The following is a 57,671-nucleotide window of genomic DNA, read 5'->3' on the forward strand; positions in this document are numbered from 1 at the left end:
AGATTGTTTTTTTCAACCAGTATTTTTTGTTTTTCATTGGTTAAATTGGTTATTTGAGTATTTAAAGTATTGATTTGGTTTTGTAGAGGGGCTAGTTTTCTTGGATCCATTATGCTACAATACTCATCTATAATTTCTTTATACCATTCTACTGGAGGTATAAGGTGATTGAAATTATATTCTTTTAAAATTTCTATATCTTCTTTGGCTAAATTTTCAAAGTCAATGTCTTCATTATGATAGTTTCCTTCAGGAGAGGCGAGAAAGAAAGCAATAATATCACTATTGTCTATTTTTATCGCTTTATTATCCCAAATTGCAACATTAGTATAATATTCACTATATGAAAGATTGTTATTATTTATAATTATCGTTTCATTATCGATTTTAAAATCTATGCTATTTATATTAATAAATTGATTTAAAAAAGCCATTTCTTTTGTAAGAATTTGCGTTTTACTTTGTATTATAATGCTTGAATATGTTTTTATGCATTGATTCCAATTTTGCGGAATGTTAAAATTTTCCTTCCAGTCTTCTTTATTATTCCAGCTATGAAAAGCCAATAAAGTATATTGATTTAACAAATCGGGAAATTTTAGCTTTGTGATATTATTTATTCTGTAAATTTTTTCATCATATACGGAGTTGTTAATATGAATTAACTTTAAATTACCTTCAATTAATTTCATATCTACCGGAGTGCAAATTTTAAATTTAGGATTATCGTTTTTACAGTCTATAAATTTCGATAGTTGAAAATAATCAATATTTTTTATAATATTTATTCCAAGATTTCTCATGATGAATCCAAATGAATGCCCGCCGTTATCATATCTTTTTCCAAATTCTTCTAAATTTTTAATATTATAATAATTTTGAATATCTATAATGTTAAAACCATACCTATTTGCAAATTTTTTATGTAGATTGTTGATTAAAATATGAATATTTCGATTTTTTACACAGTATTCCGGAAAGATAATAATTAAAACTCTTTTTTTTAGAGCAAAAAGCTCTTTGTAAAACCAACTTAATTGTCTATAAATTAATTTCAGACTTAATTTTTCTGGAGTTAAACCATGATTGTGGATTTCATTAACATTGGATTCCGTAATTATTAAATTTGCACTATTGACAATTTCTTTATGTCTAATCATTTCGTAAAGATTTTGAATAGCTGTACAGCCTCCAATAGCGAAATTATAAAATTTTAAATCTTTTTTGTGATTGTTAATTTCATTAATACCTTCTCTTAAGCCTCTTTGCAGACCATTTATCATTACAGAATTGCTTCCGCCAAGCAAAACTACATTTTTCTTATCCATAAAAAATTTCCTAATTATTATTTTGTTATAATTTTAAAAAACCTATTTTATCAAAAAAAAAAAAAATGAAAATTCAAATTCTGTAAATTTTTATTAAATAATCCTTAATAAATTTATATTATAAAAATCTATAAAGTATTGATCTTTACATTAAAATAAAACTATTACATTATCAGCAATTTAAAAATTTACTCCAGAACTAAGTTCCCATATAGGCAAAAAAATACCAAGGGCCAATAATAAAACAAGTGTTGCTACTAACAAAGTCATTAAAGGCTCAAGCAAGATTAAAAATTTATCCATAAAATTTTCCATTTTGTTTTCATAATATTTTGAAATTTCTTCACTTAAAAAATCAAGTTTGGAACTTTTTACTGCAATATTTAACATAGAAACCACCAAAGGATCAAACACGCCTATTTTTTTAAAGGCATGGCCAATTTCAAGCCCAGAATCCACAAGCTTTAAAAGTTCTCTATATTTTAAAATCATTTGTCTGTTTTGAAGTCCTAAAATCGCCAAATTAAAAGCTTTATAAAGTGGAATTCCATTCTTTAAAAGCAAAGAAAAAACCATAAAAAAATAATAATTTTGATTATAAACAATGAAATTTGAAAGCAAGGGTATCTTTAAAAGAATAAAATCACAAACAAAGGCAAAAAAATAAGATTTTTGATACATTAAAACCATGCAAACAAAAATAAAAACCAATAATAAAAATAATACTATTGCATAATTTTGCAAAAAATCATAAATTTGAAACATAATTTTAGTTATAAAAGGCAAGTCTATATTTAAATTCTCAAACAAATCTTTAAAATTAGGCATCACAAAAAGCATCAAAAAAACAAAGGCTACACAAACACTGATGAAAACAAATAAAGGATACCTCATAGCTTTTTTAAACTTCTTTTCATTTTCCATACTTTTTTCTCTAAGTTTAGCAATTTGTAAGAAATTTTCACTCAATTTACCGGTATTTTCTGCTGTTTTAATTAAAGCCAATTCTGCATAATTTAACCCAAAATTCGCATTTTCAAAAGCAAGACTTAAATTTTGCCCCAAAAGTAAATTATCAAGAACTTGGCTTATACCTTTAAAAGAATGGATTTTTATAAGTTCTTTAAAGGCTTCCGGTATACTCAATCCTGCTTCACAAAGTAAAGCTAATTCTTTAAAAAACAATATGACATGTTCATCGTTTATTTTCTTAAAATAAGACTTTTGGATTTCCTTGATGTTAAGAATTTTCCAATTTTTAGCCAGGGCTTTAGCTTGTGCGGTATTTAAATTTTCAGCTCTTATAAGTTTTTTATACTTCTTTTCATCTTTAAAAATTTCAAGCTCATAAAGTTTCATTTAAAACCCTTAAAAGCTCATCTATACTCATTATCCCCTCTCTTGCTTTTTGTAAACCCTGTTCAAACATAGTTTTAAAACCTTTATTTTTTGCAAGCTCTAAAATTTGATCTTTTCCTTTATTTTCTCTAATAGCACATGCTATTTCATCATCAATATTCAAACATTCCTCAACCAATTCTCTGCCTATAAATCCACTTTGATGACAGTATTCACAACCCTTAGGTTCAAAAAATTCTCCTTGAAATTGCTTGTATTTATCGCTTTTTTGCTTACACTTGGGACAAAGTTTTCGCACTAAGCGTTGCGCGATAACCAAACTAAGAGCAGAAGCAATCAAATAAGGTTTTGCTTTCATATCCAAAAGCCTTTCTATAGTAGAAAGCGCGTCATTTGTATGCAAGGTGCTTAAAAGCAAATGCCCTGTCAAAGAAGCTCTTAAAGCTATATCAAGACTTTCTTCATCGCGAATTTCTCCTATCATAATAATATCTGGATCTTGTCTTAAAATTGCTCTTAAAACATTATTAAATTCAAGTCCTGCTTTAGAATTAAGTAAAATTTGCTGGATTAAAGGCATTTTATATTCTATAGGATCTTCTGCTGTAATAATCTTTTTCTCTACACTTTTTAACTCATTTAAACATGCACACAAAGTTGTACTTTTACCACTTCCAGTTGGACCTGTTAATAAAATCATTCCATTTGGAGCATATAATTTCTTTTTTAAAATTTCAAAATTTGTTTTTTCTAAATTTAAATTTTTAAGTTCTAAAATTTCTTTATCATGCTTTAAAATCCGAATCACTACACTTTCGCCACTCAATAAAGGCAAAGATGAAACCCTAAAATCATATTTTTTACCCTTAAAATCAAGTTCGAAACTGCCATCTTGTGCTTTTCTTGACTCTGCAACATTTAAGTGAGCCAAAAACTTAATGTGAAAAACTAAAGCTTCATAAATATCCTTTTCAAGACAGACAAATTCACGTAAAATTCCATCAACTCTAAATCTTACCAAAGCATCATTGATTCTAAATTCTATATGAATATCACTTGTATTAAAATCAAGCACTTCTGCAAGTATAAAATGAAAAATTTGACTGATGCAACTTTGATTTTCTTTAAGACCTTCTTGCCACTCAAGCCTGAGTTTTATACTTAATTTTTTTAATTCTTCCTTTATACGGAGTTTGTTTAAAAATTTCAAAATTTTAAATTCATCAGCAAGTGCAATTTCTATTTTTTCAATATCTGTAAAAATTCTAATTTGTTCTAAAAGCTCTAAAGAACAAGGTCTTGATCTAGCTATATAAAGAATGTCTCTACATCTTATAGGCAAAATTTGAAATTTAAAAAGAATATTAAAAGGAAAATTTTCACAAAATTTTTCATCAAACTCATTTAACTCGATATATTTTACATTTAAAAAAGACGCTAAGGCTTTTAAAAAATCTTCGCTTTTTATGTTAAAATTTTGATAAATTTGTTCAAGATTTATTTTTTGATTTAAATAATTTTCAATCAAAGTTTTACTAATCATTCTCTAACTCTTTATCCAATTCAATAAATCCATAAGAATCCAAATATATATCCAAGGCTTTTTTGGCTTCATTCTTGTTGCCTAAAGCTATTTGGGCTTTAGCAAACATAAACCAAGAATCTTTAGCTTCTTTATTAATATCATTAGCTTTTAAAGCCCAAAAAATGGATTTATTATAATTTTTTTTCTTATAATACTCGTCTGCTAAAAGCAAGGCTTTTTCGTAGCTAGGATTTTGATAAAAATTATTTTTTAATTTTTCTATATTAAATATTTTAGAATTAATTTCTATTTTTGTTGTAAAATTTTCTTTAAATTCTTTTAAGTCTTTTATTTCTTGAATCAGTTTTTCTTTTGTAATTTTCGCTTTTTCTTGTGAAATTTTCGCTTGTACAATATTCTGCTCTAACTTTTTCTTATGCTCTAAAGCCTCTAAATAAATTAATTTTTTCTGATAGTAACTTTGCATAGCTATAAAAATAGCGCAAACAAACAAACTTAAAAATACCATAAAGAGTAAATATTTCAAACGCTTTTTAAATAAATACTTCTTATACGCATTTTCAAGCTCACGCACTCTTTCTTGCATATTCATCTTAAGAGTCCATTTTCTAAAGCACTAAGTTTTAATATATAATCTTGGCTTTTTGTATTCTTAAAATAAGAATCCAATTCACAAAAACTTTTAAGCATTTTATCTATATAGCGTAAATTTCCTTGATAAATTTTCATAATAATCTTCATAGTTTTTCTGGAAAAATCTACATTAAATTTAGATTTTATATACATGTGAAGTTCTCTAACATCAAGATTTTCAAGCCAAAACACCGCATCAAAACGACTCTTAAAATATTCTTTTTCAAATAGACTTATTTTTTTATGAGAACTTAATATAAAACTCATTTGATCACTATAAATTCTAATCAATTCTAATATTTTTGCCTCATACATCCCAACTTCATCGAGTATTAAAATATCACTTTTTCTTTTATTAATAACGTCTCTAAATTCTTTTTCATCCTTAAAAATTTCATCAATATATTCAACATCATGATACTTTGCCATTCTTTGCAACAAAATACTCTTGCCGCTACCACTTTTACCGCAAATTAAAATCAAAGCTTTATTTTTTAAAATTTCATTCACTTTTAAAAAAACTTCTTCTCTAAGAGTAATTATTTTATTCATTATATTTAAACCCTAAATCCCTAAGACTTGGAAAATTTGTATTATCTACTATAGTAGGAGTAATAATAAAGACAATTTCTGTAACATTGGAAGTTTCTTCTTTTGATTCAAATAGCATACCCAATAGTGGAATTTTAGATAAAAAGTTAATAGAATTTTCATTTTCTCCATTATTATGAGAAATGAGTCCTCCTAGAATTAAAGTTTGATTATTTTCTACCTGAACAACACTAGAAAGCTTTTTTTGTATTGTATCTGGAGCAATAGTGCGAGGTTCTTCTTGTCTTTTTCTGTCTTCTGGATATTTAAAATCGCTCAAACTTGGGTTAATTCTAAGCATTATTTTTCCATCATCAGAAATTTCTGGCAAAATATTGAGTAAAATTCCTATAAAAATAGAATAATTACTATAACTTTCACTCACCGTTGTCCCATTTTCTGTTCCTTTAGAGCTTTCTTTCACTTGATAATTGATCGTATCCCCAACTGAAATAATAGCTTGTTGATTATTCAATGCCATCAATTTTGGATTGGAAAGTACATAAGTTTTTCCATTTTGGGAAAGAAAATTTAAAATAGAATCAAAATTCAAATTAGCTCTAAAACCTAAATTTTTAACAAAACCTTGTCCATTTTGAAAATGGATAAAAGAATTTTCACCACTCTTTGTTTTAGAATTAAAATCCAAATTAAAATTTTGCCAATTAATGCCACTAGAATGGCTTTTATTTAGATTTACAGCGATAATACTAACATCGATAATCACTTGCTTTTTTAAACGATTTTCAAGTTTTTGCAAATACTCTCTCACGCGTTCTAACTGAGAGTGAGTACCTGTAACTATGATAATTCCAGCATTTGAATTGACTATGGGTGCTTTTATTTCATAGGCTTCATGAGAAGAATTAAGCAACATAGTGATTTCTTTTTCTATATTTTGCCAAAAATCAAATTTTTCCATACTTTTAATCATATTATCTTCATTATCTTCAGATGAAGTTTTAAATTCGCTTTGTCTTGGCTTCGCATCCACTGAAGCTTTAGTGATGCTTTGACCTTCTCTAACTGAAGTGATATAGCTTATTTTAAACATTTTAGTTTTTAAGGCAGAAATTTTAAGAACCTTGCCATCAAAATCATAAAATAAATCGTGCTCTTTTATAAAAAGTTTAAAAATCTCATTTAAACTCATTTGATGTATATTGATATCATTTTGAATAGTTTTTAATTTTTCTTTAGCGATTTTATCTTTAACAATAATACTAAATGAGCAATAATTTGCAAGCTCTCTAAGACTTTCTTCTAAACTCGTATTTTCATGAATATTAATATCAAATAAACGTTTTTGGCAATCTAAAGCATAAAGAATTTGAGTAAAAATAAAAAATTTAATAAATATTAATCTTATCATTAGTTTTAAAATTGATTTTAAAATTTAAAGTATCGTATTGTAATACTATATCTTTTTTGTTAATTTCAACAATTAAAGCACCATCAATTCTATCACCTTTTTTATACCAATGATCATTGATTTTTACTTGATCTAGCATAATGGCTGCTATATTAAGTTTTTTGATTTTTTCAAAAATAGGATTTAAGAAAGGATTTTGAAGACTTTCAAGATCTACATCACATTTAGAATTTAAAGATCTGAAATATTCTTCAAAATCATCTTGTGCCATTAAAAAAGCAAAAAACAAACAAATGGCACAAAAAAATCTTTGCATTGCAAATTTTAGTTTTCCAACTCGTTACTAAAATCAGCCATAGCGATACGTTTTAATTGTCTATAACGACGTTGCGCATCTTTTTTATTTCTTTCGAACAATTCTTTTGCATGTTCTGGGTTTGATTTTTTCAAAGCATTATAACGAACTTCATTCATTAAAAAGCTTTCATAAAGATCCCACTCAGGCTCTTTACCAGCTAAAGTTAATGGATTTTTTCCTTGCTCTTCCAAACGAGGATCAAAAGTATAAAGTGGCCAATAACCGCATTTTGTAGCAAGCTCACTTTGCTCCCCAGAATAACCAAGACCACCTTTGATACCATGTGCTATACAAGGAGAATAACAAATAACCAAAGAAGGACCATCGTAAGCTTCAGCTGCAACCAATGCTTTAACCAAATGGCTATAATTTGCGGCAGAATTAACTTGAGCTACGTAAATATAACCATAAGTCATTGCAATTTGACCTAAATCTTTTTTCTGAATAGGCTTACCTGCAGCAGCAAATTGTGCTACGGCACCAGTACGAGATGATTTAGAGCTTTGACCTCCAGTGTTAGAATAAACTTCAGTATCAAGTACTAAAATATTTACATTCTCACCACTTGCTAAAACATGATCAAGACCGCCGTAACCAATATCATAAGCCCAACCATCACCACCGAAGATCCAGTGAGATTTTTTGCTTAAATATTGTTTTAAATCTAGAATTTCTTGAACTGCTTTAATATCTTTATTTTGCTCTAAAATTGGAACTAATTTATTTCTAATTTCAACTGAAGCAGTGCTATCATTTTTATTTGCAATCCAATCTTTAAAAAGCGCTGCTAAAGCATTAGGTACTTGCTGCATATTTTCATTCATAATAGCTTCAATACGATGTCTTGTATTTTCAGTAGCAACTTTCATACCTAAACCAAATTCTGCATTGTCTTCAAATAAAGAGTTACCCCAAGCGGGACCATGTCCATTTTTAACACTTTTTCTATAAGGAGTAGAAGGAGCTGAAGCACCATAAATTGAGCTACAACCTGTTGCATTAGCAATGATCATTCTTTCTCCAAACAATCTTGTAATCAAAGTAATATAAGGAGTTTCACCACAACCTGGGCACGCACCATGGAATTCAAACAATGGCTGTGCAAATTGTGCGCCTTTTGTACTTTCTTTGTTTAAAATTTCATCTTTATAAGTGATTTCTTTAAATAAATAATCAGCATTTTCTTGCTCTCCAAAATCCATTTCTTCTTGAAGCGGAACCATAACTAATGATTTTTCTTTAGTCGGACACTCATGAACACAAAGTTCACAACCCGTACAATCAAGAGGAGAAACTTGAATTTTAAAGCTTAGTTTTTCACCTTTAGTTCCTTTAGCTTCTAAAGCATGATCTTTCACTCCACGTGGAGCTTTTGCCATTTCTTCATCATTGATTAAGAATGGTCTAATAACCGCATGTGGGCATACAGAAGCACATTGATTACATTGGATACAATTTGCCTCAATCCATCTTGGAACCATAACACCTACACCACGTTTTTCATACTCGGTAGTACCGTGCTCAAAACTTCCATCTTCATGACCTAAAAATGCTGAAACAGGTAAATCATCACCCTTGGCAGCATTCATAGGCTTAACAATTTTTTCAACAAATTCAGTACCCTTGTAAGCATTGGTTTGTTCTTTTTCTTTGATTTCTAGATTTTTCCAGCTAGGATCTACTTCTACTTTTACAAGTCCATCAGCACCAACATCAATAGCTTTATAGTTCATTTCTACAATAGCATCGCCTTTTTTACTATAAGACTTATAGGCTAATTCTTTCATATATTTTTGTGCATCTTCATAAGGAATAATTTTTGCAAGCTTAAAAAATGCTGATTGCATAATGGTATTTGTACGATTACCAAGTCCTATATCACGTGCTAATTTTGTTGCATTAATAATGTAAAAATTCACTTCTTTTTCAGCCAAAGTTTTTTTAACAGAATCTGGAATTTGTCTGATAGTTTCCTCGGCGCTCCAAATACTATTTAAAAGGAAGGTTCCGCCTTTTCTAATACCTGCTAAAACATCATAAATTTCAAGATAAGCTGCTACCGAACAGGCTATAAAATGAGGTGTTGATACAAGGTAAGTTGATCGGATTGGTTTTTTAGAGAAACGCAAATGACTTCTTGTATAGCCACCTGATTTTTTAGAATCATATGCAAAATAAGCTTGTGCATAAAAATCAGTTTTATCCCCGATAATTTTAATAGAGTTTTTATTAGCACCTACTGTTCCATCAGCACCTAAACCATAGAATAAACATTCTATTGTACTTTCATCTCCAAGAGAAATTTTTTCACCGGTTGGTAAAGATGTATGAGTTACATCATCAACAATGCCTACTGTGAAACCATTTTTAGGATTATCAAGTTTTAAATTTTCAAATACAGCGATCATTTGAGCTGGATCGACATCTTTAGAAGAAAGTCCGTATCTTCCACCTACAATAATTGGTGCATTTTCTCTTCCATAGAAAGCTGATTTTACATCAAGATAAAGTGGTTCTCCTAAGCTACCTGGCTCTTTAGTTCTATCAAGCACTGCGATTTTTTTAACTGATTTTGGCATTACATCAAAGAAATATTTTAAGCTAAATGGCCTATAAAGATAAACTTTGAAAACACCAACTTTTTCACCTTTCGCATTTAAATAATCCACAACTTCCTCAAGAGCTTGAGTCACAGAACCCATAGCAATAATAATGCGATCTGGTTCTTTATGTCCATAATAAGTAAATGGCTTATACTCTCTACCAGTAATTTTTGAAATTTCTTGCATATATTCATTAACAACATCTGGTAAAGCATCATAAAAACGATTTGCTAATTCTCTAGTTTGAAAATATATATCATCATTTTGTGCTGTCCCGCGTGTTTTTGGATGCTCTGGATTTAAAGCGCCATTTCTAAATTCCAACAAGGCTTTTCTATCTAACAATCTATCAAAGTGCTCATAATCCATCACTTCGACTTTTTGAATTTCATGGCTAGTTCTAAAACCATCAAAGAAATGTAAAAACGGAACTCTACCCTTGATTGCAGCCAAATGTGCTAAGCCAGCTAAGTCCATAGTTTCTTGAACAGAATGAGAACAAAGCATTGCAAAACCAATTTGTCTTGCAGCATAAATATCTTGATGATCTCCAAAAATAGATAGGGCTTGAGATGCTAAAGAACGTGCTGCTACGTGTATAACGCAAGGTAAAAGTTGTCCTGCGATTTTATACATATTTGGAATTTTCAATAATAAGCCTTGAGATGCAGTGTAAGTTGTTGTTAAAGCACCTGCTTGCAACGATCCGTGAACGCTACCTGCTGCACCTGCTTCACTTTGCATTTCTACAATTTTTACAGGCACTCCAAATAAATTTTTCTTTCCTGAAGCAGCCCATATATCGGTATAGTCTGCCATAGGGGAACTTGGAGTGATAGGGTAAATACCAGCTACCTCTGTAAAAGCATACGCTGCATACGCAGCAGCTTCATTTCCATCCATAGTTTTCATTACTTTACTCATTAAGACCTTCCTTAATCAATATTTTTTATCAGCAAGACTATACTACGAATTCTCTTAAAAGGTGTTTAACAAAAACTTGAAATTTGTTTAATATTTAATATATGACAAATTGCTTCATAAGCATTTGAGAAAACTGGACAATATTTTTTTAACTCATATTCATCGCCATAACCGCAACTTAAAGCTATAGGAGTGATATTAGCCGCTAATGAAGCTTGTACATCTAAAATGGTATCACCAATCATATAAGCATTTTCTTGAGTTTTGTTTAATTTATCTAATGCTAAAAATATAGGTTCTGCATCTGGCTTTGGATTTTTAACATCATCAAGGGTGATTAAAGTTTTAAAAAATTTTTTAATTCCCAAAGATTCAAGCAAAATAGGAGTGAAAGTTCCTCCTTTAGTTGTCACGATCCCCAAATCAGCAAAATTATAAGCAAGATGTAAGGCTTGATCAGCTTTTGGAAGTAAAGTTGTTTGCTCTAAATAAATTTCAGAATAACACTCACGATAAATTTTAGCAAATTTATCAATCAAATTAAAATAATTAGGATAGAGCATTGCAAACATATTTTTTAACGGATAACCTATAAGATCTTTAATTTTTTCATCTTCTTTGATATCTAAATTAAGAATTCTTAAAGCACTCTTGAAAGAATTTAAGATGGCATTTGTAGAATCTATCAAAGTGCCATCTAAATCAAATAAAATAGTATATTTCATTGTTTTTGTTTGAGTATAAATTTAGCCTCTACTCTTCTGTTATCAGCTCTTCCTTCTTTGGTTGCATTACTAGATCTAGGGCGATCTTGACCATATCCTATAGTCTTGATACGATTTTTATCAACTCCATATTTTTCAAGCTCTTTAGCAACGCTTTTTGCGCGTTTTTCTGAAAGTTTTTTATTATAAGTTTTTGAACCTATATTATCAGTATGTCCTTCAAGAATAGTATTATATTGTTCGTTTTCATCTAAAATTTTAGCAATTTCTTTAATCTTTTCATGAAAAACCGGGTTAATATTAGTCTTATCAAAGCCAAAATGTCCCTCTAAAGAAATCACTTTTTCTTTACCATTTTCGTCAAGCATAAATGCCTCTGTTTCTGTACTTCTGACAATTTTTCGAGTCAAAAAACGAGATTCATGCTTTTTTTCTCCACCAAAACCAAAACTAATACCTAAGGTTGTAACCCAATTATGATTAGCATCATTAAAATTAATTTGATCCCTTGTTTCAAGCCTTAAAGCTAAAGAATCACTCAAATTAAATTTAATTCCTGCTCCATATTGTCCAAATCCGCCACTTTTATTATCATAGGCAGCATTGGAAAAATTCTCATAACCGCCTCCAGCTAGACCATAAAAATAAAATCTTTTGCTTAAATCAAATCCCTTAATTGCGTTTAAATAAGTTCTAGATATATCTGTAGTTTCATGAGTATTGGCATATTTTACATTTGAATAATATTCAAAACCTAATTCCACTTGATCTAGCCAAAAATTATCAAAATGATAACCGACTCGAATCCCTGGTGCATAACGGTTTTTCATATCCAAATTACCTTCAAAATAATTATAATTCAAAGTTGGAGTCACTTCAAATTTTACATTATTATCAGCACCAAATAAAACACCTACAAACCCCAAAATCAATAATAACTTTTTCATAGAAAAAATCCTTTTAATGATAAATTTAAGTTAAATAATTTTAAAATAAATATTATAACATAAAAATAAAAAAGAGAGACTAAAGAATAATAAAATATAAAAAAATAAATAGCGAGAAAATTCTCGCTGTAAAGATTAACGTTTAGAAAATTGTGGGCTTCTTCTTGCTTTGCGACGACCGTATTTTTTACGCTCTACAGTTCTGCTATCTCTTGTTAGAAGTCCTTTTGGTTTTAATAAGGCTCTAAAATCTGCATCCATAGCCGCTAAAGCTCTTGCAATACCATGTCTTAAAGCTTCAGCCTGTGCACTATAACCACCCCCTAGAGTAGTTGCTTTAATATCCATAGAAGTTTCTTGCTTAGTAGCAAGTAAAGGTTGAACCACTTTAAGCTTAATAGCCTCATGTCCGCCAAGCCAAGTATTTAAATCAACACCATTAACGCTGATTTTACCACTACCTGGTTTTACCCAAACTTTTGCAATAGCGGTTTTTCTTTTACCTGTTGCATATGTTGTTGCCATATTATTTTCCTTCTTTAGCAATTTGTGCTGTATGTGGATGCTCACTGCCAGCATATATTTTTAGTTTTTTAAGCATTGCTCTACCCAAATTTGTTTTAGGAAGCATACCTCTAACTGCTAATTTATATAATTTAGCAGGATTTTTTTGAAGCAAATCTCCAAATTTTTCACTTTTTACACTTCCAAAATATCCAGAATGTCTATGATAAAGCTTATCTTCAGCCTTATTAGCACCTGTAAATACAGCTTTTGATGCATTGATAATGATTACATAATCTCCACAATCAACATTAGGTGTAAAACAAGGTTTATTTTTACCTCTTAAAATTGTCGCCACTTCGGTTAAAAGACGACCAAATCTTTTTCCTTCTGCGTCTAAAACAATCCATTCTCGCTTTACTTCGTTTGGCTTTGTTATCTTTGTCATATTTTTTACCTTTGCCAAAAATTTAAAATGTGATTGTATAAAAAATAATATTAATATTTACTTAATTTAAGTAAAAAATAAGATTATATCTCTTTGATTTCAATCTTACTTTCTAAACAATAAACAACAAAAACTCTTGAACTCTTTTTCAAGATTTCATCCACAGCAAGTTTATATTCACGAACTTGTTCTTTGTGTTTATTTTCCATTGCAAGGCTTGTTTTATAATCTATAATTATCGCTTCCTTATTATTCAAAGCAAGCAAATCTAGTCGTTTAATTTCTCCTTGAAAACTCAATGTTTGTTCTTTGAAAAGTTTTTTATTTTCAAGGAGGCTTTGAAATTCTTTGTTATTGAGTAAATTTTTAATTCTTATAAGCAATGCTTTAAATTCTTCATCATCTAAAAAATACCTAAATTTACTCTTAGTATTTTGGTAAGCTAAGTCGATATTTTCTCCATATGGCAGTTTTAAATTTTGCATAAAAAAATGAAAAGCGTTTCCAAAATAAATTTCTTTAGAATCTATTTTTTTATCATGATTAATTTCTTGCAAACCAACTTTTTCAAATTCTTTCAAAGCAGGAGGTAAAATTTCTTCTTTTTGTTCGTAAAAATCTTGAAATTCTAATATGCCGATTTCTTGCTCATTAATTTCAAGCATTGAATTTAAATAACTAGGATAACTCCCATGCTTAAATTCACTATTTCTTTTAATGACAATCAAAGAATCTCTGGCCCTGGTAAAAGCCACATAAAGTTTGTTCATATCGTCTTCATAATCAGCCTTAGTTATATTGTCTATAAAAGCTTGATAATTATGCTCTTTAGTTAATTTGCGTATATGATCTCTTAGATGAAGTTGCCAACCTTGATTGATATCATATTCTAGCATGATATTATCGCTATTTGTATTATTTTTTGAAAGACTGTCTATCAAAATAACGTGCTTAAATTCCAAACCTTTGGATTTATGCACAGTCATAATGCTTATCCCCATATTTTGTTCATTGATAATTTTTAAAGGACAAGGTTCAAATAAAAGTTTTAAAAAATCCTCTTTTTCTCTAGCATATTCTATAAATTGGATTAAAGCAATATCGCTAAGATCGAGTCTTAAATTTTTAATCAAATAAAGTAAATTTTCTATAGCACTTCTTGCTAAATCAAGATTTAATCTCAAAGGTTCAAATCCTAAAAATTCTTTTAAAAAATGCAAATAAAACTCATCTCCAAAAATACAATATTTTGCATATTCTAAAACAACCTTCACGCTAGCTTTATTTTCAAGTAAAATATTGCTTTGTGTAAATGCTTGAATTTTATGTTCTTGTAAAAATTCTAAAATCATATCTGCATCATTATTTTTCCAACATAAAATACAAATATCATCTAAAGAAACATTTCTATCTTTTAAAAAATAAATTTGCTCTAACAAAGCTTCAAGTACTTTTTCTTTTATTTCTTGAAATTGATCTTTAGCTTTGGTTTCTTTTGTTTCAACAACGCGTATAAAGCCTCCTTTTTTATCCTCCAAAGAAAGCTGTGGCGTATAATCTTTTATTTTATTTTTAAACACTTCATTGACAAAATAAACCAAATTTTCTTTAGAACGATAATTGACTTTAAGTTGATCTTTTTTGATTTGCTTAAAATCAAGCTGCAATAAATCAAAAAGCTCTTTTTTGCCTTTTCTAAAACGATAAATACTTTGTTTTTTATCTCCAACATAAAAAAAAGTTCTATTTTTTTTCACACCCTCGCCTGAAACTAATTCAGCGATTAAAGGATATAAAATCTTATATTGTATAACGCTTGTATCTTGAAACTCATCAATAAGCAAATGAGAAATATATCCATCCAAACGAAAATAAATCATATCCTTAAAATCACTTGTGATTAAATCAAAAACTCTTCGACTAATATCACTAAAACTTAAAACATTTTTTTCTTTTTGTATAGAATTTTTTGCCTTACTATAATAATTTAAAAGATTCATTAAATTAGCAATTTTATATTGCTCAAGCTCAACAGCATAATCATTTAAAGCATTGATAAATTCTTCTCTTTTTAATTTAAAATTTGCATCCTCATCATTTAACTTTTGCAAATACTCCGTTTCATCAAATTTTGACATAAAACTTGTTTTGATAAATTCATTTAAATCCAAAGTTTCATTTTTAAAATTTTGTATTAAATTTGTATATCTTTTAACATGGGTTAAACTTAAACAATACGTTCTTAAATCATTATAGGCTTTGTTTATTTTCGCTTTTGATGGATTTGGAATTTTTACACAATCTTTATGGTAAGCGTTTTCATAAAATCTTTCTAATTCATTATAAAAATCTTGATTTTCTTCTATATTGACCAAATAATAAGCTAAATCTTTTAATTCTTCTCTATTCAAAAGCCTTAAAAAAACGGCCTTGATATCAAGTTTTTCTTCGCTAATATTAAAATCGCTACTAAGTCCCAAATTTAAAGCAAAAGCTCTAACGATCTTGCTAAAAAAAGCATCAAAGGTGCTGATTTTTAACTCTTGTCTTAAAAATTCTTTTCTTTTAGCGTCTCTTAAGGCTATAAGTTCTTTTTTTTCCACATCTAAAAGTCGGCATAATTCTTGAGATTCACTCTGTTTTTCTTCGCTTTCTAAATTTAAAAAAGTATCAATGATTCTTTTTTGCATTTCATTAGCAGCTTTTTTAGTAAAGGTTAAAGCTAAAATTTCATTTATTTTTGCGTTTTTTAAAATAAGAGCTATAAAACGAACACTCAAAGCAAAGGTTTTACCGCTACCAGCACTTGCTTCTAAAGCTAAAAAAGGCTCAAAAGTCATTTCACTTCCTTTTTATAAATCAACCTATAAGGGCAATATTCATCCTTTTTGTTTTCAAACTCCATTTCTTCTTTACTTTCATCTAGTAAATTTTTTAAACTTTCCTTCAAATCAGTCAAACTTTTAGCCTTTTCTTTTGTAAATTTCATACGTTTTAAATCATAAAAAAAAGCTTGAGCATTCTCATCATAAAGAGCTTGATAAAAAGCCAACTGATAAGAATCTGTAGGAATTTTTCCGCTTTTATAATCGATAATAAAATTTTCACCCACACAATGATCAATTCTATCGATAACTCCTATTAATTTTATAAATTCTTGTTTAAAATTTAAAACTTTAGAAATAGACAATTCTAGTTTATCAACCTTATATCCTTCATCAAAATGCTTTTGTTCATTTTTGTAAAAATTTTCAAATCGTATTTTTAAAATTTCGAGTTCCAAATCGCCGATGCCATATTTTGAACTTTCCCTTTGTAATAATTTATTAAAAATACTACAATCAAAATAATTTTTTGAATTTTCTTTATAGTAAATTTCTAAAATCTTATGGATAAAATTGCCCTCATTTTTAAAATTGCTTTCATAACTTAAGGCTCTAGCTTCCTTTAAATTCAAAATATAACGATAATAATAAGTTCTTTTTTGATTTAGGAGTAAGTTAAAGCGAGTAAAAGATAAGGGTTTTTCAAATGGATCGTGCTTTAAAATAGGAGCTTTAATAGGCTCTAAATTTAATCTTGCACTCTGATAATCAAGCTTTAATGCATCTAAATAAGTTTTAGAATTTGGTTTTTCATAAAAATATTTTATATCAAGATCATCTAAAAAACGTGATTTTCTCTGCTCTTCATTTTCAACATAAGAAATGCTTACTTTTTTAGCGTTTTTGATTAAATTTTCATAATAAAATCTTTGCAAATTCTCTCTTCGTTCATAGCTGATTAACCCTGCTTTTTTGCGAATTTCATTATTTAAAAAAAGCTCGTTAATACTTCTTTTAGGAATTACTTCTTCATTAAAATCAACGATCACAACTCCATCAAAATGAAGTCCTCTACTTTCTAAAAGCCCCATAACTGTGATTTTTCCGCCGCCAACATAACTTAAATTTAAATTTGAAATATGTATAAAAAAAAGCTGGAGTAATTCTTTAAATTTCAAAGACTGATTTTTTAACAAATCCTTGATAAAATACAATTCTTTTTGGATAATGCTGACAAGTTCTTGTTTTTCATTTTCTAAAAATTGAATTATTAAATTTTCAAACCGCTCAAAACTAAATTGTTGATCAAATTGACTCTTAAAATTTTCAAAATCAAGATTTAAATAATGCAAAAAGGTATTATGATAATCAAAAATTGTATCTTCATTTAAAAAATAATCTTCTTGCTTTTGGTAATAAAATGATTCAGAATTTGCAGAATCATAAAGTATTTTTAGTTTTTGATAAAATAAACTCTCTTTGATATTAATACCACTAGCGAAATTAAACATATTGTTTTTATCAAACAATCTTAAAAGATCACAAAAACTTTCATCTGGTGTTATAACAACTATATTTTCAGGCTTTAACCCTTCCCTTAAAAAATGAGAAACTTCATCCATTGCAAAGGCACATTGCAAACTTCTAATTTCAAAGGATTTGACTTTAACTTGTGAGTTTTGAGTATAAATTTTATCTTTTTTAAGAATTTTTCCTTCATTTAAACTTACTTCATAATAAAATTCTATTTCAAGATCTATTTCTTTTAAAAAATCAAATTTGGAAAAATACTCATAATTAAACCGACTTACCCTAAAACATAAAATCACTTCTTTATAGTCGGCAATTTGCAAAAACAAATCTTCTTCAAATTTGCTTAAAAAACCCTCTAAATTATAAATAATAACATCATATTCATCTATAAAATCAAAATTAATCGAATAATCTTTCACTAAAGATAAATCATCATAAAGATTATTCTTTTTAAGTAGGGCAAGATAATGATCAAATACTTCTTTTAAAATTTCTAAATGTTCATTATAACTTGCATAATAATCATTATTTTTAAGATCATCAATATTTTTTTTCTCTAAGCTTAGTTCTTTAAAAAAAGAGAATAAATATTCATTATTTTTTAAAAAAGTAAAAAAATCAGCACTAATTCCTAATTCTTTCTCTAAATTTTTACTTTTTAAACACGCTTCTTGCATCAAAAGCAAACTCTCATAAGAACTTGCCTTATGAGAATTAACTAAACATACTCTCTCTAAAAAATCTTGTATGCTTATAGCATTATCAAGCAAAGCATTTAAAGCTTTGCTTTGTTCATAATACTCTTTAATCTTTCTTGTAGAACCAAATATTCTAAGTTTCATTTAGCATATAATTCATAGCTAAAAAAGCCTATTGTTTGAGGATTTTCAATCAGTTTAAATTTTAATTGCCATCTACCTTCTTCGATTTTAGAAGGAAGCGTAATGCTTAAAATTCCTTGTTTTATTTGTCCTTGTAATCTTTGATCACTTTTTTTCGTATGAGGCCTAGTAAGTAAAATTTCATACTTTAAATTTTGAACATCTGCTTTTCCTAAAGATTCTATTTTAAAATTAGCTATATAAGAATTAGAGCTGATGGTATAAATGGGAATTTTCTTAGCACCCATTAATTGTAAATCTTTATTTTCAAAATAAACCTTAAAAAGTTTATTAAAATTTTCTTGCTGCTTTTGAATTTCATTATAGTTATTTTCTACATTTTGATAAGAGTCAAAATAAAAATCATCTTCATATACAGGATGATTGCTTGCAATGATAACCGTTGCAATACAAGCACTTATGATTAATAAAAAAGCAATCAATAATCCATAAGGCCAAAAAGTCTTCTTCTTAGTTTGATACATTTTTCTTCCTTTTCATCCTTCTTTGCGCATAATACAATAATGCAAAACAAATAAAACCATAAATCAAAATTCTTAAAATATTTATCGTATCACGATTAGCATTACCTATAGAATTTTCCAATTTTATTCCTCTAGCTTGTGCTATACGATCCGCGATATCAGCATAGCCATTTAAAATAGCAGCATTATAAATATCACCTTTTTTTGTTGCCAAGATAGGTAAAATAGAACCTGTTCCAGAATAAGGGCTTAACACAGCCTCTTTGTCGATCAGAATTAAAGACCCTTTTGAACCAACTATATCAACCTTGTGAGATTTTTTAGACAAAACAAGTAAAATATAAGACTTTGGCATTTTTTTTTGTATATCTAACAAAGTTTCAAAATCTACCTGATCGCCAATAGCAACACCTATGAAAATTCCAGTTTTTTCTTGAAGCTCTTTACCTATTAAATTGATTTCATTAACAACTTTCTGACTTAAAATATTTTCATTAAAAACTACAGAATCAAGAGCAAAGACTTTTAAAGGTATTATAAAAAATAAAAAGATGGTTTTAAAAAAACCATCCTGTAGTATTTTTCTCATCCTATATGAAGATGATTTACAGTAAGTACTGACCAAGCAGTAATTGCTGCAGTAATAATTAAGCCGATAACTATTAAATATTCCAATGCCTTATTCATTGTATTTCCTTTATTTTATAATTCTATGATCTTGCTCTTTTGAACCAAACATTTTAACACTTTGAATGTCTTTAAGACTATAAGGCTTTTGCATTACTTGTTGCTGTGCTTTAAGACCCAAAATTGTCAAAACAACTAAAATCGAAAGTAATAATACAGTAGCTATTAACATACCAGTTATTCCAGATAAAGAAAATACGCATCTATTTGTGTTTTCCATTATTCACCCCTTGAAAGAGAAATTACATATTCACCAACAGCTTCTTTTTGGATATCATTTAGCGTAGAAAATACCGGCATAGTTCCTATAAAACCTTTTTTACCGCTATGTAAAACATCTACTACAAATGCTGCTGAACCATATTTTGTAAGATCAGGGAACATCCCATCTTGACCTTTTCCATCTTCACCATGACAACTTGCACAAGTTGCATAAGCTTGCTTACCTTTTTCAACCAATCCCTCATCTTTTGTTTTCTTAATAGCTGAAATATCCTTTGCAACATAAGCAGCAATTGCTGGAATATCTTCCTGTGCTATTCCTAAATCAGCTGCTGCCGGCATTTCTCCTCCTGGAAAATTCATACCTTTAGAACCATGTTTAATAACATCTATTATACCTTGTTCGCTACCCCAAATATTTAAATTTTGAGCTTTTCCATTAATTCCATCGGCAGTAATTCCATGACAAGCAGAACATTGAACTAAAAAAATATTTTGACCCATAGCTATTTTATCTTTGGAGGACAAATTTTTAAATTTTTCTTCAAATTTAACATTATAGGCTTTAACTTCTTCATTATATTGCCCTATACTTGAAAAAGATTTTAAAGGATATCCCCATAAAAAATACCAAATTGCCCAAACAATAGCAAGAAAAAAGACAACAGCCCAACCAGTTGGAATAGGATTTTTATATTCGCCTATTTCATCCCATTGATGCTCACTAAGATTCGCCTCTTCTTTCTTCTCTTTCATTTTTTTAAACATTCTACTCACGATTACAAGTGTGATTAGAACAATAAGAACCGCTCCAATTAAAGATAATAGATTAATATTATCTTCTAAATTTAACCATTGCATTAAGCACTCCTTTTATTTTCTAAAACGCTATCATTAATATCATCACTCAAGGCAAGACTTGCATATTTTTCATAATTTCTCTCGCCATTTTTTTCTACTTTATAAAGATGATACCAATAAGTATATAAAACTATTGATAAAAACATTACAAGAAAAAAAAATCCATATCCTTGAAAAATTTCCCATTCATGTTTTTGAACTGCTGCCAAATTAAAGGTGATTAAATTCTTAACCACATCAAAAATAATTGATAAATGTTCCATAATTTTACTTTAAACTATTTAAATAGGCAATTAAAGCGACGATTTCTTTAATTTCACCTCTAGCAAATGCTTTTTTCACTTCTTCATTTTTCATTTGATCAACTATAGCTTGAGCTTCAGCTTTAACTTCGGCTTGGGCATCTTCCCAAGAACCAAGTTTGGTACCATTTTCTACATCATAAGGCACATTAAAAACTTTTTTCACCGTTAAAGCTTCAGCATAGGCTGTTTCTATATCAGCATTATCTTTAAACATATGCTTATAAGCAGGCATAATTGAATTTGGCACCACTGAAGTAGGCTCCCACATATGATTTTCATGCCAATCAGTAGTTCTATAACCTCCCACACGCATTAAATCAGGACCAGTTCTCTTAGATCCCCATAAAAAAGGTCTATCATAAGCAAATTCGCCACTAAGCGAATACATACCATAGCGATCGGTTTCAGACTTAAATGGACGTATAAGTTGAGAATGGCAGGCATTACAACTCTCTTTTATATAAATATGTCGCCCTGCAAGTTGTAAAACCGTGTAAGGTTTTTTGCCTTCAATAGGTCTTGCATTTTCTGTAAAATTTGGTAAAACCTCAACAATTCCAGCATAAGCAATCACAACAAAAACAGCTACAGCAAAAAAGAACGGATTTTTTTCTAACCAACTAAACATATTTTCTCCTTCTTATACTGCCATAGGTGAAGCGCTTTTTGGCTCTTTATCAAGCACTCTTCCGCAAGCAATCGATTTATAAATATTATAAGTAAACATGAAAAAACCAATAAGATACAATAACCCACCAATTGCTCTAATCCAATAATAAGGAATAATAGCCACAACAGTATCAATAAAGCTGTAAAGCAAGTTACCATACTCGTCTGTCGCTCTCCACATCATACCCTGAGTAATACCTGCTATCCACATTGAAGCAAAATAAAGAACTATACCTGTAGTTTGAATCCAAAATTGAACTTCCATTAAAGATTTACTATAAAGCTCTCTTTTAAATACCCTAGGAGTCATATGATAAAGCGCTGCCATAGTCATAAAGCCTACCCAACCTAATGTTCCATCATGCACATGTCCTGGAATCCAATCCGTAAAATGCGCTAAAGCATTGACAGATTTTATAGAAAGAATTGGTCCCTCTAAAGTTGAAAACATATAAAAAGTCGAAGCTAGAATCATAAATTTAATCAATGGACTTTCACGAAGCTGACTCCACTCACCTTTCATTGTAAGCATAATATTTATTGCTGAACCCCAAGAAGGCAAAATAAGAACAATTGAAAACACAGAGCCCATAGTTTGCATCCAATCAGGAACGGTTGAATAAATCAAGTGGTGTCCACCTGCCCAAAGATAAACAAACATTAATCCCCAAAATGCAAATAAAGAAAGTTTATAAGAAAAAATTGGTTGGCCACTTTCTTTTGGTAGAAAATAATAAATTTGAGCAATAATTCCAACAGTAAATACAAAAGCAACCGCATTATGCCCATACCACCACTGAACTAAAGCATCATTAGTTCCCGCATACATTGATACGCTGTGCCACCATTTTCCCATACCTGTGACAAAGTAAGTTGGAACTTCCATATTATTAAAAAGATAAAGCATAGCAATACCCAAAAAAGTTGCTATATAATACCAAAGAGAGATATAAAGAGTTTTTTCACGTCTAATACCAATAAGACCAAAAATACTCATACCCCATAACACCCAAACAAGAACAACTAAAATATCTAAAGGCCATTCAAGTTCTGCGTATTCTTTGGAAGTAGTTATACCCAAAAATAAAGAAATGACAGCCAAAATCATAGTAATCATATAAAGCCAAAAATGGAGTTTACCTATAACCATTAAAGTTTTTGATTCAGCCATACTCACCTTAAGAACACGCTGTCCTATATAATACCAAGTTGCCCAAATTCCTGAAAGCATAAAACCAAAAATGACACCTGAAGTATGTAATGGTCTTAGCCTTGAAAAAGTTGCATACTCTCCCGCTAAATAGTTTAGATTAGGATACGCCATTTGAAAAGCTATTAAAGTTCCAATGGTCATACCAATAATACCAAACAATATAGTTGCAAACATAAAATATCTTGCAACCGTATAATCATAGTTTAGTGCATTACCTGGATGCATGGATTTTTCTCCTTCGAATTTTAAATAACGAATTACATTATATAACACTAATTATACATTTTTTCTTAAAAAATATGATTTTATTAATCATTTGTTATTTTTTATGATTTAGTAAAAAATTACATAAATGATTAAATTTAAATTATCTAAAAGCCATAAAACCGGAGTAAGCAAGATGTAATCCATAAATTATAATAATTATATAAGCAGTATAGTTAAATATTTTTTTTAAAATTTCACTTAAAAATTGTGATACTTTTACAAAAAATAACATGGCTGGAAGAGTCGATAATCCAAAAATTAACATTACACACATACTTTCTAAAATATTTTCTCTTTTTATTGAGTCTGCCAAATAAAAATAAACTAGACCACAAGGCATAAAACCATTTAAAAAACCTAAAATAATTGCTGATTTAATGCCTTTAAATTTTATAGACTTTCTAATAAAACCATTTAATAAATTTACAAAAATATGATTTTCAATTAAAGCAAGAAAATATCCTCTAAAAATTAAGGCACAACCTAAAACAATCATAAAGATACCAATAATAAAAAATGACAAGCTTTGAATTTTAGCATTAATAGCTAATATATTTCCGAAAATTCCGCAAAAAACTCCTAAAAAAACATAAGCTAAAATTCGAGACAACTGATACAAAAAAGTCAAAGAGAATAAATTTTTCCGATTTGAATTTAATCTCATAAAAGCCAAATTAAAACCGCCACACATAGAATAACAATGTCCAAAACTTGACAGAAATGCTACACTAAAAATAACTAAAAAATCAAAATCTAACAAACCAAATTCACATTAAATCAATAAATTCTTTAAAAATATACTTGCTTTCATGAGGACCAGATGAACTCTCTGGGTGATGTTGAACTGATATAATTGGATATTCTTTATATTTAACACCCTCAACATTATCTCCAAAAAGGTTACGATGTGTAATGTAAGCTACTTCACAAAGTTCTTCAGGAACATTGTAATTATGATTTTGTGCTGTAATTTCAACGCTTTTATTATTTAAATTAATAACAGGATGATTTGCTCCATGCTGTCCAAATTTCATTTTATAAGTTTCATAACCAAAGGCATTGCTTAGAAGTTGATGTCCTAAACAAATACCTAGTATTGGGATATTAGCTTTAGCTATTTTTTTAATTTCCGCAATTTCTTGTTTTAAAATTTTTGGCTCTCCAGGGCCGTTAGAAAGAAATACTCCTTGAATTTCACCTTTTTTATAAAGCTCTATAAGTTCTTGTGCTTTGACATTGTAAGGATAAACTTCTACTTCTAAACCTGCTTCGACAAGCTCATTTAAAATATTAATTTTTACTCCATAATCAATAACAGCAACCTTTTTTGTGCTTCTTTTAGCCTCATTATAACTTTGAGTAGTATGATTCCAAACGCCTTGTTTATGAACATAAGATCGTTTTGTGCTGACTTCTTTAACAAAATTAACTTCATCAATTTTTGCCGATTTTTCTAAAGCTGATTTTAATTCTTCTTTATCAAAAATTTCAGTAGAAATAATAGCTCTTAAATTTCCAAAATCTCTAATCATTTTAACTAAATATCTTGTATCAAGATCATATATTCCTATTTTTCCATGTTTTTTCAAATACTCATCCAAACTTTGCTTAGCACGAAAATTAGAAAAAGTAGAACTCAATTCGCGTATTAAAATACCACTTGCAAACACCTCTTTACTCTCATTATCACAATCATTAGTTCCTACTATACCAATCTCTGGCATAGAAAAAACGATGAATTGCCCAGCATAAGAAGGATCAGATATTATCTCTTGGTATCCAGTTAAAGAAGTATTGAAAACTAACTCCCCAAAAAAAGTTCCATTTTTGCCAAAAGCTTTAGCTGTTAAAAAAATATCATTTTCTAAATAAACATAAGCTTTCATAATTTAAAACATTCCTCTTTTTCTAAGTTCTTCTTGATAAAGCTTTTCAAAGATTAACTCATATTCTTCACTACCTGGAATGGGTTTGGTTTTATAATTACTTATTTTTTCATATACCTCATCTTCTAAATTTTCATAAATTTTAAGATAATTCTCTATACTAGAAAAAATTAAATTTTTTACCCTATTTTCGCTAACTATAAAATTAATATAATCATTTTCTATAAGCTCTTCTAAAATCCTGTGTGCTAAACGATTATGACGATCTTCTAAATTTACAATAACATCAAATTGTGGTGCAAGTTTTTTTTTGACAAGCCAAAACATATTTTTTCTATCAACTTGCATAAGCTCCATTTCATCTTCTTGTTCTTCTAAAAGCTCTTTAGTTCTTTCATCTAATTTTCTTTCATTAAAGACATCATTTTCTAAAATTTTCCTAATACAAGGATTTAATTCTTCCATATTACTCTTAATCTCAACAAAAGAAGAATTAGCTAAATCTAAGACTATTTTATTTGTAATATAAGGTATATGTGGCAATTTTATACGCATTTTTCAACCTTTTAAATAATAATCTTAAAATAATAATATATTTATGTTAAAAAACAAATTTAATGAGTTTTATTATTGTCTATATTTTTTAGCAATAAAGTTAATTCACTCGCTTTTTTAGGATCCATTTTAGAAAGAACTCCTGAAATTTTACGAGATTCTAATGAAAACATAATTTTACTTGCATCATCAGCATCCATTTGACTTAATACATCAGCTATAGCCGTATCTTTCATCTGGGAATAAATTTCTTTTACCCTGCCTTCTGTCTTTTTATTAATCGAACTTAAAATGTTTTGTTGTTCTTCTAGCAATTTAGCATTTTGATCTTTTAAAGATTGAATCTGTGCTAAAGTTGCATTCACTTCAGCTTCTTTTTTGGCTAGTTCTTCCAATCTTTCCTTTTGCAAAGCTTCAAAAGATGCCTTGTAAGCTTCTAAAGATTGCCTGGCTTCATCAAATTCTTTCGTTTGTAATTCTAATTGCGCCTTTCTAGCCTCAAAATACTCTTCACAATTTTGTTCAGCACCAAAAACTACGTTTAGACAAACGATTAAAAAAAACACTTTTTTATTCATATTTTTCCTTATTAAAAAAACGACTTATAGCTATTTCATCAAGAAATTTTTCTTCAAGCTTAGCAAGTTCTTTTTGTTTTTGTTTAATTTCTTCTGCTTCTAAAACTTTCATTTTTTCATAATCCAAATGAGCCTTTTGATATAAAAATTGATAATGAACCATTTCTTTTTTGGAAAGTTCTACTTTTTCTTTAGCTCTAGCCAAAGTGTCTCTTCCAACTTGTCTCATGGCCAAATTTGATCTTAATTCCGCCACTGAACCTGATTTTGGCAAAATGTTTAAACTCTCGCATTCTTTTTTGGAAAGTTCAAGTATTTTTTCATTTTCAATCTGCCTTTGCTTGGCCTGATTTAAATTTGACTCCGCTTTATCAAGTTGCTGCTTTTTTACTTTTACAACAGAATTATATCTACTTTTCATAAAACGATGGTATCTTCTCTTTCTGGACTTGTTGAAATATATTTTACCTTAATACCGCATAATTCTTCTAATTTTGCAATATATTTTTTAGCATTTTCTGGCAACAAATCATAATCTCTTATACCAAAAACTTTATCCCAACCATCCATTTCTTCATAAATAGGTTTAGCATTTTCTAAGTCACTCGGAACATAATCTATTTCCATTCCATTGTATTCATAGGCACGACAAATTTTTATTTTTTCAAAACCATCTAAAACATCAAGTTTCATTAAAGATAAAACATCTAAACCATTTAATCTTGCTGTATATTTTACCGCAACAGCGTCAAACCATCCACAACGTCTTTTACGTCCAGTACTTACACCAATTTCTTTGCCGATGCGTGCAATTTTTTCTCCATCCTCACCTTTATCTTCAGTAGGAAAGGCTCCATTGCCCACTCTAGTTGTGTAAGCTTTTACTATACCTATAATATTTCCTATTTCTTTAGGATTTAAGCCAAGCCCAATCAAAGCGCCTGCCGAAACTGTACTCGAACTTGTTACATAGGGATAAGTTCCATGATCGATATCTAACATAGATCCTTGTGCTCCCTCTAAAAGAACTTTTTTATCTTCATCTAAAGCTTTCCAAAGCATTCTAGTCGTATCTGTAATATAAGGAGTTAAAATTTCACTAAAACGTTTAAGATCGTTTAATAAATCATCACTATCAGGGATTTCAACGCCTAAAAATTCTAAATAACTTTTATCCAATTCAAAATCCTTCATTAAAGCATTATGAAGTCTTTGAGGATCTAGAAGTTCGCCCACTCTACGCCCTATACGATTGATTTTATCCGCGTAAGAAGGACCTATACCTTTTCCAGTTGTTCCTATAGCATCTTTACCTTTAAGTTTTTCTTTTGCAATATCTATTAAAGAATGGTGTCTTAAATTTAAATGCGCTCTATCGCTTATATATAATCTGCCTTTTAAATTTTCAAATTGTGCCATTTCCGCGATTAAAACTTCAGGAGAAACCACAACTCCATTTCCTATAATATTAATACATTTTGGGTTTAACACACCACTTGGCATTAAATGAAGTGCATATCTTACTCCATCCACCCAAATAGTATGCCCTGCATTATGTCCGCCTGCACTTCTACAAACAAAATCATAGTTTTGACATAGCTTATCAACTATTTTGCCTTTTCCCTCATCTCCCCATTGAATGCCAACAACAATATCTGCTTTACTCATTACAACAAATCCTTTTTTACGGCGAGAAGATGAGAGAATCGAACTCCCCAAAGAATAGCCAGCTACCCTTTCATCTGATTTGAAGTCAGTGGCGATCACCAGATACGCTAATCTTCCAAAGTTATAATTATACCGGTTTTTAATGAAAAACAAAATAAATTTATCAATATTTATAAAAACTAAAATTTTCGACTTTATGTTAAAATTTGTAAGATATAGTTTTATTTTTTATTGAGTTTTTATAATATCAAAATTTTAATGATATCGTAACCACTAAAATACACTTTTTGATTGGTTTTTATGTAAAATCTTCTTTCATTGATCATAAGATAATATCTACAATGATCTCATTATTACAAAGCTTAAAAATATTTTAAAATATAATGAAAACTATATCAAAAATCTTAATTATGTGAAATATTATCACCTATAAGGAGAAATTTTGTTACTAAAATACACAAAAAATTATAACTTGCTCTATTTATAACAAAATATTAAAACACTATTCAGTATAATAATTAGGCTAAGAAGGAGAAACATGTGGCAAGGAAGAAATGATGGTGATGAGATTATCCATAAAAGATTATTTAAGTGTCTAAATAATTCTTCGAAGAATAAATTATTGGGCTTTTGCTCATCTTTAGGAGTACAAAGAAATCATGGTAGAATAGGAAGTGAATTAGCTCCAAAAATCATAAGAAAAAATATGGCAAATTTTGCCATCCATGATGATTTTGATTTTGAAGATTTAGGAGATATTGAAAATTTTGATACCTTGGAAATAGGTGATGATTTGCTTTATTGTAAGTGTTTAGAAATTTTACATAATAATCATTATGGTGTGATTTTAGGCGGCGGGCATGAAACCTCTTTGGCTCCCATTAAAGCACTTTTGGATTATAAAAAAAGCGTAGGAGTGATCAATTTTGATGCACATTTTGATGTAAGAATTCAAAAATTGCATACTTCTGGCAATTCTTTTTACAAAGCTTATGAATACGCAAGAAAAAATAATTACCATTTTTCTTATCTTTGCTTAGGTGCAAGCACAATATCCAATACAAAAGCACTTTTTCAAACTATGAAAGATATAAAAGCAGATTATGTTTTGGATAATGAATTTGAAAAATCTACAAAAGCTATTGATAATTTCTTAAAACAAAATGATATTATTTATTTAAGTATAGATGTGGATGTATTTTCTCAAAGCATTGCACCTGGTGTAAGTGCTCCTGCCATATTTGGCATCAATTTGAAAGAAATTTTACTCTTGTTAAAACTTATTTTTGAAAGTAAAAAAGTTTTTTTAGCAGATATTTGTGAATTTAACCCTAAATTTGATATAGATAATCACACTGCAAGGTTAGTTGCTTATCTAGCGTATTTTTTACTAAGTAAAGGAGAGATATGAAATTTGAAAGCTTGAGCGTATTAGCTATTAGTATTGGAGTTTTATTGTTTGGAATGTTTTTAAAAAAACGCTTCTTAATTTTGGAAAAATTTTGCATTCCATCACCTGTTATAGGTGGATTTTTGGTGAGTATAGTGGTTTGGCTTTTAAGCTTTATTGAAGTAAAAATTGATTTTGATACAAGTTTGCAAACCCCATTAATGGTAGCTTTTTTCACTGTAATAGGATTAAGTGGGAGTTTTAAACTCTTAAAAGTAGGTGGAACAATGCTTTTAATCTATCTTAGCTGTTGCTGGTTTATGGCACTGATGCAAAATGTTATTGGCATTTCTATGATGAGTTTATTTGATTTAAATAAATTATATGGAATTTTATGCGGCTCTGTTTCTTTAGAAGGAGGACATGGCAATGCCATAGCTTTTGGTGGTATGGTTGAGGAATTAAGTGATTTAAACAATGCCAAAGTTTTAGCCATAGCTGCTGCAACTTTTGGGTTAATTTCTGGTTCCTTACTTGGAGGACCTGTAGCAAGATATCTTATAAACAAACATAAATTAAAAATCACAACAAACCAAGATATTAAAGATACAGATCCTTTAAAACATGAAATTCATATTGCAAGCTATAAAGATTTTCTAAAATCTTTATTTTTGATATTATGTATTATATGTATTGGATTTTATCTGAGTTCTAAATTTACACATTTTAGTGGATATTCTCTACCTAGCTATGTTGGGGCTATGTTAATTGCTATTGTTGTAAGAAATATTAATGATATTTTTAACATTTTTAAACTTAACCAATATACCATAGATACTATAAGTGAATTAAGCCTTGGTATTTTTTTAACCATGGCCATGATGAGTTTAAAAATCAATGAACTAAGTGCCGTTGCCGCGCCCCTTTTTATAACTTTAATGGTGCAAGTTTTGTTTTTATTATTTTTCGCAATTTTTGTAGTTTTTAGACTATGTGGAAAAAACTATGATAGTGCAATTATGTGTGCAGGACTTATGGGACATGGTTTAGGTGCAACGCCAAATGCGGTAGCAAATATGAATGCAGTTTGTACTAGATATGGCTTAGTTTCCAAACAAGCCTTTTTGATTGTACCCTTATGTGGTGCTGTTTTAATTGATATGTTAGCCATACCTTTAAATACTTATTTAATTAATCTTTTTGCATAAATATTCTCGCAATTTGCGAGAATATTTTTAAAGTTCTTTTAGCATTCTTTCATATGCAGCTTTTGTTCCTGATTGAACATTTGTAAGTAAGCTTGCAATAATAATCATTGCCGAAGCTGCTAAAAATCCTGGAACTATTTCATAAAGATCTGAATTGGCAAAATTTTTCCATAAAACCACCACAACAGCACCAGTTATCATACCTAAAATAGCACCTATTCTTGTCATCCTGCCCCAAAACAAGGAAAAAAGCATCACCGAACCAAAACTTGCACCAAATCCCGCCCATGCATAAGAAACAATGCTTAAAACACTTGAATTTTTATCTGTAGAAATTAAAAATGCTATAATAGACACTAGTAAAACACCTATCTTGCCTAAATTTAAAACCACATGAGCGGGTGCATCTTCTCTAAAGATTTTTTTATAAAAATCTTCTGCAATCGTAGAACTTGATACAAGAAGTTGAGAACTTGCAGTACTCATAATAGCTGCTAAAATTGCAGAGAGTAAAATACCTGCTATCCAAGGATTGAATAAAAGTTGAGACATGAGTATAAAAATCTTTTCAGGATCTTGTAAGCTTAACTCAAATTTATACACATAAGCAATTCCTAAAATACCTATCATGCAAGCGCTTAAAAGACAAATTGCCATCCAAACAATACCTATAAATGTAGCCATAGGAATATCTTTGATCGATCTAATTGACATAAAACGAACCAAAATATGAGGTTGTCCAAAATATCCTAATCCCCAAGCAAGTGCAGATATAATACTTATAACTCCTACTCCTTCGCCCATAGATAAAGCATTTGGTTTAATTTCTTTGACTATATTCATTGCCTCATTAAAACCACCTAAATGAAAAAGCATGACTAAAGGTACGATAATTAAAGCAGCTATCATTAAAAGTCCTTGAATCATGTCTGTCCAACAAACAGCTTTGTATCCACCTAAAAAAGTATAAGCCACTATAATGATTGTTCCCATGGTTAATGCGTACTCATAAGCTATTCCGAAAGTGCTTTCAAAAAGTTTTGCACCGCTGACAAGCCCAGAGGAAACATAAAAAGTAAAAAATATTAAAATTATCGTAGCACATACGATACGAAGTATGTGTTTATCATCATCAAACCTTGTTTCAAAATAATCAGGAATTGTCAAAGAATTTGCAATCACACTCGTATAAATTCTAAGTCTTTTTGCTACAAAAATCCAATTAAAACTAGCCCCTATAGTAAGTCCAATCGCAATATAAGAATCCACAAAACCGCTTACATATAAGGCCCCTGGCAAACCCATTAAAAGCCAACCACTCATATCAGAAGCTCCTGCACTCAGCGCAGAGATCACAGGACCCATAGAACGACCGCCTAAAAAATAATCTTCAGTATTTTTATTTTGTTTATAAAAATAAAAACCAATGTAAAGCATTAAAATTGTATAAATTAAAAATATTATAATAATTGGTACGCCCATATAAACGTTTTCCATATCTTATCCCTTAAGTAAATATTCTAATTTTGTTTCATTATAAAATCTGCATTAACGTTTTACAATTTGCTAATATTGAAATTTTTGCAAAAGTTATTTTATTGTAAAATAAAAAAAATTAACAAAAAATAAACTTATCTTTTTGTGCTGAAACACACTGAGCAATAATACAAGCTTCAATTCCTTCATTTTTTAATGATTGCAGACATTTAGAAGATTGATTTTCGGTTACTGCTATCAATAATCCTCCAGAAGTTTGAGGATCGCAAAGCAATAATTTCTCCTCATTAAAAGTAGGATAAATTTCTTGAATGAATTCTAAATTTTTATAAGCACCTGCTGGAATTAAGCCCATATTAAAATATTCTTTTGTTCCTTGTAAAAAAGGAATTTCACTCTCAAAAATTTCAAAAGAAATGTTCTCATTTAGCATTTCTTTTAAATGTCCTAAAAGCCCAAAACCCGTAACATCGCTTATTGCACTTACTTTAAATTCAATTGCAATTTGACTGGCCTTATAATTTAAACTCATCATATTTTCAAGCATAATATTTAAATGCTTTTCTTGTAAAAAATTCGCCTTTAAAGCCGTACTTAAAATTCCAGTTCCTAAAGGCTTAGTTAAAATAATTTTATCCCCTTCTTTAGCAGTATTATTAGCGATAAATTTATCAGGATGAACTTTACCAGTGACGCTAAGTCCAAAAAATAATTCCGAGCTTTCAATCGTATGGCCACCAACAATAACTCCACCACATTCACGCACCTTATCATTAGCGCCCTCTAAAATTTCTTGCAATATCTCTAAAGAGTGATTTTTAGTGTCAAATCCTACTATATTTAAAGCATTTATCACTTCAGCCCCCATAGCAAATACATCACTAAGGGCATTAGCTGCAGCAATGGCACCAAAATGATAAGCACTATCTACTATAGGCGTGATAAAATCTAACGTTTGCACGAGTGCTAAATCATTACTGATTTTATAAACACTCGCATCTTCATTATTGCCGATATCGCTAAGTAAAGCTGGAGATTTTTGCATAAAATTTAAAATTGTTTTAAGACCGCCCGGGCTTAATTTTGCTGCTCAACCTGCCGCTTTTACAAAATGCGTTAAATTTTGATTTTTATATTCCAAAACTCTTCCTATAAGGTAATGATTTTTGCTTTTCCAAAAAGTTCATTGACAATCTCATAAGCATTTCCAATAGAACCTATTTTTAATTCTTTAGTTTTGCTAAAAAATTCCAAGCAAGCTCCACAACTTATAATCTCTACTCCTAAATTTTCTAATTCTTTCATAGCCATATGTGCTTTATGATCCTTATTTGTATTTACTAAAACACTTTCATTCACACAAATAATTTTACTTGGAATATTTTCAATATTTTTTAAAGTTTCCAAAAAACCAACAAATAAATTCTCTCCTAACTCCCCACAACCCACTTTATCGGATTTCAAAAATAAAATGCTATATTCATTAGGATTAGTTTTATTTAAATCCACTTCTTTTTTCTCAACATAAACAATGATTTCATCCTGATATTCTTTAAAGCTAGGGTTTAAATTTAAGGAATTTAAAAATTTTAAAACATTATTTTTGGAAATAATAGAATTTAAAACAATTTCTAAACTTTCTCCATTGTTTAAATTTTCAAGAGCTTTTTTTGTTTCAACGACAGGTTTAGGGCAATCAAGATTTTTACAATCGATTTTCATTATTTTTCCTTAAATAAAATTATACTTAAAAATAAGCATAATTTTATTTAGATAATCTTGTAATTACTCTTAAATTGTTAAAATTTCTTTTTGTTTACATCCTCTAAAATCGCATTAGCTATATGATTTACCTCACTTGTGATATGATTTGTGGTATTTGCAATTTCAGCATTTTCTCTAGTTGCGCCTTCGAGTTTGATAATAGTATCATTGATTTGTGTAATTCCTATGGTTTGTTCTTTAACAGATCCTGCAACTTCGTTAATATTTTGCACTAATATATTAATATTAGCTTCAATTTCACTTAAAGATTTTCCTGTTCTTTCAGCAAGCTGCCTCACCTCATCAGCTACAACTGCAAAGCCACGTCCATGTTCTCCTGCACGTGCGGCTTCTATAGCAGCATTTAAGGCCAAAAGATTGGTTTGTTCTGCAATATCTTTAATAACACTAGCTATATTCCTAATATCATCTGCTTGATTAGCAACCTCTAAAGTTTTTTCATTAATACCCTGCATAGAATGATTGATCTGTTCTATTGTTGCCGCACTTTGTTCCAGTGATTGTGCTTGAATATCTGAACTTTCTGTTAATTTCTGCATAGAAGTTTTCAATTCTTCAGATTGAGAAGCCAATTCTTTAGAAAATTTCGAAGAAGTTACGAGCATTTTTCTAATCTCTTCGCCTAAAATATTTGTTGTAAGTTCAACCTCTCCTCGTGCATTGTCAATAGAAATACTAAAATCAAGTGCCTTATAGCTATCAAAAACTTTATTAATTTTATTCATATCAGAACCAATTTTATTTTGCAATACATCGAGCATTTTATTTAGAACATTTTTAAGTTCTATAAGCTGAGGATTGGTAGGAATTTTTGAAATTCTAGCTGTTAAATTTCCACTTTCTATTTCCTTAACTGTTTGAACAGACTCATCTACGGCTTCTTGATCTTGTTTTAAAGAAGATTTTGTTCTTTCTATGTTGGCATTAATCATCTTACCCATAGTACCGATTTCATCATCAGCATAAATTGCAATAGGTTTAAGTTCAATTTTTTCATAATTTAAAAATTTAAAAAATGACTCTAAAGAATTTAAAATTACAGGGAGTCTAACTCCAATAATTTTTCTAATACAATAATAAATAACAAATAAAACCAAAATTACAAATACTAATGAAGCACCGACAATAACCATTTGAAGTTCTCTTAAAGGTTTAAAAATAGAACTTTTAGGTGCTGTTACTATAATACTCCAGGAAGAATTACCGGCTTTAAAACTACTTAGGCTAGCGTAAGAATCAGCACCAGCTGAAGACACATAATTAAAAATTCCATTTTCGCCTCTAGCTAAAGCTTTATAAACACTTTCTGTTTCTTCTCCTCTGTTATTAACTTGTGTAAGATTTTTTAGTATTAAATTTCTATTTGGATGAACTGCTATATAACCTTCTGAATTTAATAAAACATTTAACTGACCGTTAAAAAGAAATGACTTTGAATCAAGTAAATAATTGGTGATGGTTTCCAAATCTAAAATCAAACCCGCAACACCTACAAGCTTGTTTTGTTTTCCAAAAATTGGCATAGCTATATTTAAACCATTAAAATCTTTTCCATCTAAATTCATCTTAATACTTCTACCTATATAGGTTTGATCTTCTCCATACTTTGCATTGTGCAAAATATCTTGGACTGCTGGAAAATTTAAAATATCATCAGTAGATTGAACTATCTCAATACCACCACGCTTATTAATCTCTTTATCGGTATAAAGAATAATGAAATTACCGCTTTTGGTATTAAAAAATTTACTCTCATCTTTAAAGTATGCGGGTGGATCTAACAAATATAAATAGGTAAAACTCGAATAAGCACTATTATCAAAAAGATTGGTGAGAATATTTGTGATACTATCAATGTCCAAATCATCCTTATCCGTAGATTTAAACATTTCTGTAAGAGTATAAGCTTCACTTTTGTTTAAAGCTATCATTTCATTAAACATACCTTGAACATGAGCTGAGTACTCTTCTGAAGTAGCCGAAATAATATTTTCGGTACTTTTAGTAATATTTTCACTTACTCGTTCTGTAATTAAAAAAATTAAAAACACTAATCCCAATATAATAATAATTGCAACCGATAAAATTAATTTTGAAGCAATATTTAAAGATCTGAACATTGATTTAAACCTCTGATAATTTAAATTAAATATTAGAAAATTAAAATTATATTATTTTTATAGAAAAAATAAGCTTAAAATCGAGTCAATTTTTTTTATACTTTAAAAATAATTCTTTAAAACGTTTATTAGCATACTCTTCTATATCTTTTTGCAAAATAGCAAAATTTTCCATAAGCTCTATAGCTTTAGGAGTTAATTTTGTTCCTGATTCTTTCGAGCGACCTTGCTTTGTGCTTACTAAAATTTCTTGAGAATTTTTTTGCAAAACCTGTAGATGCATCCATGCTTTTTTGTAATTTATCCCCATCAGTTTAGAAGCATGCAACAAACTTCCCGTTTGTCCTATTAGTTCCAAAAGTTCAGTTTTTCCTTTACCAAAAAGCAAATCTCCATCTGAATTTTCAATCCAAGTTTTAGTTCTAATAACAAATTGCTTTCCTTTTTTCTCCTTAAAGCAACCAAGTTTGCAATATTTCACATCAATTTTATATGCTTTTAAAGCTGAACGCATACTTTTTAAACCGCAACTTTTTTGGGCGATCTCTCTAGCTTCTTCACAAAAAATTCTTCTTTTATGATCGAGCTTAGGTTCTAATTCTTTTAAGACTTCAATTTTTCCTTTTTCAAAATCCAAATGCCCAAATTGACCCAATTCACAATTATCAATTCTGATATTATTTTCATTAGCAAGCTTACCTATTTCTTCAATATTTTTTGAAAATTTTTTCGCTATTTTAAAAGCTGTTCCGCAATCTAATTTTTCATTGCTATTTAGCATTTCTTTCATATAAGAGAGTATTTTTTTATCATCCATGAATTCGAAAATCTCCGCTATAAATATTGATCTTATCTTCTCTTGCAAAACCACAAAGACTTAAGTCAAATTTTCTTGCTATCATCACACCCAAGCAAGTAGGAGCCGTTCTTGAAACCAAAATTGGCACTCTATGCATAATCGTTTTAGCAACCATTTCAGAACTTAAACGACCGCTTACCATTAAAAAACACTGATCAAGTTTAACTCCGGCTAATCTTGCCTTTCCTAAAGCCTTATCTATAGTATTATGTTGAGCAATATCTTCTCCGATAAAAAACGTTTTTTCATCAAAAAAAAGCTTAGCTGTATGCACACATCCTGTTTTTTCATATAAATCACATTGAGTATAAAATTGACTCATTTGTTTTAAGATATAATCTTTACTAAATTGAGTTTTGGAAGTTATTTTCATGGCTTCAATATTTTCTATATCAATATTAGCCGTGTGTGCTCTACCGCAACCGCTGATCACGACTCCTTGGACATTGAGTTTAGCAAGATTTTCTTGATCAATTTTTGCTTCAATATGCACACTCATGCCATCATCTTTACTTTCAATTTTTTGGATATCTTCCACTCTAGCGATGATATTTTCACTCATCAAATACCCCACCGCTAAAGCCTGTTCATCAACCGGCGTTGCCATTAAAGCACCGATTCTTTCGCCATTAATAAAAATTTCAAGCTTGATTTCACGCACTAAAGTATCATCACAAGTAAAAGCTTCATCGCCTTTGTATTTTAAAATTTGAGTTGTAAATAAAGGTTCCATTAGTATCTCTTAAAAAATAAACTGCAAATATTATATCGAAAAAGTAAATATTTTAATAATTTAAGTTTAAATTTATGGGGGGGGGTATAATACATTTCTCAATTTTAATATTATATAATTAGAAAGGAGTTATTTATGACAAAAAAGAGTAAAATTTTACTCAGTATAGGTGTAGCTACTTTGCTTTATTCTAGTGGCTTCTCACAGGAAATAGTCTTGTATGATCCAAAACAATTTCCAGAGTATTTCACATTTGATGGTGATGATAATGTTTATTTAAAAGATTCTTACAAAAATCAGGATTTAACTTTTAAATTTAGCAACGATCTTGGCTTGCCAGATGATTGGCCTGAACAAAAAAATGAAACGCCTAATCTTAATATTGATTTGGGAGATCATACCCTATCTTTCACACAAGATGATCCCAATAAAGAGACTTATATAACTAATTTCAATCTAAGTGCTAAAGATATCAAAACACAAAATATTATCCTACAAGCTTTCAAACCTTCAACCATCAATGGAAATTTAGAGATGAAAGGAGTAGGAGAAGTAATAGGAGAAGAAGGTGGCTCAATGATCTTGCTTTTTAATGATGACGGATCAGGTGATATAGCTTATAATGGTAGTTTAAATATCAATGGAAATCTTACAGCCGATGCAACAGTGTTTGCAACTTATGGTAATTTTATCAAAGTAAAAGGCAATGCCAATCTTTCTAATTCGGATTTTAAACTTGTAAAACGTTCCTATACTGATTTGGGGGCACACGATGTTGTAATGATTCAGGCTAAAAATTTCAATAAAGATATTTTAGAAAAAAGCAATTTCGCAAGTGCATGGCTTTTAAAATTTATAAATGATTATGTTCCAAATGCAAATTTTATATCACAAGATTCTTTAGAATCTGGATATATTATAGATGTTTCAGATAGTAAAGAATTTGATCCTTTGGTGAATTATAAATTAAGCATTAAAGATTGTGGTGGAAATCAATGTTTAGTTATCAATGGGGGCGCAACCAATGCCGCTAAAGATAAACTCACTCAATTAAAAGTAGATGTAGCTATGATTGATACATTGTTAAAACAAACATACCATGATGATGAATCACAGAAAGACGAATGGGAGAAAGCTAAAGCTGAACTAGAAAAGCAAAAACAAGAAATTCAAAAACTCATCGATGAAGCACAAAGCAATGGTGGCAAAATAGACGATAGCAAGTATCTTGATCTTGTAGCACCTAATCTAAATCCTAATGATAAAGCTTCTGTTTTAGCCCTTCGATCTATCACAGATCAATTAGGAAGTATAGGTGCTGACTTAGCAAGTAGAGAGGGTATAAAACTCGCTCTTAATATCAAAAAAGACACTGATGATACAGGCAAATCCGTCTCTAGCCTAAACTCAAGTTCAAGCTCTGTAAATACAACAATGAATGTGGCTAATGACGTTTCAATAGGTCAAAGAGTAGCTATGCTAAATAACCCTTTTGGAAACTATGCGTCTAAAATGAGTGGGCTTAAATTTGCTGCTTTAGAAAGCGATATAAGGCCAAGTTATGTAAATGATTATACTCAAAGTGTTTGGGCTAATGCTTTTGGTGGTGCAAATATCATCGATGGAGATAGCGGTGCAATGTATGGTGCAACCATAGGTTTAGATAAGCAAGCAAACGATCAAGTTTTATTAGGTATGTATTTTACCTATGCAAACGCTAAGATTAAAGACAATGCTTTAGAACAAAAAAGTGATAATTTCCAATTAGGACTTTATTCAAGTATCAACATAGCTCCGCAATGGGAAATTGGTCTAAAAGCTTACGCTCAAATTTCTCCAACAGATCAAGATCATATACAAGTAGATGGTGCTTATGATTCAAGTTATACAAACAAATTTTTAGGTCTTAGTGCTAATGCTGGTCGCGTGTTTGATTTTAGCGATAACACTTTCTTTGTTAAGCCATTTGCTGGAGTAAATTACTACTTAAGCTATACCCCATCTCATACAGAAAATGGTGCTATTGCTAAGGATATTGATTCTATGAGAAATAATTCTGCAAGTCTTGAAATAGGAGCAGAATTCAGAAAATATATCAATGAAAAATCTTATATTTTTGCTACTCCAAAGATTGAGCAATTTATTGTAAATAATGGAGATGACTACACAGCCAATTTATCCATAAACAATGCTTTTTTCACTAGCGTTGAAGCAAACAATAAGAAAAAAACTTATGGACAAGTCATTGTGGGCGGAAATATAGATTTCACTGAACAATTAAGCATGAATGTTGGTTTAGGTGCTAAGCAAATTTTAGCCGGTAAAGTTGATAACAAAAACGAAACTTATTTAAGCGGTCAAGTAGGACTTAAATATAAGTTTTAATTTTTAATGAATGCAAAAACTTCTTCTATAAATTAGGGCTTAACAAGCCCTAAACTTTAATAATTATTTTCAATCAAGCTTAAAAACTCACTCTTTTATTAAGTTAATATCTTAAATTATACAAAAATACAAAATCATAAAAATTTAATATATATTTAAATAAATTTATATATTATTATATTAAATTAATAAATATTAAATAAAATATTTAGGAGAGACCATGAGTATCCATAGAAGAGATTTTCTTAAATGTACAGGGATAGGTTCTATTGTTTTAAGCATGCCTGGACTTCTAGGTGCTTTCAATGGTGAAATAAAAAGCTCGAAAAAATTTGTCAAGAGTATTTGCGAAATGTGTAGCACAAGATGCCCTATAGAAGTACGATTGGATGACAATAAAAATATTTTCATACAAGGAAATAATTTTTCAAAATCTACAGAAGGTAAAATTTGTGCAAGAGGAGGTTCTGGAGTAAATCAACTTTTTGATCCAAAGCGCCTTGTTAAACCTTTAATGAGAGTTGGAGAGAAAGGCGAAGGAAAATGGAAAGAGATAAGCTGGGAAGAAGCTTATGATTTTATATCTAAAAAACTCAATGAACTTAAGCAAAATTACGAACCTCAAAGTGTTGCATTCGCTGCTAAATCTGGACCTGAACAAATTTTTTTAAATCAATTTGCTTATGCTTATGGTTCTCCAAATATTTTTGACCATGGTTGTACTTGCCCATCAAGTTATACTACCGCATTAAAAAGTGTTTATGGAACTAGTTCCTTAAGTAGGGACTATAGTAATACCAAATTTATGCTTAATTTTGGACACAATGTTTATGAAGGAATTGTAATTTCTTATGTAAGAGATATAACAAAAGCCTTATCTAAAGGTGCTAAACTTATATCTTTAGATCCAAGATTTTCCATATTATCTTCCAAAGCTAATGAATGGCTGCCTATAAAACCTGGTGGAGATGTAGCTTTTATGCTAGCTTTCGTTCATACTTTAATATTTAACGAACTATATGATAAAAAATTTATTGAAAAATATACAATAGGATTTGACAAACTTAAAGAAAGTGTTAAAGATTATACACCTGAAAAAATGGCACCTTATTGCGATATAAGTGCTGAAAAAATTGTTTCCTTAGCTAAAGAATGTGCTTCATTTGCACCTCATTGCATTGTTGATTATGGACACCGATCTACTTTCAGCTCTGAAGAAATAGAACTTCGTCGAGCTATAGCAATTGCAAACGCACTCTTAGGAAATATAGAAAGCGAAGGAGGAATGTATTTTCCAAAAAGCGCGTCACTTTACAATAAAATAGCTTGTCAAAAAGTGGCACCAGAATTTAAGGGATCTATTTTACCTAAAATTTCGGCTCCAAATATACCACGCATTGATGGAGTTGATATTAAAAGAGGAGAATTTAGCAAAATTTCTAAAAGTCGCGGAATCTATAGCAAAGTTTTTGATGCAATTTTAAATGAAAATCCCTATCCGGTTAAAGGGCTTTTCATCACTCGATCCAACCCGGTTATGACAATAAACGAATCACAAAAAGTCGTCGAGGCTTTAAAAAAACTTGAATTATTTGTCTGCGTTGATATCTATCTAGGCGATAGTGCGCAATATGCAGATATTATTCTACCGGAATCTACCTATCTTGAAAGAGATGAACAATTTTTATCACACAATGGAAAAAATCCTGGCTATCAGGTCAGGCAAAAAGTATTAGAACCGATAGGTGATACTAAAGCTTCATCTCAAATTTATAAAGAATTAGCTGAAAAAATGGGTTTAGATAAATTCTTCCCATATAAGGATATAGAAGATTTTAGAATGAAACAAGCCTTTGAATATCCTGAAGAAATTTTTGAATTAAAAAATAAAGGTATTTTAAGCTATAGCATCCCACTTCTAGCAAGAGATAAAGAAAGTATTGCTAAATTTATAGAAAAATATCCACTCTCTAAACAATTTCTTGACAAAGATGGAGAATTTAGTGAATTGATGAAATGTAAAACCGAAAGTGGTAAAATCGAACTTTTTGATGAAGTATTGGAAAAAGCTTGCAAACGCGGTGGTTTAAGTTTTAACGATCCTAAATTAAAAACGAAAGATGAGCAATTTTATTTTATACAAGGAAAAGTAGCAGTACATACAAATGCTCACACAGCAAATGTTCCATGGCTTAATCATCTTATGGATCACAATGCCGTTTGGATTAATCAAAATATAGCTAATAAACTTAATCTAAAAAAGGGGGATAAAATAAAAATAAAAAGCAAATTCGGTGAACAAATTGCTGATGTTTTGCCTACTATAGGAATTAGAGAAGATACTCTTTTTGGCTATTTTGGATTTGGACATACAAGTAAATGGCAACAAATTTCCTATAAAAAAGGAATTAGTGCAAGCCATTTGTTAGCTGATACCATATCACCTGTAAGTGGCAATAGTGTTCATACTATTGGTGTTAATATTGAGAAAATATAGGAGTTAACTATGAAATACGCAATGGTTTTTAATTCTCAACTTTGCATAGGTTGTCAGTCTTGCTCTATAGCTTGCAGAAGTGAAAATAAAGTGCCAGATGGACTTTATAGATTAAGAGTTAAAATTCAAGGCCCTAAAGGTTTATTTCCGAATTTAATCTTTGATTTTGAAAGATTTTCTTGTCAAATGTGCGAAGACGCTCCTTGTGTTTCAGTTTGTCCAACACATGCTTCCTTTATAGATGAAAATGGCATTATAGATATTGATTCTGACAAGTGTGTAGGTTGCTTATACTGCATAGGTGCTTGCCCTTATAATGCAAGATTTTTAGATACCAAAACCAAAATTCCCAATAAATGTAATTTTTGCAAGAATACTCATTTAAAAAATTATGGAGAGCCGGCTTGTGTCAGTGTTTGTCCGACAAGTGCTTTAATTTTTGGAGATTTAAATAATCCAAAAGATCCAATCTATGATGTTTTAAATAATCACAACTATGTTCGTCGCAAAGAACATCTAGGTACCAAACCTAAACTCTTTATCATACCAAATAAGAAAGGAGAAATAAGCTATGAATGAAATTTGGGGAATTGAAAACGCCACTATTGTTTGGCATTGGCCTATAGCATTTTATCTATTTTTAGCAGGAATTTCTTCTGGAGCTATGATAACGGCACTATTTGTAGAATGGATGAATCCTAAGCGTACCACACCTTGGGATGCATTTGTAAAAGCAGGAGTGTTAATCGGACCAATAGCTATTATAATAGGACTTACTATACTTATTTTCGATCTAAGCAAACCTTGGAATTTTTACCGATTGCTCATACACTACAATTTTAAATCTGTAATGTCTTTAGGGGTTTTACTTTTGCTTTTTTACACTCCTTTATGTATCATTTACATGATTTTACGCTTTAGAACAAATTTAAAGCATAGTTTTTTAGGCGGTATTATTAATATTTTTAATGGGATTCTTGATTTTTTAGAAAAATACTCTCTTTGGCTTGGAAGACTAATATTTGCACTAGCGGCAGGAGTTGGTATTTATACGGGATTTTTACTTTCCGCTATACAAACCTATCCTCTCTATAATAGCCCTATTTTACCTATTTTATTTTTAGCTAGTGGTTTATCAAGCGGAATTGCTGCATGTATTTGTTTTGGAATTTTATTATTTAGAGAAGAAGTTTCTAAAGAAAAAACAAAATACCTATTAACTATGGACTTAAGAGTTGTTCCTATTGAATTTTTGCTTTTATTTACATTTTTTATAGGCCTTTATTTTCAAGGTAGAGAAAAAGCCATAATTGCAACATTAAGTTTAAGTCATGGTTTTTGGGCTGGAGTATTTTGGATTGGCGTTGTTGGCTTTGGAATATTTATTCCAAGTTTTATCGCACTCACTGCTTTAAAAAATCATGCTTACAAAATCAATTTCATACTTATAAACACAATATCAGTTATGCTTGGAGTATTTGCTTTAAGAATGTTTATTTTATATGCTGGACAAATTTTTAATTAATGTAGTTTTATACTACATTAATTAAAACAAGATTTCAATTTCAGATTTTCTTTTTATCCTCAAGTTCTTTATACCAATAATGATGTAAAATATAAACCTCTTCTTCTTCCTTGTAACCAGTGATCATAGAATGAATACTTCCTTTGATTGCAAAAACAGCCATATAAATATGCACTCCAAAAAATACCACACATACAATGCCTAAAATATTATGCACTATAGCAGAAATCCTTAAAAGTTCTATTTGAGTTAAACCTAAAAAATTTTGAATCACAACGGAGTCAAAATCTACAAAATACATAAACAAACCCGTGACAATCATCAAAAAGCCGCCAAATACAGCAATATAATACCAAGTTTTTTGACCAAAATTAAACTTACCTGCAGGAATTGGCTTTTTAACTTTGCTTAAATAACCCCCAACAATCATAAGCCATTTAATATCATAGCTTGCAGGAAGCATTCTTCTAATCCAGCATAAAAACATAGGAATAATAGAAATGATAAATAAAATCATCGCTAAAGCATGTAAATTTTTACAAATTCTAACAAAATTTCCGCCCCCAAAAGTAGATCCAAACATCATAATTAAACCTGTAGGGATTAAAATAATCCAAGAAAGAGCCGCAATAAAATGAAAAATTCTTTCAAATAAGCTAAAAGTGTAAATTTTCTTTCCATTATGAGAAAATTGCTTTGGCCCAATCACCATATAATGCAAAGCAAAAGCACTTAAAGCAGCGATAATAGCGATTAGAGCAATCGTTGCAATATATTCTCCTTGCAAACTCGTCCAAAATTGACCAAAAGTATGATAATTTGGAATATTACTGATTCGATGATGATCCCATATTTGCGTATCTTGTCCCATTCTTTCTTCGCCATAAGCTAATAAATTTACAAAACAAGAAAAAAGCAAGATAAACATTTTTTTCATAAACGTTCCTTTCCTATATAGGCGATCTTCCATTCTATACTTTCTTTAGGTGAAACAATGCCATAGTTTCTATTACTAAGTCTATTTTGATAAATTTCTTCGATTTTTGAACTTTCGCCCACCAATAAAGCCTTAGTTGAACACATAGCCGCACACACCGGTACTTTACCTTCTGCGATACGATTTTGTCCATAAAGCTCTCTTTCTTTTTGTGAATTTGTTTCTTCAGGACCACCTGCACACATTGTACATTTATCCATAATGCCTTTATTGCCAAAAGCACTATCTTTTGGAAACTGTGGAGCACCGAAAGGACAGGCATACAAGCAATAACCACAGCCTATACAAATTTCTTTATCGTGCAAAACAATACCATCGGCACGTATATAAAAACAATCCACAGGGCAAACAATAGAGCAAGGCGCATCATCACAATGCATACATGAAATAGAAGTTGAAACTTCTTTTCCTTGTACGCCTTCATTAAGAGTAATCACGCGGCGGCGACGGATATTAATAGGAAGTTCATGAGCCTCATCGCAAGCGACCGCACAACCATTACAATCAATACAACGTTCATTATCGCAAAAGAATTTTAAACGATCTTTTTCTAAATTTATAAAATTTTCTTTACTCATTTTCCATCCTTAGAAATGCGACAAAGTCCGCCTTTGGTTTCTGGAATTTGACACATAACATCATAACCATAATTTGTAATTGTATTGGCACTCTCTCCACTCACATAAGGCTTAGTTCCTTCGGGGAAATTATGGGTTAAATCCACCCCTTGCATCACTCCAGTAAAGTGAAAAGGCAAGAAAATCATTTCTTTTGCAATACCTGGATTGAATTTCACCCTAACATGAATTTTTGTTCCCTCTGGAGAATGGATCCAAATCATATCCCCTTTTTGGATATTTTTTTCTTTTGCAAGCTCTGGATTGATCTCACAAAACATTTCAGGCGTTAAACGTGAAAGATACATAGAAGCTCTATTTTCCATACCCGCACCATTTAGATTAACAAGCCTTGCTGTGATGAGATTGAGTGGAAATTCCTTAGAATAATCCTTAGCCTTTTGCATAGAAATAAATTTTGTATCCACGCGATAAAGTGCTTTTTGATCTTCAAAAGTAGGATATTTTTGTACCAAATCATTCCTTGGAGAATGAAGAGGTTCACGGTGAAGTGGAATTTTATCTTTAAAAGTCCAAACAATGGCCCTAGCTTTAGCATTACCATAAGGAACTATACCTTTTTCTATACATTTATTTGCGATAATATTACTATCATCATAAGACCAAGTTGCACCCATTTTTTCTTTTTCTTCAGCACTTAAAGTAATTCCTAAAATTTTTTCAATATTTTCTTTAGTGATTTGTGGATATCCTGTATCAATAGGTGAATTTAAAGGCGCATTTTTAGCTAATAAACTTTCACCTTCATATTCAAGCCCAAAATTATTTCTAAAGCCCATACCACCTTTTGCTACTTCAATATCTACATTATAAAGCACAGGAGTTCCTGGATGTTTATCACTCCAGCAAGGCCAAGGAAGTCCGTAATATTCACCATCAACCTCATCTTTTCCCTCTAAAGTAACTTCGTTGAATTTATCCCAATTTAAAGTATGTTTTTTAAGTCTTTCAGGACTCCAACCATTTAAACCTATACTTCTAACCGCTCTAGCAATTTCTTTTGTAGCATTTTCAGGCCAAACAATCTCACCTTTTTCATCTCGCAAAGTTTTAGTGAAATCTTCATAAAAGCCAAGCTTTTTAGCAAGTTCAAATAAAATTTCTTGATCTTCCATGCTCTCATAAAGTGGATCAACAACCTTAAATCTCCATTGTGCACTACGATTAGTCGCGGTTACACTTCCACTGGTTTCAAATTGAGTTGCAGCCGGTAAAAGATAAATTCCATCTTTTCTTTCTGCGATAATACCTGCTTCATTTACAAAAGGATCTGCTAAAACCAAAAGTTCTAAAGCCTCTAAACCTTCTTTAACTTTAGCTTGCTGTGCGGTTGAAGTGATACCATTTCCTAAAACAACTAAAGCTTTTAAAGGTGTTCCTGCATTATCAACCTTATCATTTCCATCTTTGCCATTTAAAGCTGCTGCCCACCATCTAGCAAGAGAAAGTCCGGTTTTATGCATCCAATCTTTGCTGACAAAATTTCCTAAAAGCCATTCATAATCCACACCCCAAATTTTAGCGTAATACCTCCAAGTCGCTTCATTTAAAGGATAATAACCTGGTAAATTTTCACTCAAACAAGCCATATCCGATGCGCCTTGAACGTTATCATGACCACGTAGGATATTAACCCCGCCGCCAAATTTACCTATATTTCCAAGTACCATCTGTAAAATAGGAGCTAAACGCGTATTTGAAGTTCCTACAGAATGTTGAGTTAAACCCATAGCCCATACTAAAGTAGTCGGTTTATTTTTAGCCACTTCATGAGTGATCTCTACTAAAAGCTCTTTAGAAATTCCTGTGACATTTTCAACTTCTTCTGCTGTCCATTTTGCGGCTTCTTCACGAATTTTATCGATTCCAAAAACCCTTTCATCGATATATTTTGTATCCTCTAAGCCCTCATCAAAAATAATTTTTAGCATTCCATACATAAAAGCTATATCAGTTCCTGGACGAATTCTTGCATAAATATCCGCCTTTGCCGCACTTTTTGTAAATCTAGGATCCACAACAATAAGCTTAGCACCCTTTTCTTTAGCTTTTAAGAAATGCCTAAAACCTACTGGATGATTTACTGCAGGATTTGCACCGATGATAATAATACACTTACTTTTTTGTATATCTCCAAGATGGTTTGTCATAGCGCCATAACCAAATGTATTCGCCACACCGGCGACTGTTGCACTATGTCAAATTCGAGCTTGATGATCTACGTTATTGGTTCCAAAAAATGCTGCAAATTTCCTTATATAATAAGCTTGTTCATTATTGAGTTTGGCAGATCCCAAAAACATCACGCTTTCTGGATTTTCTTTACGATAAGCGGCAAGTTTTTCTCCAATCTCACTTAAAGCTTGTTCATAAGAAATGCGTTTCCACTCTCCATTTTCTTTTTTCATAGGATATTTTAAACGCACATGAGAACGCACCATATCGATCATATCAGATCCTTTGCAGCAGTGCCCGCCTAAACTTATTGGATGATCTTGAGCGATTTCTTGACGTACCCAAACTCCATTTTGCACTTCAGCAATGATGCCACAACCCACAGAACAAGCTGTGCAGATTGTCTTAATTTTTTTGCTTCCCTCAAACGCTTCTTTTAATTCAGCCTCGCTTGCTTCTCTAAGATTTTCACTTCTTGCAAGCAAAGGGGTAGCTAAACTTGAAAGAGCCGCCATTTTTAAAAAATTACGACGATTAAGTTTTATATCAACACTTGACATTATTCAGCCTTTGTATAATAATTTTCCCAATTTGCACTTCTTTGAAAAAGCACTTCTTTTTTCTTACTTTTACCTTTTACTACATCTTTATTTTCTTCTTTAGCAAAAGCTAAACCGGCACTAGGCAATAAACTAGCACTTCCTAAAACCAAAGCGGATTTTTTAAGAAATTCTCTACGATTTTGCATTCATCCTCCTTTTTTTATTAGTCTCTCTTCTTAGAATTTCAGATCTTGAAAGATCGTTTTGAACTTTTTTAGAAGTGGTTTTTAAAACTTTACCAAGATCAAAACAAGATCTTTCAAATTCTATAAAAGTTGCAAGTATCTTTGCTATTTCTTTATACAAATACGCTTTTTTATGCTCTAAAATTAGCGTGATAAATTCATCAATATTTTGATGAATTAGTTTTTGAAACAACTCCTTAGCTAAATCATCTTCTTTTAATTTTAAAAACTCACTCATTAATAAAAAACAAAATCCTACATTATCTTCACTTTCTTTAAATTTCATTTCATTGCGTCTTAAAATACTTTTTGAAAGAATTTCTCTCACACAAAGTAAGGCTTTTGAATTTTCAAAACCTTCTTCAAGATATGAAAATGTCATAGGAATAGCACTCTTTAAAGATAAGAAAAGCTCTTCATATTCTTTAAAAAATAACTCCAAATTTTTTTGCGAATTTTGTAATAACAAATCAAAACTATCTAATAAATCTTCATCAAACAAATTTTCTTTCATTACTTCCAAACAACGATATAAAGAATCTAAATGTTGTTTAGAATAAGAAAAAACAAAAAGATCGCCAAAAAATTGATAATAAAGACTTCTTGCTAATCTCAATTGCTCTAAATTCATAATCAATTCCTAAAAAATTTAGATTTGTAAAAATCAAAACAGACTTTATTATGCAAATATGACTTAATATAGTCTTTAAATCCTAAATTTTAATAGGTTTTATCTTATTATGATTTGAGTTAAAAAAAACTGAATTTTACTCATTTTAAATACAATCAATCATTAAAAATAAGCAAAATTCATCATTTATAAAATATAGAATTTAAAAATTAATAATGTAAAAAATATCAGTATATTTTTAAGATGAAAAATATTTTATGCAAAATAGAAATAATAAATTAATTCCTTTTTGCATAATCCTCATAAGTAAATTCTCTTATAGTTTTTAAATTCTTATTTTTATCTAAAAACATTAAATTAGGCAATCTTATACCATTAAAAGTTGTATTTTTAACAATAGAATAATGAATTTGATCCAAAAACACAACCTTATCACCCCTTTTTAACTCTTTTTTAAAAGCATACTCTCCCATCACATCACCCGCTAAGCAAGTATTGCCTGTTAGCAAATACGCTGCTTCATCTTTTTCCAAAGAAGAAATGCTTTCTCCTTCTCTTGTGCTTAAAATTCTAGCGTTTTGAACTTCACTTGTATAAGGCATGATAATAGTATCTGGCATATGTGCTTCACTTGAAGTATCTAAAATAGCGATTTTCTTTTCATTTTCTACAAGATCAACCACGCTGGATACAAGCACACCCGTTTGCCAACCCACAGCTTCCCCTGGTTCTAAATACACTTGAACACCGTATTTATCGCTAAATTTCTTACAAAGATCAATAAGCTTTTGGATATCATAGCCTTTTTTTGTAATATGATGACCTCCGCCAAAATTCACCCATTTCATCTTTTTAATCCATGAAGAAAAATTATTTTCAAACACCTTTAAAACTTGCTCTAAAGCCTGTGCACTTTCTTCACAAAGAGCATGAAAGTGCAAACCCTCAATACCTTCTAAATTAGCATCCATTAAATCCTTAGCACGAATTCCAAGCCTAGAATATCTTCCGCAAGGATTATAAAGCTCTTTTGGAGCTAAAGAAAATTCAAGGTTGCAGCGAAGTCCAAGAGAATTTTTAGTGCATATATTTTTATATTTTTCAAACTGATACAAAGAATTAAAAACGATGTGATGCGATAAAGAAGAAATTATTTTAATCTCATCATCTTTAAAAGCTGGAGAATAAGTATGAATTTCTTTATCCATGTATTCTTTAGCAAATTGTGCTTCCCAAAGTCCGCTACAAGTACAACCTTGCAAATATTCTCCGACAATCCTCATCGCTCCTGAAAAAGCAAAGCCTTTAAGGGCTAGTAAAATTTTTGCCCCACTTTCTTCGCCAACATAGGCTAAAAGTTCGCAATTTTTACGTAATTTATCTTCTTCTAAAATATAAGCTGGGGTTTGAATTTGTCCATACATAAACACTTCCTTATAATTTGCGAAATGATACCAAAAACAAGCCAAATTTTAGATAATTTACTGAGCTTTTAAAAATAATGATTATAATACGATTTTATCATTTAAGGAATTTATAATGAATAGAAGACAATTTTTAAAATTTAATGCTTTAAGTTTAGCAAGTATTGGTATAGCTTATGGTTCCCCTATGCATCAAATGCATCACAATAATACTCCTAATGCCATCAACACTTCTTTTATCAATTTTGCGCCTAATGATCTTAAACTTCTTAGCAAGGATCAGTTTCCAAGTGGAAAAAAACTAAAAAAAATAACTTTGCTTAAAAATGAAAGTAAAGAAAAAAATTTTTTCCGCGCTACTATAGAGATTAAAGAAAGCCAAATAGAACTCGTCAAAGGCAAAAAAACCAAATGCTACACTTACAATGGTTTAATCCCTGGCCCAAAAATAGAAGTTTATGAAGGCGACACGGTTGAAATTTTAGTCAAAAATCAACTCAAAGAACCTACAACCATACATTGGCACGGCGTTCCTGTTCCTCCTGATCAAGACGGTAGTCCACATGATCCTATTTTAGCAGGAAAGGAAAAAATTTATCGTTTTACATTGCCTTTAAATTCTGCAGGCACATACTGGTATCATCCTCATCCTCATTACATCACCTCTAAACAAGTTTATATGGGGCTTGCTGGAATTTTTGTGATCAAGGCTAGAAAAGATGCTTTATCTCATTTTGATGAAAAAGATTTAGTTTTTAGTGATTTAAGACTCGATGAAAACGCGCAAATTCCTGAAAATACTTTAACAGATTGGCTTAATGGAAGAGAGGGTGAATTTGTCTTGATCAATGGACAATATCAACCTAAAATTTCTTTACAAGGTGAAAGAATTCGTCTTTATAATCTTTGTTCAGCAAGATATTTAAACTTAAAAATTCAAAACGCCAAATTTATCTTAGTAGGTACTGATGGTGGGCTTATAGAAAAACCTATAATCAAAGAAGAATTATTTTTAGCTCCTGCTTCAAGAATGGAAGTTTTCATACAAGCGGATAAAAAAGGGGAGTTAAAACTAGAAAGCATTTATTATGATAGAGATAAAATGATGGTTAAAGAAAAAAAAGAAAATTTATTCTTAGCCCATCTTAACATAGAAAAAAATCCTAAAAATCTGCCTTCTGCTTTGAGAAAATTTGAAACCTTAAAAGATCCGCAAGATTTCAAAGAAATCATAATGAGTGAAGATCATCACAAAATGCACGGCATGATGAAAAAAAGCAAAGAAGAACAAAAAGCTGCTTTAGCTTCTATGTTTTTAATCAATAAAAAAACCTACGATCTAAACCGCATAGACTTGATTTCAAAGGTTGGAGTTGTTGAGGATTGGATCGTTATCAATGACTCGCACATGGATCATCCTTTTCATATACATGGAACGCAATTTGAACTTATTTCATCCAAATTAAATAACACCATAAAAAAAGCTGAATTTAGAGCCTTAAGAGATACCATTAACGTACGTCCAAAAGAAGAATTAAGACTAAGAATGAAACAAGATTTTGTTGGACTTAGAATGTATCATTGTCATATTTTAGAACATGAAGATTTAGGCATGATGGGGAATTTGGAAGTAAGGGAAAATAATGGTAAAAATTGAATTTTTAGGACCCATTAATAAAGCCGGTTTGGAATTAGAAGTTAAAAATTTAAAAGAATTAAAAGAGTTCTTAAAACAAGATGAAAGTTTGAAAAAATGGCTTGATCTTTGCGCGGTAGCCTTAAATGATGAAATCATTTTTGATGAAAATACAACTTTTAAAGATGGAGATAAAATCGCACTTTTACCTCCTGTTGGCGGTGGTTGATGGAATACTTTTCACTCCATAAAGGCCCTTTAAATATCCCTGAAATTTATACAAAATGGTATGAATTTAGCATCAAGCAAAATTGTGGGGCTTTGATCACTTTTTGCGGCATAGTCAGAGATGATGATAAGGTGGAAGGTTTGAGTTTTGATATTTACGAGCCTTTACTCATTTCTTGGTTTAAAAATTGGCAAGAAAGACTTCAAAAAGAGCCTGCTTATCTTTTATTTGCGCATTCTATTGGCGATGTAAAAGTTGGAGAAAGTTCATATTTTGCAGGTATTTTAAGCAAACAAAGAAAATTAGGCTTAAAACTTATAAATGACTTTGTAGAAGATTTTAAAGCTAATGCACCCATTTGGAAATACGATCTTAAAAATGGTGAAAGAATTTATGCCCTAGATAGATCAAGCAAGCTTTTAGGGGCTGGAATTTTATCATGATCAAACAAATTCAAGAATTTGCTATTTTGGGGCAACAACTTTAAGTGATAAAAAACCAAAAAGCGATAAACAAAACTTGAAAATCTTTCCTTTATGGAAAGATTTTCATCGTGTTTTTGGCACTCCTGATGAAATTTAGTGTTTATTATGATTATAAAAGATTTGGAATTTAAATTGGTAAAGGATAATTAATGTTAATTTCTTATGAAGAAAGTTTAAAAATTTTACATTCTCATATAAAAAGTTATGAAAGAATAGAAAAAATAGCACTCACTCAATGTTTAGGACGTATCTTAGCTTGTGATATTAAAGCGCTTAAAAATCAGCCTGAAATGGAAACTTCGGCTATGGATGGCTATGCGATTAAATTTGAAGATCAAGATAAGGCTTTAAAAATTTTAGGTACAACTCCTGCGGGCACCATGCCACAATTTGAAGTGACAAATGGAACTTGTGTCAAAACTTTTACAGGCTCTTTGATGAGTTTAGGAAGCGACACGCTTGTTCCAGTTGAAAACGTCCGCATAGAAAAAGATCAAATTTTTATAGAAAAAAGCGTTAAAAAAGGTTTTGCGGTTAGAAAAATTGGAGAAAATTATAAAAAAGATGAAATTTTACTCAAAAAAGGCACAAAATTAAATTATAGTGAAATTGCACTTTTAGCAGAATTAGGCTTTTTTCACATCAGCGTTTTTGTAAAACCAATCATTGGAGTTTTAAGCAGCGGTAGTGAAATCAAAGATCTAGGAGAAACCTTGGACAATCCTGCTCAAATTCGCTCCTCTAATCACATCGCTATCGCTAATTTAGCTAAAAATTTAGCTTGCGATACAAGGGTTTTTCCACTTTTAAAAGATGATGAAAAAGCGACATTAGCAACTTTAGAAAGCGCTTTAGAGTCCTGTGATATTTTAATCACGACAGGCGGAGTTTCTATGGGGGATTTTGATTTTTTGAAAAGCGCTGTTAAAGAGTATGAAATCATCATTGATAAAGTAGATATCAAACCAGGACGCCACATCAAAATCGCTAAAGCAAATCATAAATTCATCATCGCCTTACCTGGTTTTCCATACTCTGCTATGGTGATGTTTAATCTTTATGCTAGAGAGATTTTAAATTCTTGGTTGTGTCAAGAAAAAGATTATATCACTAAAGCTTTCTTGCAAGGAAGTTATAAGAAAAAAACACCCTATTTAGAATTCGTTGCTTGCAATGTAGAATTTAAAGAAGGACGTATTTTAGTCAATTTAGAAGGAAAAAAAGAAGGATCTAGTGCGATCATTAACAACCTTAATCACAAAGCTGCATTAATGATCGTTCCTAAAGAATGTGAAATTTTAGAAAATGAGAGTTTGGTTGATATAGTTTTTATGCCTTAGGCATAATTTTTATCTTCAACCGACTCCAAGCAACAATAGAAAGGATGATATAGATACAATTTATCAAATTAATTAAAACTACATGATAAGATCTTACAAGATCGTTTAAACGAAAAAAAAATTAGTAAATATCCCGAATCAGAAAATCTTAAAAAACGATTTATTAAAATATTTGCTATTGGTTGAAACCAAACATAAAAACCACAAATAAATAAAAAAATAAAAACTACAAAAAAGATTTTCATTCCACTTATTTTAACTAGTTCTTTAAAAAAGAAAAATGCTGATGTAATACTTAAAATTAAAAATAAGGCACTGTAAAGAAGAAACTCATTTAAAGATAAAAGCCACCAATGAGGTCTATATCGCCCAATAGAAATAAAATAGCTACCGATACAATCAAAAACTATCCACAAAATAAAAAACAATAACATTTTATACGATCGAATCTTTTTGCAAAGCAGCATGACAGATATAAAATAAAGTGTAGAAAAAAGACAAATTTCAGTAATATTAACAATTTGCATATAATTAGAAAGAAAATCCGAACCATTGAAAATAAACTTAAAAGCAACCCATAAGTCAATATTTAAAATAAAAATTTAATGATAAATTAGAAGTCATTATAATTTTGATAAATTTTAATCCTTGAGTGGTTGTTGTATAGTTTTTTTCTTTTTTCTCTTCATCAAAGCTTTCAAAATTTAATCAAGCTAAAACATGATGAATAAAACTTATAAGAGAAAATATAACTCCCACACAAAGCAAAATCGAAGCAACTGCTAAGATAGAAATACTTTTAAATCTATATTGCCACCTATAGGAACGAAACCTAGATTAATAACTTTCATTTCTAAATTCCCTAAAAATAAACCCATGCCTACAATAAAGATTAACAAACCTATAAAAAACAACTTAAAAGCTTTGATAAAATATTTTTGATGCGTTACTCTTGCGATTTCATAAAGTATATTCTTAGAAAATTTATAAAAAACTATCAAGATAATAACACTTAATAACAATTTCAAAACTATAGCAGTAATTTGTTCAGTACCTTGTATTAAAATAGCTCCAATGATACTACTAAAAACCGATACCTACCATACTAAAAAATTAATAAATAACTTCTTAGCACCGGCATGAACTTCGAGTTTATAAAAAACAATGATATATAAGATAAAACTGGCTATATTAAAGAGAGGACCTATTATAGGTACTATAAGCCAACACACTGAGAGTTAAACTTGTAAGAGCAAGAATTTTCACATTTCTAGCGATTTTTTGTCGTTCTTCCATAAATTTTCCTTGTAAAAAAATTTAAGCTTTTTATTATATATAAATCATTTTAAATCTAGTTTATTTTATAGTTTTTAAAATACCAGCAAACAACTCTTTAGCTTTATCTTGATTTTGTTTTAATTCCTCTAAAATTTCTTCCACTTCACGCAAAGATTTTTCTTCTTTAACATTTGGATTTTTAGCACTTAGATCATAATTTCTATTTTTGAGTTCTTCAAGGCTCACAAGATAAGAATTAGCCGTGATTTTTCTATCTTTATAACATTTTAAAAACTCATCAAAATGCGTGTATTCTAAAGGTTTATTTTTTGTCAGTTTATAAGGAGGAATCAATTCATAATAATACACATCTTTAGTTTTTTCATCTATGATACTTCTTAAACCTTTAGAAAAAAACAATACATTAGTCTTAACCGCACTATAAGGCAAAAATACTCCGCTTGGCAAACTCAAAACACATTCTAAATTAAAATCATCAAGTAAATCCCTCTTAACACTCACAAAAGCATTTGAATTCTGAAAAAGCACGCCTTCAGGCACGACAATAGCACATCGTCCATTGTTTTTTAAAGATTTTAAAATGTGCTGTAAAAATAAAAGTTCAGTAGCGTTTGACTTTACAGGAAAATTTTCTTGAATTTGTTCTTTTTCTTTGCCTCCAAAAGGCGGATTTGCTAAGATCACTTCATATTTTTCATCTTCGCTTATATCTGTGATTTTTTTGCTAAGCGTGTTTGTTTTGATGATATTTGGACTTGAAATTTCATGAAGTATCATATTCATAACACCCATTGCATAACTAAGCGGAGTTTTTTCCTTGCCAAAAAGCGCATCATTTTTTAAAAATTCAAGCTCTTCTACGCTCAAATTCGCCTTTTCTCTCTTGGCTCTATCTTTGTATAAAATATGAAAAAAGCTCTCCACTAAAAAACCACAACTTCCACAAGATGGATCGTAAATTCTTTCCTTAGCCTTAGGATTTATCACCTCAACCATAGTTTTTATTAGAGGGCGTGGAGTGTAAAATTCTCCACTATTTCCCCCATCACTTCCCATATCTTTTAAAAGCTTTTCATAAATTTCTCCTAAAGCAAAAACATCACTTTCTTTGTTAAAGCTCAACTCATCGATGATATTTATAACTTCTCTTAAGGTGTGTCCATTGGCGATGCGATTGTCTATAAATTCAAATATACCGCCTATTTTGTATTCTATGCTTTTAAAATTTTCATTGTTTTTAAAATTTTTAAGATAAACAAAAAGTTCTTTATTGACAAAATCAAGCAAATCTGATCCGCTCAAAGCATTTTTCACATCAAGCTTACCATCTTTTTTTGGCGCTGCCCAAACCTGCCATCTGAATTTCTCATCTAAGATACTTTGATAAGATTTGTCATTTAACATCGCCTCGATTTTTAATTCTTCTTCATAATCATCTAAAAATTTCAAAAAAAGTATCCAGCTAATCTGCTCGGTATAATGCATAGCACCACTTATACCATCATCGCGTCTTAAAATATCGGTGATTCGATCAATCTTATTTTGCATTTTTATCCTTTAAAAAATATGTTAAAAAAATCAAAAATTTTTAACATATCTAGCTAATGTGTTAAAATTTTTCAAAAATTTTAACATTTACAATCTTCCTTCAAAGGCTTTTTTTAGTAGTGATTTTTTAAGTTCTTCATAGTCTTTGATTTGAGTTTTGTAATTTTCTTTCAAGGCCTTGATATTTAAGGAAAGCTCATCTAAATACGAAGCGATTTGCTCTTGCTCTTTTAGTGGTGGTAACGGGATTTGTAAATTTTTAATAAAATTTTTAGGAACTCTTTTATGTCCTGTAGCACCTGTCATATTTAAAATACCATTTTGAATAAATCTATCTGTTTTAAAAAACCACAATAAAAATTTAGACATAACATTATCAACTACTCTAATAACATGTAATTCTGTTGTACCAGCACCAATATCATTTTCGAGACTATCAAAAATTACAGACTTTTTATTTTCAAAACAAGGAGTAATTTTAGCCAAACCAATATCTCCTTGCTTAAAATG

General features: G+C 30.0%; 53 protein-coding genes, 1 tRNA gene and 1 pseudogene (1 of these 55 running past the window's edge). 10 read left to right on the forward strand and 45 right to left on the reverse strand.

Features of this window, described 5'->3' with window-relative positions; translation table 11 throughout:
* The 29 genes from CQA76_RS09145 to CQA76_RS00985 all read right to left on the reverse strand — a co-directional run.
* Positions 1 to 1,328: hypothetical protein (locus CQA76_RS09145; RefSeq protein WP_212741540.1), on the reverse strand; the 1,328-nt coding region annotated here is incomplete at its 3' end.
* 180 nt (positions 1,329 to 1,508) lie between these two features.
* A complete protein-coding gene (locus CQA76_RS00850; RefSeq protein WP_137621571.1) occupies positions 1,509 to 2,687 on the reverse strand; it encodes a type II secretion system F family protein in 1,179 nt (392 codons plus the stop codon).
* Positions 2,674 to 4,230, reverse strand: a complete 1,557-nt coding sequence (locus CQA76_RS00855; RefSeq protein ID WP_137621572.1) for a GspE/PulE family protein — start codon at positions 4,228 to 4,230, stop codon at positions 2,674 to 2,676. Before CQA76_RS00855 ends, CQA76_RS00850 begins: the two co-directional genes overlap by 14 nt.
* On the reverse strand, positions 4,223 to 4,819 hold the full coding sequence (locus CQA76_RS00860) for a CDC27 family protein (protein WP_137621723.1): 597 nt from the start codon (positions 4,817 to 4,819) through the stop codon (positions 4,223 to 4,225). The genes CQA76_RS00855 and CQA76_RS00860 overlap by 8 nt, the downstream gene beginning before the upstream one ends.
* Positions 4,820 to 4,821: 2 nt before the next feature.
* Positions 4,822 to 5,418 (reverse strand): P-loop NTPase family protein, encoded by a 597-nt coding sequence (locus tag CQA76_RS00865; RefSeq protein ID WP_137621573.1) that lies wholly within the window; start codon positions 5,416 to 5,418, stop codon positions 4,822 to 4,824.
* Entirely contained in the window at positions 5,411 to 6,829 is a 1,419-nt protein-coding gene (gene mshL / locus CQA76_RS00870; protein WP_137621574.1) for a pilus (MSHA type) biogenesis protein MshL, read from the reverse strand. The genes CQA76_RS00865 and mshL overlap by 8 nt, the downstream gene beginning before the upstream one ends.
* The gene (locus tag CQA76_RS00875) at positions 6,807 to 7,118 is read right to left on the reverse strand and encodes a transformation system protein (RefSeq protein ID WP_137621724.1); all 312 of its coding nucleotides are present in this window, start codon (positions 7,116 to 7,118) and stop codon (positions 6,807 to 6,809) included. Before CQA76_RS00875 ends, mshL begins: the two co-directional genes overlap by 23 nt.
* Positions 7,119 to 7,153: 35 nt before the next feature.
* A complete protein-coding gene (gene nifJ / locus CQA76_RS00880) occupies positions 7,154 to 10,714 on the reverse strand; it encodes a pyruvate:ferredoxin (flavodoxin) oxidoreductase (protein WP_137621575.1) in 3,561 nt (1,186 codons plus the stop codon).
* Positions 10,715 to 10,779: 65 nt separating this feature from the next.
* Positions 10,780 to 11,439, reverse strand: coding sequence for an HAD family hydrolase (locus CQA76_RS00885; RefSeq protein ID WP_137621576.1), 660 nt, complete (start codon positions 11,437 to 11,439; stop codon positions 10,780 to 10,782).
* A complete protein-coding gene (locus tag CQA76_RS00890; RefSeq protein WP_137621577.1) occupies positions 11,436 to 12,386 on the reverse strand; it encodes an OmpA family protein in 951 nt (316 codons plus the stop codon). The genes CQA76_RS00885 and CQA76_RS00890 overlap by 4 nt, the downstream gene beginning before the upstream one ends.
* Positions 12,387 to 12,521: 135 nt before the next feature.
* Complete coding sequence (gene rpsI, locus CQA76_RS00895; protein ID WP_137620190.1) at positions 12,522 to 12,911, reverse strand: 30S ribosomal protein S9; 390 nt, start codon at positions 12,909 to 12,911, stop codon at positions 12,522 to 12,524.
* Between the two features lies 1 nt (position 12,912).
* Positions 12,913 to 13,338, reverse strand: coding sequence for a 50S ribosomal protein L13 (gene rplM / locus CQA76_RS00900; protein WP_137621578.1), 426 nt, complete (start codon positions 13,336 to 13,338; stop codon positions 12,913 to 12,915).
* An 83-nt stretch (positions 13,339 to 13,421) separates the two neighbouring features.
* Complete coding sequence (locus CQA76_RS00905) at positions 13,422 to 16,178, reverse strand: RecB-like helicase (RefSeq protein ID WP_137621579.1); 2,757 nt, start codon at positions 16,176 to 16,178, stop codon at positions 13,422 to 13,424.
* Entirely contained in the window at positions 16,175 to 18,538 is a 2,364-nt protein-coding gene (locus CQA76_RS00910; protein WP_137621580.1) for a PD-(D/E)XK nuclease family protein, read from the reverse strand. The genes CQA76_RS00905 and CQA76_RS00910 overlap by 4 nt, the downstream gene beginning before the upstream one ends.
* Positions 18,535 to 19,062 carry a FixH family protein gene (locus CQA76_RS00915; RefSeq protein ID WP_137621581.1) on the reverse strand — a complete coding sequence of 176 codons (528 nt, stop codon included), beginning with the start codon at positions 19,060 to 19,062 and terminating at the stop codon, positions 18,535 to 18,537. Before CQA76_RS00915 ends, CQA76_RS00910 begins: the two co-directional genes overlap by 4 nt.
* Positions 19,049 to 19,651, reverse strand: a complete 603-nt coding sequence (locus CQA76_RS00920) for a TPM domain-containing protein (RefSeq protein ID WP_137621582.1) — start codon at positions 19,649 to 19,651, stop codon at positions 19,049 to 19,051. Before CQA76_RS00920 ends, CQA76_RS00915 begins: the two co-directional genes overlap by 14 nt.
* The gene (locus CQA76_RS00925; RefSeq protein WP_137621583.1) at positions 19,648 to 19,749 is read right to left on the reverse strand and encodes a hypothetical protein; all 102 of its coding nucleotides are present in this window, start codon (positions 19,747 to 19,749) and stop codon (positions 19,648 to 19,650) included. Before CQA76_RS00925 ends, CQA76_RS00920 begins: the two co-directional genes overlap by 4 nt.
* Positions 19,750 to 19,759: 10 nt before the next feature.
* On the reverse strand, positions 19,760 to 19,972 hold the full coding sequence (locus CQA76_RS00930) for a DUF4006 family protein (protein ID WP_137621584.1): 213 nt from the start codon (positions 19,970 to 19,972) through the stop codon (positions 19,760 to 19,762).
* Positions 19,969 to 20,832, reverse strand: a complete 864-nt coding sequence (locus CQA76_RS00935; protein WP_137621585.1) for a c-type cytochrome — start codon at positions 20,830 to 20,832, stop codon at positions 19,969 to 19,971. The genes CQA76_RS00930 and CQA76_RS00935 overlap by 4 nt, the downstream gene beginning before the upstream one ends.
* Positions 20,832 to 21,095 carry a cytochrome c oxidase, cbb3-type, CcoQ subunit gene (locus CQA76_RS00940; RefSeq protein ID WP_137621586.1) on the reverse strand — a complete coding sequence of 88 codons (264 nt, stop codon included), beginning with the start codon at positions 21,093 to 21,095 and terminating at the stop codon, positions 20,832 to 20,834. The genes CQA76_RS00935 and CQA76_RS00940 overlap by 1 nt, the downstream gene beginning before the upstream one ends.
* A gap of 4 nt (positions 21,096 to 21,099) precedes the next feature.
* Positions 21,100 to 21,765 (reverse strand): cytochrome-c oxidase, cbb3-type subunit II, encoded by a 666-nt coding sequence (gene ccoO / locus CQA76_RS00945; RefSeq protein ID WP_137621587.1) that lies wholly within the window; start codon positions 21,763 to 21,765, stop codon positions 21,100 to 21,102.
* A 12-nt stretch (positions 21,766 to 21,777) separates the two neighbouring features.
* Positions 21,778 to 23,244: a cytochrome-c oxidase, cbb3-type subunit I gene (gene ccoN, locus CQA76_RS00950; RefSeq protein WP_137621588.1), complete on the reverse strand. Its 1,467-nt coding sequence runs from the start codon at positions 23,242 to 23,244 to the stop codon at positions 21,778 to 21,780.
* A gap of 142 nt (positions 23,245 to 23,386) precedes the next feature.
* Complete coding sequence (locus CQA76_RS00955; protein WP_232364878.1) at positions 23,387 to 24,046, reverse strand: sulfite exporter TauE/SafE family protein; 660 nt, start codon at positions 24,044 to 24,046, stop codon at positions 23,387 to 23,389.
* 7 nt (positions 24,047 to 24,053) lie between these two features.
* Complete coding sequence (gene carA / locus CQA76_RS00960) at positions 24,054 to 25,172, reverse strand: glutamine-hydrolyzing carbamoyl-phosphate synthase small subunit (protein ID WP_137621589.1); 1,119 nt, start codon at positions 25,170 to 25,172, stop codon at positions 24,054 to 24,056.
* Between the two features lie 3 nt (positions 25,173 to 25,175).
* The gene (locus CQA76_RS00965) at positions 25,176 to 25,727 is read right to left on the reverse strand and encodes a DUF507 family protein (RefSeq protein WP_137621590.1); all 552 of its coding nucleotides are present in this window, start codon (positions 25,725 to 25,727) and stop codon (positions 25,176 to 25,178) included.
* Positions 25,728 to 25,786: 59 nt separating this feature from the next.
* Entirely contained in the window at positions 25,787 to 26,305 is a 519-nt protein-coding gene (locus tag CQA76_RS00970; protein WP_137621591.1) for a MotE family protein, read from the reverse strand.
* Complete coding sequence (locus CQA76_RS00975) at positions 26,298 to 26,726, reverse strand: flagellar export protein FliJ (protein ID WP_137621592.1); 429 nt, start codon at positions 26,724 to 26,726, stop codon at positions 26,298 to 26,300. Before CQA76_RS00975 ends, CQA76_RS00970 begins: the two co-directional genes overlap by 8 nt.
* Complete coding sequence (locus tag CQA76_RS00980; protein WP_137621593.1) at positions 26,723 to 27,973, reverse strand: adenylosuccinate synthase; 1,251 nt, start codon at positions 27,971 to 27,973, stop codon at positions 26,723 to 26,725. Before CQA76_RS00980 ends, CQA76_RS00975 begins: the two co-directional genes overlap by 4 nt.
* 22 nt (positions 27,974 to 27,995) lie before the next feature.
* Positions 27,996 to 28,090: transfer RNA gene (locus CQA76_RS00985), tRNA-Sec, on the reverse strand.
* A gap of 421 nt (positions 28,091 to 28,511) precedes the next feature.
* Between CQA76_RS00985 and CQA76_RS00990 the strand changes: the two genes are divergently transcribed.
* Together CQA76_RS00990 and gltS are read left to right on the forward strand one after the other, a co-directional pair.
* Positions 28,512 to 29,384, forward strand: a complete 873-nt coding sequence (locus CQA76_RS00990) for a formimidoylglutamase (protein ID WP_137621594.1) — start codon at positions 28,512 to 28,514, stop codon at positions 29,382 to 29,384.
* The gene (gene gltS / locus CQA76_RS00995; protein ID WP_137621595.1) at positions 29,381 to 30,571 is read left to right on the forward strand and encodes a sodium/glutamate symporter; all 1,191 of its coding nucleotides are present in this window, start codon (positions 29,381 to 29,383) and stop codon (positions 30,569 to 30,571) included. Before CQA76_RS00990 ends, gltS begins: the two co-directional genes overlap by 4 nt.
* 27 nt (positions 30,572 to 30,598) lie before the next feature.
* Here gltS and putP read toward each other — a convergent pair whose 3' ends face one another.
* From putP to fdhD, 7 genes and pseudogenes are all read right to left on the reverse strand, one after another.
* Positions 30,599 to 32,068 carry a sodium/proline symporter PutP gene (gene putP / locus CQA76_RS01000; protein WP_137621596.1) on the reverse strand — a complete coding sequence of 490 codons (1,470 nt, stop codon included), beginning with the start codon at positions 32,066 to 32,068 and terminating at the stop codon, positions 30,599 to 30,601.
* A 118-nt stretch (positions 32,069 to 32,186) separates the two neighbouring features.
* Positions 32,187 to 33,209 carry a selenide, water dikinase SelD gene (selD, locus tag CQA76_RS01005; RefSeq protein WP_137621597.1) on the reverse strand — a complete coding sequence of 341 codons (1,023 nt, stop codon included), beginning with the start codon at positions 33,207 to 33,209 and terminating at the stop codon, positions 32,187 to 32,189.
* Between the two features lie 8 nt (positions 33,210 to 33,217).
* The gene (gene yedF, locus CQA76_RS01010) at positions 33,218 to 33,790 is read right to left on the reverse strand and encodes a sulfurtransferase-like selenium metabolism protein YedF (protein WP_137621598.1); all 573 of its coding nucleotides are present in this window, start codon (positions 33,788 to 33,790) and stop codon (positions 33,218 to 33,220) included.
* 77 nt (positions 33,791 to 33,867) lie between these two features.
* Positions 33,868 to 34,986 (reverse strand): methyl-accepting chemotaxis protein, encoded by a 1,119-nt coding sequence (locus CQA76_RS09375; protein WP_408608964.1) that lies wholly within the window; start codon positions 34,984 to 34,986, stop codon positions 33,868 to 33,870.
* Positions 34,987 to 35,313: 327 nt separating this feature from the next.
* A pseudogene (locus CQA76_RS09380) lies at positions 35,314 to 35,973 on the reverse strand (PDC sensor domain-containing protein); the annotation flags it as partial.
* A gap of 85 nt (positions 35,974 to 36,058) precedes the next feature.
* Positions 36,059 to 36,790: a winged helix-turn-helix domain-containing protein gene (locus CQA76_RS01020; protein ID WP_137621600.1), complete on the reverse strand. Its 732-nt coding sequence runs from the start codon at positions 36,788 to 36,790 to the stop codon at positions 36,059 to 36,061.
* Positions 36,783 to 37,565: a formate dehydrogenase accessory sulfurtransferase FdhD gene (gene fdhD, locus CQA76_RS01025; RefSeq protein ID WP_137621601.1), complete on the reverse strand. Its 783-nt coding sequence runs from the start codon at positions 37,563 to 37,565 to the stop codon at positions 36,783 to 36,785. Before fdhD ends, CQA76_RS01020 begins: the two co-directional genes overlap by 8 nt.
* Positions 37,566 to 37,700: 135 nt before the next feature.
* Here fdhD and CQA76_RS01030 point away from each other — a divergent pair, with 135 nt between their 5' ends.
* The 4 genes from CQA76_RS01030 (at position 37,701) to nrfD (ending at position 43,972) form a co-directional block, all read left to right on the forward strand.
* Positions 37,701 to 39,950 carry an autotransporter outer membrane beta-barrel domain-containing protein gene (locus CQA76_RS01030; RefSeq protein WP_137621602.1) on the forward strand — a complete coding sequence of 750 codons (2,250 nt, stop codon included), beginning with the start codon at positions 37,701 to 37,703 and terminating at the stop codon, positions 39,948 to 39,950.
* Between the two features lie 220 nt (positions 39,951 to 40,170).
* Entirely contained in the window at positions 40,171 to 42,447 is a 2,277-nt protein-coding gene (gene phsA / locus CQA76_RS01035) for a thiosulfate reductase PhsA (RefSeq protein WP_137621603.1), read from the forward strand.
* A 9-nt stretch (positions 42,448 to 42,456) separates the two neighbouring features.
* Positions 42,457 to 43,026 carry a 4Fe-4S dicluster domain-containing protein gene (locus CQA76_RS01040; RefSeq protein ID WP_137621604.1) on the forward strand — a complete coding sequence of 190 codons (570 nt, stop codon included), beginning with the start codon at positions 42,457 to 42,459 and terminating at the stop codon, positions 43,024 to 43,026.
* Complete coding sequence (gene nrfD, locus CQA76_RS01045) at positions 43,019 to 43,972, forward strand: NrfD/PsrC family molybdoenzyme membrane anchor subunit (protein ID WP_137621605.1); 954 nt, start codon at positions 43,019 to 43,021, stop codon at positions 43,970 to 43,972. Before CQA76_RS01040 ends, nrfD begins: the two co-directional genes overlap by 8 nt.
* Positions 43,973 to 44,012: 40 nt before the next feature.
* Here nrfD and CQA76_RS01050 read toward each other — a convergent pair whose 3' ends face one another.
* The 6 genes from CQA76_RS01050 to nspC all read right to left on the reverse strand — a co-directional run bounded on the left by CQA76_RS01050 (position 44,013) and on the right by nspC (position 50,624).
* Positions 44,013 to 44,909, reverse strand: a complete 897-nt coding sequence (locus tag CQA76_RS01050; RefSeq protein ID WP_137621606.1) for a formate dehydrogenase subunit gamma — start codon at positions 44,907 to 44,909, stop codon at positions 44,013 to 44,015.
* Positions 44,906 to 45,547, reverse strand: coding sequence for a formate dehydrogenase FDH3 subunit beta (gene fdh3B / locus CQA76_RS01055; protein ID WP_137621607.1), 642 nt, complete (start codon positions 45,545 to 45,547; stop codon positions 44,906 to 44,908). The genes CQA76_RS01050 and fdh3B overlap by 4 nt, the downstream gene beginning before the upstream one ends.
* Entirely contained in the window at positions 45,544 to 48,342 is a 2,799-nt protein-coding gene (locus tag CQA76_RS01060) for a formate dehydrogenase subunit alpha (protein ID WP_137621608.1), read from the reverse strand. The genes fdh3B and CQA76_RS01060 overlap by 4 nt, the downstream gene beginning before the upstream one ends.
* Positions 48,342 to 48,530 (reverse strand): Tat pathway signal protein, encoded by a 189-nt coding sequence (locus CQA76_RS01065; RefSeq protein WP_137621609.1) that lies wholly within the window; start codon positions 48,528 to 48,530, stop codon positions 48,342 to 48,344. The genes CQA76_RS01060 and CQA76_RS01065 overlap by 1 nt, the downstream gene beginning before the upstream one ends.
* Positions 48,517 to 49,200 carry a molecular chaperone TorD family protein gene (locus CQA76_RS01070; RefSeq protein ID WP_137621610.1) on the reverse strand — a complete coding sequence of 228 codons (684 nt, stop codon included), beginning with the start codon at positions 49,198 to 49,200 and terminating at the stop codon, positions 48,517 to 48,519. Before CQA76_RS01070 ends, CQA76_RS01065 begins: the two co-directional genes overlap by 14 nt.
* A gap of 278 nt (positions 49,201 to 49,478) precedes the next feature.
* Complete coding sequence (gene nspC / locus CQA76_RS01075) at positions 49,479 to 50,624, reverse strand: carboxynorspermidine decarboxylase (protein WP_137621611.1); 1,146 nt, start codon at positions 50,622 to 50,624, stop codon at positions 49,479 to 49,481.
* Between the two features lie 115 nt (positions 50,625 to 50,739).
* Here nspC and CQA76_RS01080 point away from each other — a divergent pair, with 115 nt between their 5' ends.
* The 4 genes from CQA76_RS01080 (at position 50,740) to CQA76_RS01095 (ending at position 54,314) form a co-directional block, all read left to right on the forward strand.
* The gene (locus CQA76_RS01080) at positions 50,740 to 52,281 is read left to right on the forward strand and encodes a multicopper oxidase family protein (RefSeq protein WP_137621612.1); all 1,542 of its coding nucleotides are present in this window, start codon (positions 50,740 to 50,742) and stop codon (positions 52,279 to 52,281) included.
* On the forward strand, positions 52,268 to 52,489 hold the full coding sequence (locus tag CQA76_RS01085) for a MoaD/ThiS family protein (protein ID WP_137621613.1): 222 nt from the start codon (positions 52,268 to 52,270) through the stop codon (positions 52,487 to 52,489). Before CQA76_RS01080 ends, CQA76_RS01085 begins: the two co-directional genes overlap by 14 nt.
* On the forward strand, positions 52,489 to 52,932 hold the full coding sequence (locus tag CQA76_RS01090) for a molybdopterin synthase catalytic subunit (protein WP_137621614.1): 444 nt from the start codon (positions 52,489 to 52,491) through the stop codon (positions 52,930 to 52,932). Before CQA76_RS01085 ends, CQA76_RS01090 begins: the two co-directional genes overlap by 1 nt.
* A gap of 191 nt (positions 52,933 to 53,123) precedes the next feature.
* Complete coding sequence (locus CQA76_RS01095; protein WP_137621615.1) at positions 53,124 to 54,314, forward strand: molybdopterin molybdotransferase MoeA; 1,191 nt, start codon at positions 53,124 to 53,126, stop codon at positions 54,312 to 54,314.
* Between the two features lie 782 nt (positions 54,315 to 55,096).
* Here the strand turns inward: CQA76_RS01095 and CQA76_RS01100 are convergent.
* From CQA76_RS01100 to CQA76_RS01110, 3 genes are all read right to left on the reverse strand, one after another.
* Positions 55,097 to 55,315 carry a hypothetical protein gene (locus CQA76_RS01100; protein WP_137621616.1) on the reverse strand — a complete coding sequence of 73 codons (219 nt, stop codon included), beginning with the start codon at positions 55,313 to 55,315 and terminating at the stop codon, positions 55,097 to 55,099.
* 355 nt (positions 55,316 to 55,670) lie between these two features.
* Positions 55,671 to 57,161 carry a type I restriction-modification system subunit M gene (locus CQA76_RS01105; protein ID WP_137621617.1) on the reverse strand — a complete coding sequence of 497 codons (1,491 nt, stop codon included), beginning with the start codon at positions 57,159 to 57,161 and terminating at the stop codon, positions 55,671 to 55,673.
* A gap of 87 nt (positions 57,162 to 57,248) precedes the next feature.
* Positions 57,249 to 57,671, reverse strand: the 3' portion of a protein-coding gene (locus CQA76_RS01110; protein WP_137621618.1) for a restriction endonuclease subunit S. Its footprint extends 753 nt past the window's final position; 423 of the gene's 1,176 nt are visible here — the last part of the coding sequence; the start codon falls outside the window, past its right edge — the gene reads right to left on this strand; the stop codon is at positions 57,249 to 57,251.

It is taken from the genome of Campylobacter aviculae (assembly GCF_005406215.1).
GTDB classification, from domain to species: domain Bacteria; phylum Campylobacterota; class Campylobacteria; order Campylobacterales; family Campylobacteraceae; genus Campylobacter_D; species Campylobacter_D aviculae.

Bases quoted from the DNA above. Each gene is read 5' to 3' on its own strand.
- CQA76_RS00850 (WP_137621571.1), bottom strand. From the start codon at position 2,687: ATGAAACTTTATGAGCTTGAAATTTTTAAAGATGAAAAGAAGTATAAA.
- CQA76_RS00855 (WP_137621572.1), bottom strand. From the start codon at position 4,230: ATGATTAGTAAAACTTTGATTGAAAATTATTTAAATCAAAAAATAAAT.
- CQA76_RS00860 (WP_137621723.1), bottom strand. From the start codon at position 4,819: ATGCAAGAAAGAGTGCGTGAGCTTGAAAATGCGTATAAGAAGTATTTA.
- CQA76_RS00865 (WP_137621573.1), bottom strand. From the start codon at position 5,418: ATGAATAAAATAATTACTCTTAGAGAAGAAGTTTTTTTAAAAGTGAAT.
- mshL (WP_137621574.1), bottom strand. From the start codon at position 6,829: ATGATAAGATTAATATTTATTAAATTTTTTATTTTTACTCAAATTCTT.
- nifJ (WP_137621575.1), bottom strand. From the start codon at position 10,714: ATGAGTAAAGTAATGAAAACTATGGATGGAAATGAAGCTGCTGCGTAT.
- CQA76_RS00885 (WP_137621576.1), bottom strand. From the start codon at position 11,439: ATGAAATATACTATTTTATTTGATTTAGATGGCACTTTGATAGATTCT.
- CQA76_RS00890 (WP_137621577.1), bottom strand. From the start codon at position 12,386: ATGAAAAAGTTATTATTGATTTTGGGGTTTGTAGGTGTTTTATTTGGT.
- rpsI (WP_137620190.1), bottom strand. From the start codon at position 12,911: ATGGCAACAACATATGCAACAGGTAAAAGAAAAACCGCTATTGCAAAA.
- rplM (WP_137621578.1), bottom strand. From the start codon at position 13,338: ATGACAAAGATAACAAAGCCAAACGAAGTAAAGCGAGAATGGATTGTT.
- CQA76_RS00905 (WP_137621579.1), bottom strand. From the start codon at position 16,178: ATGACTTTTGAGCCTTTTTTAGCTTTAGAAGCAAGTGCTGGTAGCGGT.
- CQA76_RS00910 (WP_137621580.1), bottom strand. From the start codon at position 18,538: ATGAAACTTAGAATATTTGGTTCTACAAGAAAGATTAAAGAGTATTAT.
- CQA76_RS00915 (WP_137621581.1), bottom strand. From the start codon at position 19,062: ATGTATCAAACTAAGAAGAAGACTTTTTGGCCTTATGGATTATTGATT.
- CQA76_RS00920 (WP_137621582.1), bottom strand. From the start codon at position 19,651: ATGAGAAAAATACTACAGGATGGTTTTTTTAAAACCATCTTTTTATTT.
- CQA76_RS00925 (WP_137621583.1), bottom strand. From the start codon at position 19,749: ATGAATAAGGCATTGGAATATTTAATAGTTATCGGCTTAATTATTACT.
- CQA76_RS00935 (WP_137621585.1), bottom strand. From the start codon at position 20,832: ATGCAATGGTTAAATTTAGAAGATAATATTAATCTATTATCTTTAATT.
- CQA76_RS00940 (WP_137621586.1), bottom strand. From the start codon at position 21,095: ATGGAACATTTATCAATTATTTTTGATGTGGTTAAGAATTTAATCACC.
- ccoO (WP_137621587.1), bottom strand. From the start codon at position 21,765: ATGTTTAGTTGGTTAGAAAAAAATCCGTTCTTTTTTGCTGTAGCTGTT.
- ccoN (WP_137621588.1), bottom strand. From the start codon at position 23,244: ATGCATCCAGGTAATGCACTAAACTATGATTATACGGTTGCAAGATAT.
- carA (WP_137621589.1), bottom strand. From the start codon at position 25,172: ATGAAAGCTTATGTTTATTTAGAAAATGATATTTTTTTAACAGCTAAA.
- CQA76_RS00965 (WP_137621590.1), bottom strand. From the start codon at position 25,727: ATGCGTATAAAATTGCCACATATACCTTATATTACAAATAAAATAGTC.
- CQA76_RS00970 (WP_137621591.1), bottom strand. From the start codon at position 26,305: ATGAATAAAAAAGTGTTTTTTTTAATCGTTTGTCTAAACGTAGTTTTT.
- CQA76_RS00975 (WP_137621592.1), bottom strand. From the start codon at position 26,726: ATGAAAAGTAGATATAATTCTGTTGTAAAAGTAAAAAAGCAGCAACTT.
- CQA76_RS00980 (WP_137621593.1), bottom strand. From the start codon at position 27,973: ATGAGTAAAGCAGATATTGTTGTTGGCATTCAATGGGGAGATGAGGGA.
- CQA76_RS00990 (WP_137621594.1), top strand. From the start codon at position 28,512: ATGTGGCAAGGAAGAAATGATGGTGATGAGATTATCCATAAAAGATTA.
- gltS (WP_137621595.1), top strand. From the start codon at position 29,381: ATGAAATTTGAAAGCTTGAGCGTATTAGCTATTAGTATTGGAGTTTTA.
- putP (WP_137621596.1), bottom strand. From the start codon at position 32,068: ATGGAAAACGTTTATATGGGCGTACCAATTATTATAATATTTTTAATT.
- yedF (WP_137621598.1), bottom strand. From the start codon at position 33,790: ATGAAAATCGATTGTAAAAATCTTGATTGCCCTAAACCTGTCGTTGAA.
- CQA76_RS09375 (WP_408608964.1), bottom strand. From the start codon at position 34,986: ATGGTTATTGTCGGTGCTTCATTAGTATTTGTAATTTTGGTTTTATTT.
- CQA76_RS01020 (WP_137621600.1), bottom strand. From the start codon at position 36,790: ATGGATGATAAAAAAATACTCTCTTATATGAAAGAAATGCTAAATAGC.
- fdhD (WP_137621601.1), bottom strand. From the start codon at position 37,565: ATGGAACCTTTATTTACAACTCAAATTTTAAAATACAAAGGCGATGAA.
- CQA76_RS01030 (WP_137621602.1), top strand. From the start codon at position 37,701: ATGACAAAAAAGAGTAAAATTTTACTCAGTATAGGTGTAGCTACTTTG.
- phsA (WP_137621603.1), top strand. From the start codon at position 40,171: ATGAGTATCCATAGAAGAGATTTTCTTAAATGTACAGGGATAGGTTCT.
- CQA76_RS01040 (WP_137621604.1), top strand. From the start codon at position 42,457: ATGAAATACGCAATGGTTTTTAATTCTCAACTTTGCATAGGTTGTCAG.
- nrfD (WP_137621605.1), top strand. From the start codon at position 43,019: ATGAATGAAATTTGGGGAATTGAAAACGCCACTATTGTTTGGCATTGG.
- CQA76_RS01050 (WP_137621606.1), bottom strand. From the start codon at position 44,909: ATGAAAAAAATGTTTATCTTGCTTTTTTCTTGTTTTGTAAATTTATTA.
- fdh3B (WP_137621607.1), bottom strand. From the start codon at position 45,547: ATGAGTAAAGAAAATTTTATAAATTTAGAAAAAGATCGTTTAAAATTC.
- CQA76_RS01065 (WP_137621609.1), bottom strand. From the start codon at position 48,530: ATGCAAAATCGTAGAGAATTTCTTAAAAAATCCGCTTTGGTTTTAGGA.
- CQA76_RS01070 (WP_137621610.1), bottom strand. From the start codon at position 49,200: ATGAATTTAGAGCAATTGAGATTAGCAAGAAGTCTTTATTATCAATTT.
- nspC (WP_137621611.1), bottom strand. From the start codon at position 50,624: ATGTATGGACAAATTCAAACCCCAGCTTATATTTTAGAAGAAGATAAA.
- CQA76_RS01080 (WP_137621612.1), top strand. From the start codon at position 50,740: ATGAATAGAAGACAATTTTTAAAATTTAATGCTTTAAGTTTAGCAAGT.
- CQA76_RS01085 (WP_137621613.1), top strand. From the start codon at position 52,268: ATGGTAAAAATTGAATTTTTAGGACCCATTAATAAAGCCGGTTTGGAA.
- CQA76_RS01090 (WP_137621614.1), top strand. From the start codon at position 52,489: ATGGAATACTTTTCACTCCATAAAGGCCCTTTAAATATCCCTGAAATT.
- CQA76_RS01095 (WP_137621615.1), top strand. From the start codon at position 53,124: ATGTTAATTTCTTATGAAGAAAGTTTAAAAATTTTACATTCTCATATA.
- CQA76_RS01105 (WP_137621617.1), bottom strand. From the start codon at position 57,161: ATGCAAAATAAGATTGATCGAATCACCGATATTTTAAGACGCGATGAT.